The sequence below is a fragment of the Nonomuraea sp. K271 genome, assembly GCF_009908215.1.
GTDB lineage: Bacteria > Actinomycetota > Actinomycetes > Streptosporangiales > Streptosporangiaceae > Nonomuraea > Nonomuraea longispora.
On sequence record NZ_JAAAHR010000023.1, the window covers coordinates 1 to 57,505 of the forward strand.

At 70.2% G+C, this 57,505-nt stretch carries 51 protein-coding genes (1 of these 51 cut by a window edge); 24 read left to right on the top strand and 27 right to left on the bottom strand.

The features are described from left to right. Positions 1-266 precede the first annotated feature (266 nt). From GUY59_RS10790 to GUY59_RS10800, 3 genes are all read left to right on the top strand, one after another. Positions 267-497 carry a hypothetical protein gene (locus tag GUY59_RS10790; RefSeq protein ID WP_138206058.1) on the top strand — a complete coding sequence of 77 codons (231 nt, stop codon included), beginning with the start codon at positions 267-269 and terminating at the stop codon, positions 495-497. Beyond that, on the top strand, positions 478-810 hold the full coding sequence (locus GUY59_RS10795; RefSeq protein WP_138206056.1) for a type II toxin-antitoxin system PemK/MazF family toxin: 333 nt from the start codon (positions 478-480) through the stop codon (positions 808-810). The genes GUY59_RS10790 and GUY59_RS10795 overlap by 20 nt, the downstream gene beginning before the upstream one ends. A gap of 83 nt (positions 811-893) precedes the next feature. Further along, a complete protein-coding gene (locus GUY59_RS10800) occupies positions 894-1,661 on the top strand; it encodes a neutral zinc metallopeptidase (protein ID WP_138206054.1) in 768 nt (255 codons plus the stop codon). A 272-nt stretch (positions 1,662-1,933) separates the two neighbouring features. Here GUY59_RS10800 and acnA read toward each other — a convergent pair whose 3' ends face one another. Then, on the bottom strand, positions 1,934-4,663 hold the full coding sequence (gene acnA, locus GUY59_RS10805; protein ID WP_138206052.1) for an aconitate hydratase AcnA: 2,730 nt from the start codon (positions 4,661-4,663) through the stop codon (positions 1,934-1,936). Positions 4,664-4,896: 233 nt separating this feature from the next. After that, the gene (locus GUY59_RS10810) at positions 4,897-5,625 is read right to left on the bottom strand and encodes a metal-dependent hydrolase (RefSeq protein WP_132328740.1); all 729 of its coding nucleotides are present in this window, start codon (positions 5,623-5,625) and stop codon (positions 4,897-4,899) included. 310 nt (positions 5,626-5,935) lie between these two features. Here GUY59_RS10810 and GUY59_RS10815 point away from each other — a divergent pair, with 310 nt between their 5' ends. The 3 genes from GUY59_RS10815 (at position 5,936) to GUY59_RS10825 (ending at position 8,295) form a co-directional block, all read left to right on the top strand. Beyond that, the gene (locus GUY59_RS10815; protein ID WP_138206050.1) at positions 5,936-6,661 is read left to right on the top strand and encodes a PadR family transcriptional regulator; all 726 of its coding nucleotides are present in this window, start codon (positions 5,936-5,938) and stop codon (positions 6,659-6,661) included. 56 nt (positions 6,662-6,717) lie between these two features. Beyond that, positions 6,718-7,194 carry a DUF1707 SHOCT-like domain-containing protein gene (locus GUY59_RS10820; protein WP_138206048.1) on the top strand — a complete coding sequence of 159 codons (477 nt, stop codon included), beginning with the start codon at positions 6,718-6,720 and terminating at the stop codon, positions 7,192-7,194. Between the two features lie 153 nt (positions 7,195-7,347). Beyond that, a complete protein-coding gene (locus GUY59_RS10825; RefSeq protein WP_138206046.1) occupies positions 7,348-8,295 on the top strand; it encodes an NAD-dependent epimerase/dehydratase family protein in 948 nt (315 codons plus the stop codon). Here the strand turns inward: GUY59_RS10825 and GUY59_RS10830 are convergent. The 6 genes from GUY59_RS10830 to GUY59_RS10855 all read right to left on the bottom strand — a co-directional run bounded on the left by GUY59_RS10830 (position 8,259) and on the right by GUY59_RS10855 (position 16,214). Continuing rightward, positions 8,259-10,679, bottom strand: a complete 2,421-nt coding sequence (locus GUY59_RS10830) for a glycoside hydrolase family 2 protein (protein WP_138206045.1) — start codon at positions 10,677-10,679, stop codon at positions 8,259-8,261. The genes GUY59_RS10825 and GUY59_RS10830 overlap by 37 nt on opposite strands. A 9-nt stretch (positions 10,680-10,688) precedes the next feature. Then, on the bottom strand, positions 10,689-11,567 hold the full coding sequence (locus GUY59_RS10835) for an ABC transporter ATP-binding protein (RefSeq protein ID WP_138206043.1): 879 nt from the start codon (positions 11,565-11,567) through the stop codon (positions 10,689-10,691). Next, positions 11,567-12,508, bottom strand: coding sequence for an ABC transporter ATP-binding protein (locus tag GUY59_RS10840; RefSeq protein WP_138206042.1), 942 nt, complete (start codon positions 12,506-12,508; stop codon positions 11,567-11,569). Before GUY59_RS10840 ends, GUY59_RS10835 begins: the two co-directional genes overlap by 1 nt. Continuing rightward, entirely contained in the window at positions 12,505-13,389 is an 885-nt protein-coding gene (locus GUY59_RS10845; RefSeq protein WP_138206040.1) for an ABC transporter permease, read from the bottom strand. Before GUY59_RS10845 ends, GUY59_RS10840 begins: the two co-directional genes overlap by 4 nt. Next, positions 13,386-14,381 carry an ABC transporter permease gene (locus tag GUY59_RS10850; protein WP_138206039.1) on the bottom strand — a complete coding sequence of 332 codons (996 nt, stop codon included), beginning with the start codon at positions 14,379-14,381 and terminating at the stop codon, positions 13,386-13,388. Before GUY59_RS10850 ends, GUY59_RS10845 begins: the two co-directional genes overlap by 4 nt. 75 nt (positions 14,382-14,456) lie before the next feature. Then, positions 14,457-16,214, bottom strand: coding sequence for an ABC transporter substrate-binding protein (locus GUY59_RS10855; protein ID WP_138206038.1), 1,758 nt, complete (start codon positions 16,212-16,214; stop codon positions 14,457-14,459). Positions 16,215-16,720: 506 nt separating this feature from the next. On the opposite strand from GUY59_RS10855, the gene GUY59_RS10860 reads away from it, so the two are divergent. Continuing rightward, a complete protein-coding gene (locus tag GUY59_RS10860) occupies positions 16,721-17,533 on the top strand; it encodes a CAP domain-containing protein (protein ID WP_161714480.1) in 813 nt (270 codons plus the stop codon). 56 nt (positions 17,534-17,589) lie between these two features. On the opposite strand, the gene GUY59_RS10865 is transcribed toward GUY59_RS10860, so the two are convergent. The 4 genes from GUY59_RS10865 to GUY59_RS10880 are packed head-to-tail and all read right to left on the bottom strand — an operon-like array spanning position 17,590 to position 24,119. Then, positions 17,590-18,990: a sugar porter family MFS transporter gene (locus tag GUY59_RS10865; protein ID WP_132328762.1), complete on the bottom strand. Its 1,401-nt coding sequence runs from the start codon at positions 18,988-18,990 to the stop codon at positions 17,590-17,592. 55 nt (positions 18,991-19,045) lie between these two features. Further along, on the bottom strand, positions 19,046-21,520 hold the full coding sequence (locus GUY59_RS10870; protein ID WP_138206035.1) for a polynucleotide kinase-phosphatase: 2,475 nt from the start codon (positions 21,518-21,520) through the stop codon (positions 19,046-19,048). Then, the gene (locus GUY59_RS10875) at positions 21,504-23,159 is read right to left on the bottom strand and encodes a 3' terminal RNA ribose 2'-O-methyltransferase Hen1 (protein ID WP_161714481.1); all 1,656 of its coding nucleotides are present in this window, start codon (positions 23,157-23,159) and stop codon (positions 21,504-21,506) included. Before GUY59_RS10875 ends, GUY59_RS10870 begins: the two co-directional genes overlap by 17 nt. A gap of 42 nt (positions 23,160-23,201) precedes the next feature. After that, positions 23,202-24,119: an LLM class F420-dependent oxidoreductase gene (locus GUY59_RS10880; RefSeq protein ID WP_138200389.1), complete on the bottom strand. Its 918-nt coding sequence runs from the start codon at positions 24,117-24,119 to the stop codon at positions 23,202-23,204. 118 nt (positions 24,120-24,237) lie between these two features. Between GUY59_RS10880 and GUY59_RS10885 the strand changes: the two genes are divergently transcribed. From GUY59_RS10885 to GUY59_RS10900, 4 genes are read left to right on the top strand one after another with little or no spacing between them, the layout of a single operon-like run. Further along, a complete protein-coding gene (locus tag GUY59_RS10885; protein ID WP_138200390.1) occupies positions 24,238-25,242 on the top strand; it encodes a hypothetical protein in 1,005 nt (334 codons plus the stop codon). Positions 25,243-25,290: 48 nt separating this feature from the next. Next, positions 25,291-26,406, top strand: a complete 1,116-nt coding sequence (locus GUY59_RS10890) for a sensor histidine kinase (RefSeq protein ID WP_138200391.1) — start codon at positions 25,291-25,293, stop codon at positions 26,404-26,406. Further along, positions 26,403-27,506: a sensor histidine kinase gene (locus tag GUY59_RS10895; protein ID WP_138200392.1), complete on the top strand. Its 1,104-nt coding sequence runs from the start codon at positions 26,403-26,405 to the stop codon at positions 27,504-27,506. Before GUY59_RS10890 ends, GUY59_RS10895 begins: the two co-directional genes overlap by 4 nt. Before the next feature lie 31 nt (positions 27,507-27,537). Continuing rightward, complete coding sequence (locus tag GUY59_RS10900; protein ID WP_132328775.1) at positions 27,538-28,137, top strand: response regulator transcription factor; 600 nt, start codon at positions 27,538-27,540, stop codon at positions 28,135-28,137. A 25-nt stretch (positions 28,138-28,162) separates the two neighbouring features. Here GUY59_RS10900 and GUY59_RS10905 read toward each other — a convergent pair whose 3' ends face one another. Continuing rightward, entirely contained in the window at positions 28,163-29,413 is a 1,251-nt protein-coding gene (locus tag GUY59_RS10905) for a class I SAM-dependent RNA methyltransferase (RefSeq protein ID WP_138200393.1), read from the bottom strand. Between the two features lie 89 nt (positions 29,414-29,502). Here GUY59_RS10905 and GUY59_RS10910 point away from each other — a divergent pair, with 89 nt between their 5' ends. Next, entirely contained in the window at positions 29,503-31,140 is a 1,638-nt protein-coding gene (locus GUY59_RS10910; protein ID WP_252374892.1) for an alpha/beta hydrolase, read from the top strand. Here the strand turns inward: GUY59_RS10910 and GUY59_RS10915 are convergent. Beyond that, positions 31,127-33,169, bottom strand: coding sequence for an APC family permease (locus GUY59_RS10915; RefSeq protein WP_138200395.1), 2,043 nt, complete (start codon positions 33,167-33,169; stop codon positions 31,127-31,129). The genes GUY59_RS10910 and GUY59_RS10915 overlap by 14 nt on opposite strands. 102 nt (positions 33,170-33,271) lie before the next feature. Here GUY59_RS10915 and GUY59_RS10920 point away from each other — a divergent pair, with 102 nt between their 5' ends. Next, positions 33,272-33,937, top strand: a complete 666-nt coding sequence (locus tag GUY59_RS10920) for a potassium channel family protein (RefSeq protein ID WP_138200396.1) — start codon at positions 33,272-33,274, stop codon at positions 33,935-33,937. Beyond that, positions 33,937-34,596 (top strand): potassium channel family protein, encoded by a 660-nt coding sequence (locus GUY59_RS10925; protein WP_132332330.1) that lies wholly within the window; start codon positions 33,937-33,939, stop codon positions 34,594-34,596. The genes GUY59_RS10920 and GUY59_RS10925 overlap by 1 nt, the downstream gene beginning before the upstream one ends. 19 nt (positions 34,597-34,615) lie before the next feature. Here GUY59_RS10925 and GUY59_RS10930 read toward each other — a convergent pair whose 3' ends face one another. Then, positions 34,616-34,837, bottom strand: coding sequence for a hypothetical protein (locus GUY59_RS10930; protein ID WP_132332331.1), 222 nt, complete (start codon positions 34,835-34,837; stop codon positions 34,616-34,618). A gap of 134 nt (positions 34,838-34,971) precedes the next feature. Here GUY59_RS10930 and GUY59_RS10935 point away from each other — a divergent pair, with 134 nt between their 5' ends. From GUY59_RS10935 to GUY59_RS10945, 3 genes are all read left to right on the top strand, one after another. Next, positions 34,972-36,702, top strand: coding sequence for an HAD-IIB family hydrolase (locus GUY59_RS10935; RefSeq protein WP_138200397.1), 1,731 nt, complete (start codon positions 34,972-34,974; stop codon positions 36,700-36,702). Positions 36,703-36,910: 208 nt separating this feature from the next. Then, complete coding sequence (locus GUY59_RS10940; RefSeq protein WP_138200398.1) at positions 36,911-37,741, top strand: SDR family oxidoreductase; 831 nt, start codon at positions 36,911-36,913, stop codon at positions 37,739-37,741. Positions 37,742-37,750: 9 nt separating this feature from the next. After that, entirely contained in the window at positions 37,751-38,215 is a 465-nt protein-coding gene (locus GUY59_RS10945) for a MarR family winged helix-turn-helix transcriptional regulator (protein WP_138200399.1), read from the top strand. Between the two features lie 6 nt (positions 38,216-38,221). Here GUY59_RS10945 and GUY59_RS10950 read toward each other — a convergent pair whose 3' ends face one another. From GUY59_RS10950 to GUY59_RS10960, 3 genes are read right to left on the bottom strand one after another with little or no spacing between them, the layout of a single operon-like run. Then, positions 38,222-38,416, bottom strand: a complete 195-nt coding sequence (locus tag GUY59_RS10950) for a ferredoxin (RefSeq protein ID WP_132332375.1) — start codon at positions 38,414-38,416, stop codon at positions 38,222-38,224. Between the two features lie 5 nt (positions 38,417-38,421). Then, positions 38,422-39,615: a cytochrome P450 gene (locus tag GUY59_RS48490; RefSeq protein WP_138200400.1), complete on the bottom strand. Its 1,194-nt coding sequence runs from the start codon at positions 39,613-39,615 to the stop codon at positions 38,422-38,424. 24 nt (positions 39,616-39,639) lie between these two features. After that, complete coding sequence (locus GUY59_RS10960) at positions 39,640-40,782, bottom strand: cytochrome P450 (RefSeq protein ID WP_138200401.1); 1,143 nt, start codon at positions 40,780-40,782, stop codon at positions 39,640-39,642. A gap of 169 nt (positions 40,783-40,951) precedes the next feature. On the opposite strand from GUY59_RS10960, the gene GUY59_RS10965 reads away from it, so the two are divergent. Then, a complete protein-coding gene (locus tag GUY59_RS10965) occupies positions 40,952-42,133 on the top strand; it encodes a nucleotide disphospho-sugar-binding domain-containing protein (RefSeq protein ID WP_138200402.1) in 1,182 nt (393 codons plus the stop codon). Between the two features lie 41 nt (positions 42,134-42,174). Beyond that, the gene (locus tag GUY59_RS10970) at positions 42,175-43,200 is read left to right on the top strand and encodes a methyltransferase (protein ID WP_138200403.1); all 1,026 of its coding nucleotides are present in this window, start codon (positions 42,175-42,177) and stop codon (positions 43,198-43,200) included. 59 nt (positions 43,201-43,259) lie between these two features. On the opposite strand, the gene GUY59_RS10975 is transcribed toward GUY59_RS10970, so the two are convergent. From GUY59_RS10975 to GUY59_RS11000, 6 genes are all read right to left on the bottom strand, one after another. Beyond that, complete coding sequence (locus GUY59_RS10975; protein WP_252374893.1) at positions 43,260-43,949, bottom strand: SDR family NAD(P)-dependent oxidoreductase; 690 nt, start codon at positions 43,947-43,949, stop codon at positions 43,260-43,262. After that, positions 43,946-45,430 (bottom strand): peptide MFS transporter, encoded by a 1,485-nt coding sequence (locus tag GUY59_RS10980; RefSeq protein ID WP_161714482.1) that lies wholly within the window; start codon positions 45,428-45,430, stop codon positions 43,946-43,948. Before GUY59_RS10980 ends, GUY59_RS10975 begins: the two co-directional genes overlap by 4 nt. 76 nt (positions 45,431-45,506) lie before the next feature. Further along, positions 45,507-47,525: a KedN5 family methylcobalamin-dependent radical SAM C-methyltransferase gene (locus GUY59_RS10985; RefSeq protein WP_138200405.1), complete on the bottom strand. Its 2,019-nt coding sequence runs from the start codon at positions 47,523-47,525 to the stop codon at positions 45,507-45,509. Between the two features lie 42 nt (positions 47,526-47,567). Next, positions 47,568-48,989 carry an acetyl-CoA carboxylase biotin carboxylase subunit gene (locus GUY59_RS10990; protein ID WP_138200406.1) on the bottom strand — a complete coding sequence of 474 codons (1,422 nt, stop codon included), beginning with the start codon at positions 48,987-48,989 and terminating at the stop codon, positions 47,568-47,570. Positions 48,990-49,002: 13 nt separating this feature from the next. Continuing rightward, positions 49,003-49,485 carry an acetyl-CoA carboxylase biotin carboxyl carrier protein gene (accB, locus tag GUY59_RS10995; protein ID WP_138200407.1) on the bottom strand — a complete coding sequence of 161 codons (483 nt, stop codon included), beginning with the start codon at positions 49,483-49,485 and terminating at the stop codon, positions 49,003-49,005. After that, a complete protein-coding gene (locus tag GUY59_RS11000) occupies positions 49,482-51,155 on the bottom strand; it encodes an acetyl-CoA carboxylase carboxyltransferase subunit alpha (RefSeq protein WP_252374894.1) in 1,674 nt (557 codons plus the stop codon). The genes accB and GUY59_RS11000 overlap by 4 nt, the downstream gene beginning before the upstream one ends. Positions 51,156-51,379: 224 nt before the next feature. Between GUY59_RS11000 and GUY59_RS11005 the strand changes: the two genes are divergently transcribed. Both GUY59_RS11005 and GUY59_RS11010 read left to right on the top strand, forming a co-directional pair. Next, the gene (locus GUY59_RS11005) at positions 51,380-52,732 is read left to right on the top strand and encodes a nucleotide sugar dehydrogenase (protein ID WP_138200408.1); all 1,353 of its coding nucleotides are present in this window, start codon (positions 51,380-51,382) and stop codon (positions 52,730-52,732) included. A 4-nt stretch (positions 52,733-52,736) separates the two neighbouring features. Next, positions 52,737-53,717 carry an NAD-dependent epimerase/dehydratase family protein gene (locus tag GUY59_RS11010; protein WP_138200409.1) on the top strand — a complete coding sequence of 327 codons (981 nt, stop codon included), beginning with the start codon at positions 52,737-52,739 and terminating at the stop codon, positions 53,715-53,717. On the opposite strand, the gene GUY59_RS11015 is transcribed toward GUY59_RS11010, so the two are convergent. Beyond that, positions 53,718-54,848: a DegT/DnrJ/EryC1/StrS family aminotransferase gene (locus tag GUY59_RS11015; protein ID WP_138200410.1), complete on the bottom strand. Its 1,131-nt coding sequence runs from the start codon at positions 54,846-54,848 to the stop codon at positions 53,718-53,720. Next, positions 54,845-55,453, bottom strand: coding sequence for a dTDP-4-dehydrorhamnose 3,5-epimerase family protein (locus tag GUY59_RS11020; RefSeq protein WP_252374896.1), 609 nt, complete (start codon positions 55,451-55,453; stop codon positions 54,845-54,847). The genes GUY59_RS11015 and GUY59_RS11020 overlap by 4 nt, the downstream gene beginning before the upstream one ends. On the opposite strand from GUY59_RS11020, the gene GUY59_RS50645 reads away from it, so the two are divergent. The 3 genes from GUY59_RS50645 to GUY59_RS11030 all read left to right on the top strand — a co-directional run bounded on the left by GUY59_RS50645 (position 55,352) and on the right by GUY59_RS11030 (position 57,320). Next, on the top strand, positions 55,352-55,567 hold the full coding sequence (locus tag GUY59_RS50645; protein ID WP_246063731.1) for a hypothetical protein: 216 nt from the start codon (positions 55,352-55,354) through the stop codon (positions 55,565-55,567). The genes GUY59_RS11020 and GUY59_RS50645 overlap by 102 nt on opposite strands. Before the next feature lie 146 nt (positions 55,568-55,713). Beyond that, entirely contained in the window at positions 55,714-56,328 is a 615-nt protein-coding gene (locus GUY59_RS11025; RefSeq protein WP_138200411.1) for an SAM-dependent methyltransferase, read from the top strand. Positions 56,329-56,351: 23 nt separating this feature from the next. Next, entirely contained in the window at positions 56,352-57,320 is a 969-nt protein-coding gene (locus tag GUY59_RS11030) for an amidohydrolase family protein (protein ID WP_132332347.1), read from the top strand. A gap of 106 nt (positions 57,321-57,426) precedes the next feature. Here GUY59_RS11030 and GUY59_RS11035 read toward each other — a convergent pair whose 3' ends face one another. Next, a protein-coding gene (locus GUY59_RS11035; RefSeq protein WP_138200412.1) for a MarR family winged helix-turn-helix transcriptional regulator crosses the window boundary here: on the bottom strand, positions 57,427-57,505 show its 3' end. It continues 446 nt past the right edge of the window; 79 of the gene's 525 nt are visible here — the last part of the coding sequence; its start codon lies beyond the right edge, outside the window; it ends in the stop codon at positions 57,427-57,429.

A 57,505-nucleotide genomic window follows, 5' to 3' on the forward strand; every position in this document is an offset into this window, starting at 1 on the left:
ACCCCACCCTGCACGATCGCGCCCGCAAGAACCGCCAGTCCACCCACGATGAGCAGCAATGCCGCATCAGTCATGCAGGAGAGTCAACCATCTTTACTCTCTGTTGCCATTCCTGCGCCGAGGGTGACCGGCTTGTGTATTCTTTTCCACGACGCAGACGTAGCCTCTGGAGTATGAGCATGAAGTCTAAAGCCGCGACCACGATACGCGTCAGCGTCACAACCCGAGACCGCCTAGCCCGAATCGCCCGCCAGGAGGGTCGAACCATGACCGAGGTGCTGCACAACGCCATCGCCGACTACGAGCAGAAGCAGTTCTGGCAGACCGTGAACGAGCAGGTCGAGCAGACGCAGCGCGAAGACCCAGAAGGCTGGGCCGCCTACCTGACCGAACGCGAACAGGTGCTGGGTCCACGCCCCCGCTCCCGCCGGATCGCGCCCGAATGGGAGGGTCTACTCACATTTCCCGAGGAGAAAGATGAAACTGACGCAAGGTGATATCTGGTTCACTAGGTTCAGCAGTCCGACCGGTCGCGAGCAGGGTTTCGACCGTCCCTCTCTGATCGTCAGCAACGACAAGCTCAACCAGTCGAGGCTCGGGCTCGTCTTTGCCGTGCCTCTGACCACCCGGGAGCGCGGATATCTCACCCATGTCCGGATAGGCCGTGACGGCACCGGGTTGGCCAAGACAAGCTGGGCGATGATCGAGCAAATCCGCGCCATCTCGCCGGACAGGTTCGACTTCTTCGTCGGCACCGCCCCCGAGGAGGTCGTCGAGGAAGCGGTCACCGTGCTCAAACGCATGCTCTAGGAGATTCGCCGCCCGGCGAAAAAGAGCTTCGCCGGGTGGCTCTCTCATCGTGCCACACTTTGCTGATCAATAAGCTGGCGATCGTGCGATCTCTCCCGTTGACGCGTGTCCTGACTCTCGCCGTGGTTCTGGCGTCCGTCTGCCTGACCGCCCCGCCCGCGCAGGCGGCACCCGTACGCAGCCCGTTCCCCAAGAAGGCGGGCAAGCTGTCCACGACCTCATGCCCCGAGACCCCGATCGTCTCCGGCGGCGTCCCCCGCACCCGGGAGTACCTCCAGACGGTCGTGAAATGTCTGGACAAATCGTGGGGTGCGTATGTTGAGCGGGCAGGGCGTACGTTCCGCAAGCCCCTCGTCCGCTACTTCGAGGAGCCGGCGAGCACCGTGTGCGGGATGCGCTGGCCCGCGCACGCCGACGCCTTCTACTGCACCCAGCGCGCCACCGTGGTCTTCCCGCTGACCGGCCGGTGGATCGAGAACAGGACCGACCTGTTCCCGTTCAAGGTGGCCGCCCACGAGTACGGTCACCACCTCCAGAGCCTGCTCGGCATCCGCCGCTCCTACGAGGCCAGGGCACGCGGTACGCACACGGACCGGTTGAAGCGCCGCTACGAGCTCCAGGCCGACTGCCTGTCCGGAGTGTTCCTGGGCAGCGTCTGGCGCTCCCTGGATCGCTCGGAGCACGACTGGGCGGCGCTGCTCGACGCGACCCGGGCGAGCGGCGACGACGATGACGGCCACCGCACCCACGGCAAGGGATCCAGCCGGGCCTACTGGCTCAAACGCGGCTACGGCGCCGTCTCCCCCTCCGCCTGCGACACCTGGTCCGCACCCGCCGCCAGAGTCGCCTGACTGCGAGCCCAGTGACCTGTTCGGTGAGACCGCGGCGGGTGGGACGCCGGCCTGCGACGAGACGGGATCGACCGCCACCAGCTCCGTGATCCCCGGCGGAAGGCGGCCTGGGAAAACGAGAAGCCGCCCGGCGGAGGGTGTTCCGCCGGGCGGCTCTCAGGGTGTCGGGTGGTTCCCCCGAAGCGGGCGCGTGAGGATCGCGCCCAACCCCGGCGACGAGCCGGGCTCCGTCACTCCCGGCCGGCTCTTGACCGGCCGGGAGTTCGGGACGTTCACTTGGCCAGCAGCGAGCGCAGAACGTACTGCATGATGCCGCCGTGCCGGTAGTAGTCGGCCTCGCCCGGCGTGTCGATGCGCACCACCGCGTCGAACTCGACGTCGCCGGCCTTGACGTGCACCGTCCGCGGGATGCCGCCCTTGTTGAGCTCCTCGACGCCCGTGAGGTCGAACGTCTCCTCTCCCGTAAGGCCGAGGCTCTCCGCCGAGGCGCCCTCGGGGAACTGCAGCGGGAGCACGCCCATGCCGATGAGGTTGGAGCGGTGGATGCGCTCGTAAGACTCGGCGATGACCGCGCGGACGCCCAGCAGCGCCGTTCCCTTGGCCGCCCAGTCACGCGAGGAGCCGGAGCCGTATTCCTTGCCCGCCAGCACCACCAGCGGCGTTCCCTGGGCCGCGTAGTTGACCGAGGCGTCGTAGATGAACGACACCGGGCCGTCGGGCTGGGTGAAGTCGCGGGTGTAGCCGCCCTCGGTGCCGGGGGCGATCTGGTTGCGCAGGCGGATGTTGGCGAACGTGCCCCTGATCATCACCTCGTGGTTGCCACGACGCGAGCCGTAGGAGTTGAAGTCCTTCACCTCGACCCCGTGGGCCTTCAGGTACTGGGCCGCGGGGGTGCCCACCTTGATGGAGCCGGCGGGCGAGATGTGGTCGGTGGTGACCGAGTCGCCGACCTTGACCAGCACGCGGGCTCCGGTGATGTCCGCCACCGGCTCCGGCTTCTCCGGCATGCCGTCGAAGTAGGGGGCCTTGCGGACGTAGGTCGAGTCAGGGTCCCACTCGAAAGTGTCGCCGGTCGGGATCGGCAGCGAGCGCCAGAGATCGTCGCCCTTGAAGACGTCGGCGTAGTCGCGCTCGAACATGTCGCGCCCGATCGAGGAGTTGACCACCGCCGCGATCTCGTCCGGCGCGGGCCAGATGTCGCGCAGGTAGACCGGCTCGCCGTCACTGCCGAGGCCGAGCGGCTCGGTCTCGAGGTCGAGGTCCATGGTCCCGGCCAGCGCGTACGCCACCACCAGCGGCGGCGAGGCCAGGTAGTTCATCTTGACGTCGGGGTTGATGCGGCCCTCGAAGTTACGGTTGCCCGACAACACGGCGGTGACGGCCAGGTCGTTGGCCTGCACGGCCTCCGAGATCTCCGGCAGGAGCGGCCCCGAGTTGCCGATGCAGGTGGTGCAGCCGTAGCCGACGAGGTTGAAACCGATCTTGTCGAGGTACGGCTGGAGCCCCGAACGCTCGAAGTAGCCGGTGACGACCTGCGACCCGGGGGCCAGCGAGGTCTTGACCCACGGCTTGCGGGTCAGGCCCTTCTCCACGGCGTTGCGGGCCAGCAGCGCCGCGCCGAGCATGACGTACGGGTTGGAGGTGTTGGTGCACGAGGTGATCGCGGCGATCGAGACGATGCCGTGGTCGATCTCGAACGTGGTGCCGTCGGCCAGCGTGACCGGCACCGGCTTGTGCGGCCGGCCGCCGTTGGCCGTGGAGTTGGAGGCCGGCGAGTCGCTGGCCGGGAAGGACTCCTTGGACGCCTCGTCGACGCCGTCCTCCACGTAGTTCTCGACGTCGTGACGCCAGGTCTCCTTCGCGGCCGACAGGGCGATGCGGTCCTGCGGGCGCTTGGGGCCGGCGATGGACGGCACGACCGTGGCGAGGTCGAGCTCGATGTACTCGGAGAAGACGGGCTCGGGCGCGGACGGGTCGAGCCAGAGGCCCTGGGCCTTGGCGTACGCCTCCACGAGGGCGATCTGCTCCTCCGAGCGCCCGGTCAGGCGGAGGTAGTCGATGGTCTGACCGTCGATCGGGAAGATCGCGCAGGTGGAGCCGAACTCGGGGCTCATGTTGCCGATCGTGGCCCGGTCGGCCAGCGGCACGGACGCGACGCCCTCACCGTAGAACTCGACGAACTTGCCGACCACGCCGTGCTTGCGCAGCATCTCGGTGATCGTCAGGACCAGGTCGGTGGCCGTCGCGCCGGCGGGCAGCTTGCCGTTGAGCTTGAAGCCGACCACGCGCGGGATCAGCATCGAGATCGGCTGGCCGAGCATCGCGGCCTCGGCCTCGATGCCGCCCACGCCCCAGCCCAGGACGCCGATGCCGTTCTCCATCGTGGTGTGGGAGTCGGTGCCGACACAGGTGTCGGGGTAGGCCTTGCCGTCGCGGGTCATGACCACGCGGGCCAGGTGCTCGATGTTGACCTGGTGGACGATGCCCGTGCCGGGCGGCACCACCTTGAACTCGTCGAAGGCGGTCTGACCCCAGCGCAGGAACTGGTAACGCTCGTGGTTGCGCTCGTACTCGCGCTCGACGTTGCGCTGGAAGGCGTCAGGGTGCCCGAAGTAGTCGACGATGACCGAGTGGTCGATGACCATCTCGGCGGGCGCGAGCGGATTGATCCTGGACGGGTCGCCGCCGAGATCGCGCACGGCCTCGCGCATCGTGGCCAGGTCGACCACGCACGGCACGCCCGTGAAGTCCTGCATGATGACGCGCGCGGGCGTGAACTGGATCTCCACGCTCGGCGCCGCCTTCGGATCCCATCCTCCGAGCGCGCGAATGTGGTCGGCGGTGATGTTGGCGCCGTCCTCGGTGCGGAGGAGGTTTTCCAGCAGGATCTTCAGACTGTACGGGAGGCGTGCGGCGCCCTCGACGGCGTCCAGCCGGAAGATCTCGTATGACGCGTCGCCGACGCGTAGCGTGTCACGGCTGCCGAAGCTGTTCGCGGACACGGTGGTTCGCCTCCTCCATCAGACATCTTTCAGGCTTGCGGGTGGCTCCCCGCTCCTCACTCACTTCGCGGAACCCCTCCTGCGTCGGGTCTCCACTCCGTTCGCTGCGTCGGGTTCACTCCCCAAATCCTGCCGCACGCGCGGACGAGTAAGCACGTTAGGTACGCCTAAGTCGCGGCCGTGCGGCAGGTGTCTCGATATCAAGATATCTGGAAAAGTATCTCGACATCAAGTTAAACGGGCACCAGGCGCCAGTACAGCAGACCGATGATGGCCACGGACAGGACCGGCGCGAGGATCTTCTGCTCGAACTTCCTGCCCGTTTTGATGCCGATCTTCCATGGCAACAGGAACTTCGTCCCGAGCGGCCACAACACGGGGCAGCCGCGTTCGGTCATGCAGTCGCCGACGACATGGGTGAAACTTCCGACCGCGACGGCCAGCCCGAGCCAGGCGTACCCCACTTCGAGGGAGAGGAAGACGGCGTAGAGCCCGGCGGTCATGCCGATGTTGATCATGGCCGAGCCGAGCTTGTTCCCGGGGATGCCGACGCCGATGGCGCGCAGCGCCAGGCCGATGAGCAGCACGACCATGACGTCGCGCCCGATGGGATAGGTGTTGGCCAGCCAGTGCGCCCCGAGACCGATGGCCACGGCGAAGATGAGCGAGTGGGTGGCGCCGCGGTGGCCGCCGCCGAGCCAGGACACGCATTTGCTGAGAGCCCAGGTCAGCGGCCCGAACGTCTGAGCGATCGTCGCGCTCGGATGGTCGAGGTCGGGCAACATCGCGGCGCCCGCGCAGATGATGGCGCCGGCGATCAGTTCGGAGGGACTGAGCGCGGTGGCCATGATCCCGGTCTCCACGAACCGGGTGGACTCGTTCAGCAGCGGCAGTGCGGCAAGGGGCGGCGCCAGCCCCAGCCAGGCGATGGCCCCGGTCATCGCATGCGTGTGCCCCATCATGATCCGGACTGTACGGCAAAGACCTTCTTTACGCGGCGAGGCATGCCGTGCGACCGGGCCACCAGGGCGTTGCCCCGAGGAGAAAGCACCCGCAAACGCAGACGAGGTCGTCTCCGCGGCGACAGCACCCCCCAGCCCTGCCGACGCGGAACGACCTCGTCTGCTGTGAACAACGCCCGCCTCCCCCGGACTGTTCCCAGATTCCGCAACTTTTTCGTGATGTGGCTCACACCCTTTCGTGACTTGCCGAACGTCATTTCATCGATATATCTTTGACTCATCGAGAACAGATCGCGATATAGGGGGAGAAATGAGTTCAGCGCAGGCAGCGGACGGCCCCTGGCCGGGCGCACACGCGTACAAGCGCGCGGCCCGCGAGGCCTTCAGGGCCATGACCGACGCGTTCGACCAGTTGGGCGGCCACCACCACCGCGGCCCGCACGAGCACCACCACCGCGGCAGGAGGGGCGGCCCCGGGTTCCCGTTCGACTTCGGGCGCGGCCCGTGGAGCGGCCCCGGCGGCCCCTTCGGCGGCCCATGGAGCGGCGGGCACCGCGGCTGGGGCGGCAGGGGCCGCAAGGCGAAGCGGGGCGACGTGCGCGCCGCGATCCTGGCCCTGCTCTCCGAGGAGCCGCGCAACGGCTACCAGATCATCCAGGAGATCGCCGAGCGCAGCGAGGGCGGCTGGAAGCCCAGCCCCGGCGCCGTTTACCCGGCGTTGCAGCAGCTCACCGACGAGGGCCTGGTGATCTCGGAGGAGCACGAGGGCCGCAAGGCCTACCGTCTCACCGAGCAGGGCAGCGCCTACGTCGAAACGCACGCCGACGAGGTCAGGGCCCCTTGGGACGAGATGCGCCCCGACATCGACGACAACACCGCCGACCTCTGGCACATCGCGCGGCAGTCGGCGTTCGCCATGATGCAGATCCTGCAGACCGGCAACGACGCACAGATCCGCGAAGCGCGTAAGACTTTGGTGGAGACCCGGCGCAAGCTCTACCAGATACTGGCCGACGACGAGCCGGGCGAGGAATGACGACGCGGACGGCCGGCGCACGCGACGGCCGGCTCAGAGACAGCGAGGAGCCGCACATGGACCGCAACGATCTCCGCATCGGCGACGCCGAGCGCGAGCAGACGATGGCCGCCCTGCGTGAGCACTTCGCCGAGGGCCGCCTGACCCACGAGGAGCTCGACGAGCGCATCGATCGTACGCTGGCCGCCAAGACGGCCCGCGACCTGGCGGGCATCACGGCCGACCTCCCCGGCCCCGGCCATCACGCTCCGACGCCGCAGCCCGGCATGGACGACTGGCGGACGGCGATGCACGCGCATCGCCGGCAGATGCAGGAGATGCGCCACGCGCACCGCGACCTGCGCCGGCAATGGTCCCACCAGCACTCCTGGCGGCGCCACCGCGGCCCGCACCCGATCGTGCCCCTGCTGTTCGTGGCCATGATGGCGGGGCTGTTCTTCGGCGGGTTCGGCATCTTCAAGGTGCTGCTCGTGGTGTGGGTCGTGGCCGTGGTCGTCAGCATGGCCCGCCGCCGGCGCCAGCACCGCCGCTGATCACCCCACCGCCGAGGCCATGACCCGTCCGGCGGCCCGTTGACAAACGGAACACTGATCCGTATCTTTCGGAACAACGATCCGTTTATCACGGAGCCCGCCGCGGCGCGTGCACCTGTGCGCGGCCCGCGGGCTTCAGACGGGAGTCCCGACATGATTCTGGTAACCGGCGGTCTCGGGTTCATCGGCTCTCACACCGTCCAGGCGCTCGTCGACATGGGCGAGAAATGCGTGCTGGTCCAGCGGAGCAAGACCGAGCCGCCCGCCTACCTCGCCGGCGCGAAGGTGGCGGTGGAGCAGGCCGACATCACCGACCTGCCCACTCTGCTCGACGTCGGCGAACGCCACGAGGTCACCGGCATCGTGCACCTCGCCGGGTCCATGCCGTGGCCGCCCGATCCCGACCGGCCCGTCGAGGCCACCCGCAAGGCGCTCGGCGGCCTGCTCAACGTCATGCAGGCCGCCCGCGACTGGGGAGTGCGGCGCGTGGGCGTCGCCAGCACGATCGGCGTCTACTCCGGCCTGACGGATCAGGGCGCGCTCCATGAGGACATGCCCCTGCCCATGACGTCGTTCCACCCGATCCCGGCCTTCAAGAAGATCGGTGAGCTGCTCGGCGGGCACCTGGCCGACGCCACCGGTGTCGAGGTCGTCAACTACCGCATCTCGGCCACCTGGGGACCGCGCGACCCCCATGGGGCGCTGTTCTTCGCGGCCCCCGAACTCGTCCACGCCGCCGCCCGCGGGACCGAGCCCGACCTGTCGGCTCTCCCCGCGCCGGCGCACGCGGAGGACTCGATCGACCTGTGCTACGTGAGGGACACGGCCCGGGCCATCGCGCTCCTCCAGCTCGCCGACCGGCTGAACCACCGCACCTACAACGTGGCGTCCGGGCGCGCGACGTCCAACGCCGAGGTCATCGCGGCGATCAGGAAGGCCGTCCCCGACGCCCGGATCGGCCTGCCCACCGGCGGGAGCGGCCCGCGGACCCACCTCGACATCACCCGGCTCCAGCGGGACACCGGCTTCCGGCCCGCCTACGACGTCGAGCGCGCCGCCGCCGACTACATCACCTGGCTGCGCGCCGGCAACGAGCACTGAGCCCGGCCCGCGGAGGCGCGCTCGTTGACGCAGCGCAGCACGGGGAAGCGGGTCAGCGCGCCGGTGTCCAGCTCCCGTTCCGTGGTGACGTGGAAGACCGCCCTCTCCCCCGGCAGCAGCGTGACGAGCTGGTCGTCCACGACCGCGCCCGGGTCTAGCCGGTCGGGGAAGAGCGCCAGCTCGCGCAGCACGCTGCCGGCGGTGACCGTCACCCGGTAACCGCCGGGCACACGTTCCGCGCGGGCGTCGTAGACGGCCTCGGAGAATGCCATGGCGGTGTCCTCGGCGTAGCAGTAGGTGGTGCGGACCGTGTCCAGCTCGGCCGTGAGCAGCTCGCGCGCCGAGTCGCCAGGGGTCACGACGGAGCCGGGCAAGGCCACCCTGAGCACGGACCTCGGCGCGGCCCGGACCGCCACGACCTCCTTGGCCAGCGGCTCGCCCGTCAGCCGCCGCCGTACGAAGCGCAGGTCGCCCGACCACGGCTCGCCGCTGTCGTTCACCACGGCCAGCGCGCCGTCCTGGACGCTGAGCAGCCGGTCGGCGTAGGCGCGGCGCAGCGCGTACCAGAGAGGTTTGAGCCGTCCGTCGCCGTCGACCGCCGACCAGGAGGTGACCGGCCAGCAGTCGTTGAGCTGCCAGACGATCGTCCCCATGCAGTACGGCATGAGGGCACGGAAGCGCTCGATCCCGAACGCCATGGCCCGCGCCTGGTTGAGCTGGGTCAGGTAGTGCCAGTCGTCGAACGTCTCCGGCGCCGGCAGGTGCTCGCGCAGCCCGCGCAGCAGCTTGCCCTGCCCGTCGTCGGCCTTCTGGTGGGAGGAGCCGGGCGTCAGCGGCTCGCCGGAGGAGGCGCGGCGCACGGTGGCGTACGCCGGCGGCCCCTGGAAGCCGAACTCGGCCACGAAGCGGGGCCGGTAGGCGGCGTAGCGGGTGTAGTCCTCGCGGTTCCACACGTCCCAGATGTGAACCGTCCCGGCGGACGGGTCGTTCGGGGGCAGGCCGGGCGCGCCGGAGTAGGGGCTGCCCGGCCAGTACGGGCGGGCGGGGTCGAGCTCGGCCACGATCGACGGCAGCAGGTCGTAGTAGAACCCTGCGCCCCAGCTGCGGCCCTCCAGCCGCTCCTGCCAGCCCCAGTCGGCGTGGCCCTCCAGGTTCTCGTTGTTGCCGCACCACAGCACCAGGCTGGGGTGCGGGGCGAGCCTGGCGACGTTCTGCCTGGCCTCGGCCTCGACCTCGGAGCGGAACGGCTCCTCCTCCGGGTAGGCGGCGCAGGCGAACGGGAAGTCCTGCCAGACGAGCAGGCCCAGCTCGTCGGCCAGGTCGTAGAAGGCGTCGCTCTCGTACCGGCCGCCGCCCCAGACGCGCAGCAGGTTGACCCCGGCGGCGGTGGCCTGGCCGAACCGCTCGGCCAGGCGCTCCCGGGTGATCCGGGGGGCGAAGCAGTCGTCGGGGATCCAGTTGACGCCCCTGACGAAGACGGGCACCCCGTTCACCCGGATCCCGAACGCCTCCCGGTCCAGCTCGACCGAGCGGAAGCCGATCCGGCCGCGCCACTCCTGCGGGCCGAGGCGCACGGTCAGGTCGTAGAGAGGCTGTCCGCCGTACCCCCGGGGCCACCACGGCTCCGGGTCGGGCACCCGCAGCGCCAGCACGGCCGCGCGCCCGCCGACGTGCTGCTCGGCGCTCACCCCCGCGACCTCGGCGGTCACGGTGACCGGCGCCTCGGTGACCCGCTCGACCCGTACGTGCACCTCCACCCGGCCGTCTGCGTGCGCGATCGGCCGCACCTCGGCCAGACGGGCGCCGCTCCAGCTCTCCAGCCCGATCGGGCGGCTGATCCCGGCGGTGACCACGGTCGGCCCCCAGTCCCAGCCGAAGTTGCAGGCGGCCTTCCTGACGAACATGTACGGCTCCGCGTAGGAGGCGGGCCGCTCGCCGAGCGCCGCCCTGCGTTCCTCGGCGTAGTCATAGGCCGAGTCGAAGCGCACGGTGAGGGTGTTGTCGCCGTCGCGCAGCAGGTGGCGTACCGGGAAGCGGTAGGAGCGGTGCTCGTTGGCCGTGGCCGCGAGCCGCACCCCGTTGAGCTCGACGGTGGCGACCGTGTCGAGGCCCTCGCACACCACGTCGGTGCGCTCGTGCTCGTCCGGCGACCAGGCGAAGGAGGTCCGGTAGACCCAGGCCGTGCGCCCGATCCAGGCCTGCCGTCGCTCGTTGTCGTCAAGGTAGGGGTCGTCGATGAGACCGGCGGCGAGCAGGTCGGTGTGCACACACCCGGGCACGGTCGCGGGCACGCTGCCCGCAGTGACAGGGGCGGGCACGTCCGCCGGTCCCCCCGGGACGGCCGACAGGATCCAGCCGTCGTGCAGCGGACGGTACGAGCTCACAGGCAACTCCTAGGGGCAGGTGTCCAGCCGGGCGCACGCCACGAAGTGCCCCGGCTCGACCTCGATCAGGGCGCCGGTGGCCCCGCGCTCGTGGTAGGCGCAGGAGTCCACCGGCGTGGCGTCGTCCCAGGCCTGGTTGAGGCGCGGCACGGCGGACAGCAGCTCGCGCGTGTAGGGGTGCAGCGGGTCGCCGAAGACGCTGCCGGTCAGCCCCATCTCCACGATGCTCCCCCGGCGCAGCACCATAGTGCGCTCGGCGAGGTAGGTGCCGAGTGACAGGTCGTGCGTGATGTAGAGCACGCCCAGCCCCCTGGTCTTCAGCTCGGCCAGCAGGTTGAGCACGTCGATGCGGGTGGAGGCGTCGAGCATGCTGGTGATCTCGTCGGCGACCAGCAGCTTGATGTCCAGCAGCAGCGCGCGGGCGATGAGCAGGCGCTGCAGCTGGCCGCCGCTCAGCTGGTGGGGATATTTGCCGAGCACCTGGCCGGGGTTGAGCCGCACGTCGCGCAGCGCCGCCTCGACGCGCTCCTCCCACTCGGGTTCGGAGACGGCCGGGTAGTACGTCTCCTTGATCATGTTGTAGACGCGGTCGGCCTTGAACACCGGGTTGAACGAGCTGAACGGGTCCTGGAAGATGCCCTGGATGTGGCGGTAGTACTCCTTGTCCGCCCGCACGGGCCGCCCGTCGAAGGTGATCGAGCCGCGGGTGACCGGGTTCAGGCCGAGGATCATCCGGCCGATCGTGCTCTTGCCGCTGCCGCTCTCCCCGATCAGCGAGACGACCTCGCCGGGGGCGACCTCGAAGCTCACCTCCCGTACGGCCGTGACGCTCTTGCCGCCGAAGGCGCCGATCCTGAATTCCTTGGTGACGTCGTCGAGTCTGAGCATCAGGCCTTCCAGCAAGCGACGTGGTGGTCGGGGGCGAGCTCGGCCACCGGCGGGTCCTGCGCGCACTCGTCTCCCGCGATCGGGCAGCGGGCGCGGAAGCGGCAGCCGGCCGGCGGGTCGAGCAGCGAGGGCGGGCTGCCGGGGATGCCCTCCAGCCTGCGGTCGGCGTGCCGCACGCCGACCTCGGGCAGGGAGTCGAGCAGCAGTTTCGTGTACGGGTGGCGGGGCGCCTTGACGATCACGTCGGCCGGCGCCTTCTCGGCGAGCCTGCCCGCGTACATGACCATGATCGTGTCGGCGATGTGGTGCGTGAGCGCGATGTCGTGCGTGACGAAGATCATGCTCTTGACGTAGCCGCTCTCGCGGAAGCCGAGCAGGGCGCGGGCGACGGCCTTCTGCGTGGAGACGTCGAGGGCCGAGGTGACCTCGTCGGCGATCAGCAGCGACGGGTCGAGCAGCGTGGAGATCACCATGACCATGCGCTGCTTCATGCCGCCCGACAGCTCGATCGGGTAGCGGTCGAGCACCTCGCGGGGCAGTCCGACCTGGTCCATCCGGCGCTCCAGCTCGGCGGTGTCCACCTCCGCGCCTCTCGACCTGAGCAGTTCGGTGACCATTCTGCGCAGCTTGCGGGTCGGGTTGAGCGCGCTCATGGCGTACTGCGGGATGAGGGAGACCTCGCGGAAGCGGAAGTCGTTCATCGCGCGGTCGTCGCCGATCGGCAGTTCCCGATCGTCGAGCACGACCGTGCCGCCGACGTGGCGCATGCGGCCGTCCATGCGGATGAGGCTCTTGCCCAGCGTGCTCTTGCCGCAGCCGGACTCGCCGACCAGGCCGAGGATCTCGCCGTCGCCGAGCTCGAAGGTCATGCCGTCGAGCGCGCGCACCTCGCCCTTGAGCGTCCTGTAGTAGACCTTCAGCTCGCTGACCTGCAGACTCATGTCTCCCTCAGTTTCGGGTTGAAGACCTCGTCGAGCCCGACGTTGGCGACGTACAGGGCGCCGACGATCGCCGTGATGCCGGCTCCCGGCGGCACGAACCACCACCACATGCCGAGCTGGAGCGCGCTCCACTGGTTGGCGTTCTGCAACATCAGGCCGAGCGAGACGCCCTCGGTCGGGCCGAGGCCGATGAAGTCGAGCGAGGAGGCGATGAGGATCGCGCCGCCGAACAGCAGGATGAACGTCATGAACAGGTAGGAGCTCATGTTGGGCGCGATCTCCCTGGAGATGATGCGCCAGGTGCCCGCTCCGCTCATCCGCGCCAGGTCCACGAACTCGCGGGTGCGCAGCGAGAACGTCTGCGCCCTGATCGCCCGCGCCGCCCACGGCCACTGCGTCAGGCCGATGAACAGGCCCTGCACGGCCACGCTCCGGATGCCCAGGTAGGCGTTGATGATCAGCAGCACGGCCAGCGTGGGGATGACGAGGATGACGTTGGTCAGCATGTTGAGCACCTCGTCGACCGCGCCGCCCCGGTAGCCGGCCACGAATCCCACGAGCATGCCGATGACCGCCGCGATGCCGCCGCCGATGACGCCCACGAGGAAGGTGGCGCGCAGCCCGTGCACGAACTGCAGGAAGATGTCCTGGCCGAACGTGGTGGTGCCGAGCCAGTGCTCGGCCGAGGGCGGGCTCATGGGGCGGGTGCCGTAGTCGTTGGGTGTGCCGCCCGCCAGCAGCGGCCCGACCATGCCCAGCACGAGCAGGACGACCACGATGCCGAACCCGGTCACCAGCTTGGCGTTGCGCACCGCGAAGTGCAGCGCCTCGCGGCGCACCCCCTCGCGCTCGCGCGGCTCGCTCTCCTGAAGGGTCGTCATGCCTGCGCACCCGCCATTCCCGCCCTGGTCCGCGGATCGACCACGACATAGACGATGTCGATGATGAAGTTGGCGATCAGCACGCCGAGCACGATGAACAGGAACGTGCCCTGGAGCAGGAAGAAGTCCTGGTTCTGGATCGCCTTGAGAATCAGGCTGCCGAGCCCCGGGTAGGCGAAGACGATCTCGGTGACGAGCGCTCCCGCCACGAGCACGCCCAGTTGCAGGGCCAGGCCGGTGATCTGGGGCAGGACGGCGTTGCGGAAGGCGTACCTGCGGATGAGCCGGGCGGGCGCGCCGAGCGCCGCCAGGTAGTTGGAGTAGTCGGACTCCAGCTCATAGATGATCATGTTGCGCATGCCGATGGCCCAGCCGCCCAGCGCCACCAGGAACAGCGACAGGAACGGCAGCGTCCAGTGGTGCAGCAGGTCCAGCGCGAAGGTCCACGACCAGTTGGGCCGCATCGAGAAGCTGTAGCCGCCGGCGACGGGGAAGAGGCCGGCGATCACGCCGAGCGCCCAGGCCAGCAGCACCGCCAGCCACATGTACGGCATGGCCGTCAGCACGTAGCCGACGGGCAGCACGGTGTTGTCGAGCAGCTTGCGCCGGGCGGCGTAGGCGCCGAACCGGTTGCCCACGACCCAGCTGAGCAGCACCGACGGGATGATCAGACCCAGCGTGTACGGCACCGCCCCGTTGATCACGGTGCTGACCGGGGTCGGGAACAACCAGATGCTGATCCCGAAGTCGCCCTGGAACATGGCGCCCCAGAAGTTCACGTACTGCTGCCAGAGCGGCTGGTCGAAGCCGAACAGGTCGTTGTAGTAGGCCCGCATCGCCTCGACGGCCTCGGGCTGGGCGACGTTCGCCCGCGCCACCATGCTCGCCACCGGATCACCCGGCATGAAGCGCGGGATCAGCCAGTTGACCGTGACGGCGACGAAGAAGGTCAATCCGTAGATGAGGAGTTTCCTGCTGAAGTAACGACGCACGCGTGTTCTCCGAAAGGGCCCTCCGCCCCTGGCGGACTGTGCCGCGAGCGGGGCGGAGGGGCGGACGGTCAGAGGTCAGGAGCCGGCGGGCTGGAGCTGGGTGAGCGTCTCGAAGCCGCCCAGCTCGAACCAGTTACGCCACATGACGGCGCCGGTCTTGGGTGCGTTGCCCTCCGCGGACGGCCAGTTCTTCCACACGCTGGTGCTGTGCTGCGCCCACAGGCCGTTGTACCAGAGCGGGATGATCGGCATGTCGTCGAAGTGGATCTGCTGGAGCTGCGAGATGATCTTCTGCATGCCGGCGGTGTCGTCGGTCCTGACCTGGTCGAGCTGCTGCACGAGGTCCCAGGCCTTCTCGTTCTCGTAGCGGGCGAAGTTGACCGTGTTCTGCTGCTTCCTGACCGGCAGCTGGAACATGTACTCGTAGTAGGTGTACGGCGAGTTGGACAGTTGGCGCTCGTTGTTGAGGAGGAGGTCGAAGTCGCCCTCGGTGCGCTTCTCCACCAGGGCGTTGAAGTCGGGGAAGTCGGGCGTGATCTGGATGCCGGCGGTCTTGGCGCTGGCCGCGATCGACCGGGCCGACTCCATCCAGTCGGTCCAGCCCGACGGCACGATGAGCGTCAGGCTGATCTTGGAGCCGTCCTTGTTCTCCACGAACCCGTCGCCGTCGCCGTCCTTGTAGCCGGCGTCGGCCAGCAGCTTCTTGGCCTTGCCGGTGTCGAAGGCGAAGCCGGAGGAGGAGACCACGTTCTTGTCCACGTACGTGTCCCACTGCGGGAGCAGGCCGGTCGGGCTCGACGCCTTGACGAGGTTGCCGTACACGCTTTCCACGATCTTCTTGACGTCGATCGACGAGGCCAGCGCCTTGCGGAAGGCGGGGTCGTCCATCGGCTTCTTCGTGGTGTTGGGCACCAGCCAGGCGGTGTTGGCCGACAACATGAACGGAGGCTCTTTGTAGTAGGTGGTCAGGCCGAAGTTGCCCTGCACCAGGTTGGCCACGCCGGGCAGGAAGTTGTTGCTGAGGTCGAGGCCCTTCTGCAGCAGCATGCCCATCGCGACCTCGTTGCTGGGCGTGGCGATGTCGACGATGTAGCGGGGCTTGGGGTCCAGGTTGAGTGCCCCCTTGCCCCACCAGTCGTCACGCCGCTGCAGGACCACGCGGTCCTGGTCCTTGCTCATGAACGTGTACGCGCCCGTCGCGACCGGGTTGTCGTTGGTGCCGTCGAGCACCTCCTTCTCCGAGCGGTCCTTCCAGACGTGCTCGGGGACCATGGCCCGGCTGTAGAGCATGTAGTCCCACTCCTGGTAGTTCGCCTTGGAGAAGGTGAACGTCACCGTCCGGTCGTCGGTGGCCTTGACGCTCTCCAGCCAGTTCCAGAGGTTGTGGAAGGGGATCGTCTCCATCTTGCCGAGCTCGAAGGTGTAGACGACGTCCTTGGCGCTGAACGGCTGGCCGTCGGACCACTTGACGCCCTCACGGAGCTTGAGCTCGAAGGTGGTTTCGTCGGTCCAGGAGCCGCTCTCGGCCAGCCACGGGACCAGCTTGGCCGCGTTGGTGTCGTAGTGGAACAGCGTCTCGTACACCAGGCCCTTGGTGCCAACAGCGGAGTCCCACTCCCGGATGGGGTTGTAGTTCAGTGGCGGACCCCATTGCGTGCCGGTCGTGTACAGGGTCTCGTTGCGCGGCAGCTGATCGGGGTCGGCGCTGGCCGCGCCGGCCTGGCCCTGCGGCTGTGTGGCCGGGGGGTTCGGCGTGGATCCGCCGCCGGTGCAGGCCGTGGCCAGCAGGCCGGCCGCCACGAGCGGGATGAGGATCCGAGCCCGGATACGCATCGCTTCTCTCCTTCCTCCGCGCTCAGGCGCGAAGGTTCGCACGTCTGCTGGACACCCCGACGAGCCGGCCGCGGACGGGGCCGCAACCCTTGGGAGCGCTCCCATAGGTAAGGCGAGCGCGCTTCCGCCCGTCGGCCGGTGAGCGATCACTTCTTCATGAGTCATAGGGCGTCAAGGCCCGCTGAACCGGATAAGTACCGCGAACGTAAATTCCTGGTGACGCTTACGTCAAGGGCCGTGACGCTTTCGAGACGTGGCTCCGGAAGCCGTTTGCCTGCGGAGCCGTACGCGTCCAGGGACGATGCGCCGCTGCCGGCGGCCATGGCCTAACCGGTTCAACCGGCGGCCCGGCCGGGCACTCCTTCCACAGGGATACGTGATCGCCACCGACGTCCCTGGAGCCACCCCGGTTTACCTGCATTTATCGCGATTCGATGACAAATCGGTCGCTTTCCCGCCAGAATGCGGTCCCATCCAGCGTCCATCGCAACTGGAGGCACACCCTTATGCGTAGACCCCTTGGGGTACTCGCCGGTCTCGTGACCGTGGCGGCGCTGGGCGCGCCGCTCGGCACGGCGCAGGCCGCCACCGCATCCGAGGCCGCGTGCCGGGTGAGCGTGGCCAAGCCCCGGCTCGACAGCGAGGCACAGAAGATCACGGCGTTCGCCGTGCGCCGCGGGTGCTCCGGCCCCGCGCTCCTCCGCATCCGCATCAAGCGCGCCGTGCCGGGCCGGGATCCGGTCGTCAAGAGCGGCGCGACCAGGGACGGCCGCATCACCCTGAAGGCGGGCTGCCGTCCGGGCACCTATTACGCCTTCGCCACCGACTACCGCGGCCACACCGTCACGTCCAAGGCCGCGAAGCTGACCTGCTCCCCGGGCGACGCCACCTCCAGACCGTCGACACCGCCCCCGTCCTCCGGCTCCGTGGGCACGACCGTGGAGAACGAGGTCGTCAGGCTGACCAACGCCGAACGCGCCAAGGGCGGCTGCGAGCCGCTCAGGCACGACCAGAAACTCCGTGCCGCCGCCTTCGGCCACTCATCCGACATGGCCGAGCAGGGCAAGATGGCGCACAAGCTCCCCGGCCGCCCCGACCTCCAGCAGCGCATCGAGGCGGTGGGCCTGACCGGGTTCAGGGCGTGGGGCGAGAACGTCGCCTGGGGCCAGCCCTCCGCCGCGTCCGTGGTGCGGGCCTGGATGAACAGTTCCGGCCACCGGGCCAACATCATGAACTGCCGGTACAACCTCATCGGTGTCGGCGCGAAGAAGGACGGCCAGGGCCGGATCTACTGGACCCAGGACTTCGTCACGAAGTGATTCCCCCGCCGGCGAACACGGACGTGGCCGGGGTCGCCTGCCCCGGCCACGCCGTCTCAGCCCATCTCTTCCAGCTTGCGGCCCTTGGTCTCCTTGACCCACTTGGCGACGAACAGGAAGGAGAGCACGGCGAACAGCGCGTACGCGGCGTACGTGAGCGACAGGTTCCACTCCGACAGCGCCGGGAACGACACCGTGATCAGCCAGTTGGCGATCCACTGCGCCCCGGCGGCGACGCCCAGGGCGGCGGCGCGGATGCGGTTGGGGAACATCTCACCGAGCAGCACCCAGACCACCACGCCCCAGGACAGCGCGAAGAACAGCACGAACACGTTCGCCGCCACGAGGGCGATCGCCCCTTGCGGGTTGGGCAGGGACACCTCCCCCTCCACCAGCCGCGCCGCGCTGAACGCCCACGCCGCGGTGGCGAGCGAGATCGCCATCCCGGCCGAGCCGATCATGAGCAGCGGCCGGCGGCCGATCTTGTCGACCAGCGAGATCGCGATGAAGGTGCCGATGATGTTGATGATCGAGCTGGAGAAGCTGATCAGCAGCGAGTCGGACTGGTTGATCCCGACCGACTGCCACAACACGGACGAGTAGTAGAAGATCACGTTGATGCCGACCAACTGCTGGAAGGCCGACAGGATGATGCCGATCCAGACGATCGACAGCAGCCCGAGCGTGGGCCCGCGCAGGTCCTTCAGCCCCGGCACCTTCTCGGTGCGCAGCACGTGCTGGATCTCCGCCACCCGCGCGTCGAGGTCGACGTCGTCGCCCTCGACCTCGGCCAGCACCTCGCGGGCCTTCCTGCTCCGTCCCGACATGATCAGATAACGCGGCGACTCCGGGATGGTCAGGGCGAACAGCAGGTAGAGCAGGGCGGGTACGACGCACGCCCCGAGCATCCACTGCCAGGCCTGCAGCGGCCCGAGATGATAGTTGACGTTGCCGCCGGCGATGCTGGCGATCACATAGTTGACCAGCTGCGAGACCGCGATGCCGAGCACGATGGCGAGTTGCTGGAACGAGCCCAGCCGCCCGCGGTAGGCGGCCGGGGCCACCTCGGCGATGTACGCGGGACCGAGCACCGACGCCATGCCGATGGCGAACCCCGCGGCGATCCGCCAGAACCCGAGGTCCCAGACGGTGAACGGCAGCATCTGCCCGATCGAACTGATAGCGAACAACACCGCCGCCACCTGCATGGACCGGGTGCGTCCCAGCCGGTCGGCCAGCCGGCCGCCCATCCAGGCGCCCACGGCCGAGCCCAGCAGCGCGATCGCCACCACGAACCCGATCTCGAACGCCCCGACGCGGAAGTGGTTCTGGATCCCCACGACCGCGCCGTTGATGACCGAACTGTCGTAACCGAACAGGAACCCGCCCACGGCCGCCGCCGCCGTGATGAACACGACGTGGCTCAGATGCTCTTGATGGGTGCGCTGAGTAGCCATGCAGGTCCTTCCCCCGGGCCCGGGGAACTACCCGCAGATCACCGACGTATGCCCGTCACAGGCGAGGGTCGACCGGCTCCGACTCCAGAGCCAGCACGGCGAAGACCGGCTCGTGGACACGCCATCCCGGCTCGCCGTCGGCCAGCCGCGACAGCGCCTCCAGCCCCAGCGCGTACTCGCGCAGCGCCAGCGAGCGCTTCTTGCCGAGGAAGCGCCTGCGCAGCACGTCGAGCGACTCCGTGTAGTCGGGGCCGTAGATGATCCGCAGGTATTCGCGCCCTCGCACCTTGACCCCCGGCTGCACCCGGCCCGGCGTGTGGACGGCCGGCTTGACCACCATGCCCTCGCCGCCCGTCGCCGTCATCGACTCCCACCACGCGGTGGCCGCGGCCCTGGACTCGGGCGAGTCGAGCGTCACGAAGACATGCTCGGTCCTGGCGATCAGCGGGGAGTCGAGCAGCCCCAGCGTGGACAGATGCCAGGCGTGCGGCTCCAGCGCCGTGGCCCTCCCCTCGCAGGCCAGGATCTGGAACGGTGCCACCTTGATGCCCTCCAGCCCGTCGACCGGCCAGCAGTAACGCGCGTACGCGTCGCGGAACAGGGCGGCGTTGCCGGAGCGGCGCCGGGTGCGGTCGAGCAGGCCGTGCACCTCCAGCCCGCGACCGGCCGCCGCCTCCAGGGCCGCCACCGCCTCGGGCAGCGCGGCACGGGCGGCCGCTCCGACGGAGGCGTACTGCGACCTGATGAGCTCGCCCGCCTTCGCCGACCAGGGCAGCAGCTCGCAGTCGAGCACCACCCAGTCGGAGCCCAGCTCCGCCCAGAGCGGCTCGCACGCCTCGCGCAACCGGGTCACCAGGGGCTCGGTGTCGGCGAAGAACGGCCGGCCCGTACGCGTGAAGACCGCGCCCGCGCCACCGTCGGTCACGCCGAAGCGGGCCGCCGCCACCTCCGCCGTCCTGGCCAGCACGGCGACGGCCCGCGAGCCCATGTGCTTCTCCTCGCACACGACCTCACACACCCCGGCGGCGGCGAACTCCTCGAACGCCTCGTGCGGGTGCTCCAGGTAGCCGTCCAGCGTGGAGGTCTCCGGCGGCGCCATGGTGGGCGGCAGGTAGACCAGCCAGCGCGGGTCGACCGCGAACCGGCTCATGACCTCCAGCGCGGCGGCCGCGTTCTCCTCCATGACCTTGACCCGGGGACCGAACCTGGTCTCGACGTGCCGGGTGCCGATCACGTCGTTGATGTCGAGCATGCCGGGATCGCGTACGTGAGCGGCGCCGAGCGGCTTCGTCGGTTCGTACCACACCTTCTCTGCCGGGACCTGGACGATCTCGCGTTCCGGGTAGCGCAGCGCCGTCAGGTGGCCACCGAACACGCAGCCCGTGTCGAGGCAGATGGTGTTGTTCACCCACTCGGGGCTGACCGTTGGCGTGTGGCCGTAGACCACCATGGCCCGGCCCCGATAGTCGTCGGCCCACGGGTAGCGGACCGGCAGGCCGTACTCGTCGGTCTCACCGGTCGTGTCGCCGTACAGGGCGAACGCGCGCACCCGGCCCGAGGCGCGGCCGTGGTAGGCCTCCTTCAGGCCCGCGTGCGCGACGACGAGCCGGCCGCCGTCGAGGCGGTAGTGGCTGAGCAGGCCGTCCATGAACGTCTTGGCCCGCTCGGCGAACCCGGGCGGCTGCGCGGCAAGCTGGTCCAGCGACTCCTGCAGGCCGTGGGCGACCTTGACCTTGCGCCCGTTCAGCGCGCGCACCAGCTTCTGCTCGTGGTTGCCCATCACGCAGATCGCGGTGCCCGCTTCGACCATGTCCATGACCAGGCTCAGCACGCCCGGCGTGTCGGGCCCGCGGTCCACCAGGTCGCCGACGAACACGGCCGTTCGGCCCCCGGGGTGCGCGTACCCCTGCGGGCCGCGCACCCAGCCTAGCTCGCCCAGCAGGGTCTCCAGCTCCGAGCGGCAACCGTGGACGTCGCCGATGATGTCGAACGGCCCGGTCAGCTCCGTCTTGTCCGACCACGCCTTCTCGTAGCCGATCGTGGCGGCCTCGATCTCGTCGAGGCCGCGCAGCACGTGGACCTTCCTGAAGCCGTCGCGCGAGATCTTGCCGAGCGAGCGGCGCAGGTCCTTACGCTGCCTGATCACCACGCCGGGGCCGAAGTCACGGTCGGGGCGGGAGGCGTTGCGCTCGATGGCCACCTCCTCCGGCACGTCGAGCACGATCGCGTCGGCCAGCACGTCGTGCTGCCGGGCCAGGTCGATGAGGCTCCTGCGGGCGGCGTACTGGACGTTGGTGGCGTCGACGACGGTCAACAGCCCCCTGGACAGGCGCACGCCGACGATGTGGTGCAGCAGGTCGAACGCGGCCGGGGTGGCCGACTGGTCGTTCTCGTCGTCGGCGACCAGGCCGCGGCAGAAGTCGGAGGAGATGACTTGGGTGGGCGCGAAATGCCGGGCCGCGAACGTCGACTTGCCGCTGCCGGAGACGCCGACGAGCACCACGAGGGAGAGCTCAGGAACGCTGATCACGGGTGAACACTCCCATCTGGGTGGGCGGGCCGACCTCGGGGTCGTCGTCGCCGACCGGTTCGAACCCGACCTGGTAGCCGTGCTCCCCCGCCACCCGGGTGGCCCAGGCGGCGAACTCGGCGCGGGTCCACTCGAAGCGGTGGTCGGGGTGGCGCAGCCCGGTCAGGAACTCGTAGCGGACGTTGTGCTCGATGTTGGGCGTGGTGACGAGCACGTGGGCCGGTCTGGCGTGGGCGAACACCACCCGTTCGAGCGCGGCCAGCCGGGGCGGGTCGACATGCTCGATCACCTCCATGAGCACGGCGGCGTCGTAGCCGGACAGCCGCTTGTCGGTGTAGGTGAGCGCGCCCTGGAACAGGGTGAGCCGGGCGCGCCTGCTGTCGGGCATGCGGTCGAGGCGCAGCTTGCGGGCCGCGATGGTGAGGGCCATCGACGAGACGTCCATGCCGCCGACCTTGGCGAACCGGGGGCGGGCCAGCAGCGCGCCGACCAGCTCGCCGTGGCCGCATCCGAGGTCGATCACGCTGGCGGCGCCGAGCTGTTCCAGCCTGGCCAGCACGGCCTCGCGCCGCCGCGCACTGAGGGGCCTGCCCTTGGGCACGCCGCCCGCGCCCCCGGGCTCCTCGGCGCCCGGCCCCTCCTGCGGGACGTCGTCCTGCGCCGCACCCTCCGCCGGTACGGCGTCCTGCGCCGCGCTTTCCTCCGGTACCGCGTCCTGCGCCGCGTCGACGCCGGTCTGTGGCCGGGCGTCCCGGCCCTCGGCGGCCGGGGCCTCGGTGGCGGCCTCGGTGGCGGCCTCGGTGGCGGCCTCGGTGGCGGCCTCGGTGGCGGCCTCGTCGGCGGCGTTGATCCCGGCGGGCGCGTCCTCTTCGACCGCGGGCTCCAGCTGCTCCTCGGTCTCGTCGCCCAGCTCGGCCAGGCGCGCCAGCGCGGTGCGGGTCAGCGTGGAGCGCCGCCCCAGGTAGCGCCGGGTGATGAGGCCGCGCTCCGGGTGCCCGTGGAGCCAGCCCTCCCCGGCCCTGATCAGCTTGTCGACCTCGTCGGGCGCGATCCAGTAGTGCTTGCCGTCGTCGAGCACCGGCAGCAGCACGTACAGGTGGTTGAGCGCGTCGGCCAGGCGGGCGGACCCGCTCAGGGTCAGCCGTACGTAGCGCGACTCCCCCCACTCGGGGAAGCCGGCGTCGAGCACGATCGGCTGCGCGGCCACCTCCCAGCCGAGCGGCTCGAACAACCGCCGCGCGAGGTCGGGCCCGCCCCGGCAGGGCAGCGCCGGCAGCCGCAGCTCCAGCGGCAGCGCCGTGCCGGGCAGTTCGGGCCTGGCCCCGCACCGGCCGGCCCGCGCGGTGCGGAACACGTCGGCCAGCGCCACGGCCAGCAGCGAGGAGGCGGCGTAGGGGCGGTCGTTGACGTACTGCGACAGGCTGAAGTCGGGCGAGCCCTTGCCCCGCGACCTGGCCAGCGCGATCGGGTCGACCTCGAGCATGAGCGCCGCGGTGCAGCGTTCGCCGCCGGCCTCGGGGTAGAACACCGTGGCCGTGCCGAACGACTGGCCGAACTCCTGCACGCGCTCGGGATGCTTGTGCAGGAGGAAGCCGAGATCGGTGGCGGGCCTCGCGGTGGTGGTGATCGTCAACAGCACCTGGCCAAGTGTGCCGTAACCACGCGAAGGTCCGCCAACCGGTTATGCCACGCGCGGAAGCACCTCGGCCGCGATCAGCTCCAGGTGCTCCAGGTCGGCGAGGTCGAGGATCTGCAGGTAGACCCGCTCCGCGCCCAGCTCGCCGAACTTGGCGAGTTTCTCCGTCACCTCGGCCGGGGTGCCGGCCAGGCCTCTCTCTCGCAGGGTGTCGGGGTTCTCGCCGATGGCCTCCGCGCGCCGCTCGACCTCCGCCCGGTCGGCTCCCACGATCGTGGTCTGCGCCGCCGACAGCAGCACTGAGCGCCCGGTGCTCTCGCACGCCTCGCGTACCCGGTCGAAGGCGTCCTTGGTCTCGGCCAGGGTGCGGAACGGCACGTTGTACTCGTCGGCGTACGTCGCCGCCAGCCGGGGCGTGCGCTTGGCGCCGAACCCGCCGATGATGATCGGCGGCCTGGGCCGCTGGACGGGCTTGGGCAGGGCGGGAGAGTCGGCGAGCCGGTAGTAGCTGCCCTCGAACGAGTAGGTCTTCTCCGCCGTCCACAGGCCCGTGATGATCTCGAGCTGCTCCTCGAAGCGCGCGAAACGCTCGCCCGTGGGCGGGAACGGGATGCCGTACGCGGCGTGCTCGCCGTCGTACCAGCCGGTGCCGAAGCCCAGCTCGGCCCGGCCTCCGCTCATCTGGTCGACCTGGGCCACGCTGATCGCCAGCGGCCCCGGCAGCCGGAACGTGGCCGGGCTCACCAGCGTGCCCAGCCGGATCCTGGAGGTCTCCCTGGCCAGGCCGGCGAGTGTGATCCACGCGTCGGTCGAGCCGGGGCCCGGGTCGCCGGGGCCGATGCGCTGGTAGTGGTCAGACCGGAAGAAGGCGTCGAAACCCAGGCGTTCGGTCGCCTGTGCGACGGTGAGCAGGTCGTCATATGTCGCGCCCTGCTGGGGCTCGGTGAAGATCCGCAGCTTCATGCCCACATTATCCGCACACAACGGACGCGAACCCGAAAAGGGCCGCGCCGCGCCGCCATGGTTGGTAACGTGCAGCCGCCAGCGCTGTACGTAGCCGACCGAACACACGGGGTGGCCTATGCCGCGGCACACCAGGGAGCCCGGCCTGCTCCCGAGACCTCTGGCGATCCTGGCGGCGCTCGCGCTCGTCGCGGGCACCGGCGCGGCGATCCGTCAGCTTCCGGCGGGTCGATCGTCCCCTCCACAGCCATCGACCCCGGTCGCCCGGCCGTCGCCGTCGCCGTCGCTGTCGCCCGTGGTGGCCGAGGAGCCGCCGACGACGTTCGTGGCGTTCGTCGACACCGCCCGCGAGCCCGAGTTCGACCTTCCCGCGTCGTCCCGCCGGACCGGCGTGCGCCGCTACGCGCTCGGCCACCTCGTCGCCGACGCCGGGGCGGCCGGCGACGGCTGCGTGCCCACGTGGACGGGCTCCCCCGCCCCCGGCAAGCCGATCGGCCGCCTCAGGGCGCTGGGCGGCGACGCCGCGCTCGTGTTCGGCGGATCTGGCGGGCGCGCGCTGGCCACGGCCTGCACCCGTCCCGGCGGGCTCGCCACCGCCTATCGCCGGATCATCGGGGCGTACGACGCCGGCGCCGTCGACTTCGAGGTCCGCGACAGCGCCGACAAGGCCGCGGTGCTGCGCAGGGCACGCGCGATCCACGCCCTGCAGCAGGAGCGCGACCTGCGGGTGAGCTTCACCCTGCCGCTGAGGCCGGGCGGGCTGAGCTCCGCCGACGTGGCGATGTTGCGCACGACCCGCCGGGCGGGCGCCGACATCGGCACCGTCAACCTGCTGGCCCCTCTCGAACGGCGCACGGCCCACCGCGGCCGGCTGGGCAGGGTGGCGACGGCCGTGCGGGCCGCCCGTGTCCAGATCGCGCGGGCGCAGGGGGTGGACGATCCCGGCGAGGCGTGGGAGCGCATCGCGCTGACCCCGGTGCTGGCCAGGGGCTCCGACCTCGGCGCGTCCGACGCCCGCACCCTGGCCGCGTACGCCACCCGCCACCGGCTGGCCTGGTTGTCGCTGCGCGGCGCGGAGCCGTCGCAGGGCGTCTCACGGATTCTCTCGCGAGCGTTGTCCTGAAATAGGATCCCGGGAAGCGGTGAGGATTGTCAGCAAGAGGAGGGCGTGATGGCGGCACGTCCCGACATGGCCAGAAAGCTCCTCATCTACTGGATGGACGCCGTCATGGCCGGCATGGCCGTGGTGTTCGCCGCGCTCACCATCGCCGAGACGACGGCCGGCACGATCTCCGTCGCCCGCGGGGCGTCCGTCCTCATGTGCCTGCTCGGCTTCTTCGGGCTCTATCCCTTCCTCCTCAGGCAGGCCTTCGACCACCGGCCGGGGCCCACGCCCAAGCTGGCGCTCGCGGCGGTGTTCGCGTTGGGCATGCTGCTGCTCATGCCGCACAACGGCGACATGGCCGGCCTGCGCTGGGAGAGCGTCACCCTGTGGTTGTCGGCCGCCGCGCTCTATCTGCCGCTGTGGGCGACGGTCTGCCTGGGCACGGCCTCGGTCGCCATGTCCACCGTGTTCCTCGCCCACACGACCGGCCAGGCGTGGCCGGGTATCCTCCTCAGCGAGACCGCCGTGGCCGTCGTCCTGATCGCGGCCATGCTGCTGTGGCGCTGGCTCTGGTGGATGATCAGGGACGCGCACAAGAGCCGCGAGGCGAAGGCGAGCCTGGCCGTCGCGGAGGAGCGGCTGCGCTTCGCCCGCGACCTGCACGACCTGCTCGGCCACAGCCTCGCCGTGATCACGCTGAAGAGCGAGCTGGCCGCCAAGCTGGCCACCAAGGACGCCGCGAGGGCGTCCGCCGAGATGGCCGCCGTACGCGAGCTGGCCGGCGAGTCGCTGGCCGAGGTGCAGCAGGCCGTGCATGGTTACCAGCGGCTCGACCTGGAGGAGGAGCTCGACGGCGTACGCGTCGCCCTGGAGGCCACGGGCGCCCGGTGCGAGATCCGGGCCAGAGCCGACGGGCTGGGGCCCGAGGCCAGGACGCTGCTGGCGTGGGCGGTGCGCGAGGGCGGCACCAACGTGCTCAAGCACAGCAGGGCCACCCGCTGCGCCATCACGATCGACGGAGGCGTGCTGGAGATGGTCAACGACGGCGTGAACGGCCTGCCGGGCACGCCGGGAAACGGCCTGCGCGGCCTTTCGGAGCGGCTGGTCGCGGCGGGCGGCTCGTTCTCCGCGGCGCCCACCAGGTCGGGCGAGTTCCTGCTGCGCGCGGCGGTGCCGTCGTGAGGGCGATCACCCGGATGCGGAACGCGACGAAGCTCGACAAGGCCCGCTGGCTGATCGTCTGCTCCTCCGACACGCTCATGGTTGTGGCCCTCGTCGGCTTCGTCCAGCTGTACTTCGGATGGCAGCAGGGCTGGCCCTGGCAGCTGGCCGCGACCGCCGCCGGGCTGCTGCTGATTCTCGTCGTGCTGAGCACGCGGCCGTTCAGGATCGCCGTCAGGGGCGGGAAGCGGCCCACGGCGATCATCGCCGTGGCCGGGGTGATCGTCCTGCTCCTGTCGTTCGTCCCGGTCTTCTGGGCGACCGCGACGTGGCTGGGGATGGTCGCGACGTTCGCCCGCAGGAGGACCGTCGTCGCCCTGTCCGTCGCGTCGATCGTGGTCACCAACCTGTACGTGACACTGGCCAACACCTTCCTCCCCGAACTGCTGCTCGTCCAGGTGCTGATCACCGTCATCTCGGTCGGCGCGGTGTGGGCCAACCTGCGGCTCTGGCACCTGACCAAGGAGGCGCACGAAGGGCAGGAGGCGCTGTCCAGGCTGGCGGTGTCGGAGGAACGCCTGCGCTTCGCCCGCGACCTCAACGACCTGCTCGGGCAGAGCCTCACCGACATCGCGGCCAGGACCGCCCACGCGGAGCGAACCCTGCGCTCCGGGCAGGAGGCGGCCGCCGAGATGTTCGAGGTGCGCGACCTGGCCAGGCGGTCGCTGCGCGAGGTGCGCAACGTCGTCCAGAGCTACCGGGCGATCGACCTGGACGAGGTCCTCGCCAGCGTGCGGGCGGTGCTGGAGGCGGCGGACGTACGCTGCACCGTGCGCGCCGAGATCTCATCGCTGTCGCCCGAGACCCGCACGCTGCTGGCCACGGTCGTACGCGAGGGCGCGACGAACGTGCTCAAGCACAGCAAGGCCGAACGCTGCACGATCACGATCCAGGACGGAGTGCTGGAGATGTCCAACGACGGGGTGAACGGGCCGCTGGGCGCGCATGCGCCGAACGGCCTGGCTGGGCTGGCCCAGCGCGTACGCGCGGCGGGCGGCACCCTGGAGGCGCGACCCACCCGCGAGGGACACTACCTGCTGCGCGCGGCGGTGCCGGCATGACCGCGCGCGTGCCGCGTACGAGGAGGCTCTCATGACCACCCGCGTGCTGCTCGCCGACGACGAGCACCTCGTCAGGGGCGCCATCGCGGCCCTGCTCGACCTGGAGGACGGCATCCAGGTCGTGGCCCAGGTGGGCCGTGGCGACGAGGTGGTGGCCGCGGTGGCCGAGCACCGGCCTGACGTGGCCGTCCTCGACATCGAGATGCCGGGCATGGACGGTCTGAGCGCCGCCGAGCAGATCAGCTCCGCGTGCAAGATCGTCATCCTGACGAGCCTGGGCCGCCCCGGTTACCTGCGCCGGGCCATGGCGGCCGGTGTGAGCGGCTTTCTCGGCAAGGACGCCTCGGCGGAGGAGCTGGCCATGGCCATCCGCAAGGTCCAGGCGGGCGGGCGTTACCTCGACGCCGAGCTGGCCGCCGCGGCGATGGCCGCCGGCGACAGCCCGCTGACCGAGCGCGAGCGCGACGCGCTGCGTCTGGCCGGCGACGGGGCCACGATCTCCAGGATCGCGGGCGAGCTGCACCTGACCGAGGGCACCGTACGCAACTACCTGTCGAGCGCCATGACCAAGCTCAACGCGCAGAACCGCCTTGAGGCCATCCGCACGGCGCAGCGCATGGGCTGGCTGTGACCCGTTGAGGCCCCAGCCGCCCGGCCTACGCCCGTACGAGCAGCGCGACGCACTCCACGTGATGGGTCATCGGGAAGGCGTCGAAGGCCCGCAGGTCCGCCAGCGTGTAGCCGCGCTCCGCCAGCCAGGCCAGGTCGCGGGCAAGAGTGGCCGGGTCGCACGACACGTACACGATGCGGAGCGCCTCCAGCGACGCGACGCGCGTCACCACCTCCCGCCCCAGCCCCGCTCTGGGCGGGTCGACCACGACGAGGTCGGCCCGCTCGATCTCGAACCGGTCGAGCGCGTCCTCGACGCGCCCCCGCTCCACGCGCGCCTGCGGCAGGTCGCGGAGGTTGGCGCGGGCGTCACGGACGGCGGACTCCTCCGACTCCAGCCCGAACACCGCCCCCTCGGGTCCCACGGCCTCCGCCAGGCCGGCCGCGAACAGGCCCACCCCGCAGTAGAGGTCGAGCGCCCACTCCCCCGGCTCGGGCGCGGCGTACGCCAGCACCGCGTCGAGCAGCGTCTCGGCGGCCCCGGGGTGCACCTGCCAGAAGCCGCTGCCCGCCACCCGGAACCGGCGCTCGCCCGCCTGCTCGTGCAACACGCCCGACCCGCGCCTCGGCACCGTGCGGCCCTTGCCCTGGTCGAGCAGGACGGAGGCGGGCGCTTCGAGGTCGGGCACGGTGACGCTGCGCCGGGGCCGTGGTTTGACGACCACGGCCCGGTCGCCCTGGGACGAGGCGATGACCTCGATGCCGGACGCGCCCGGCCAGGTGTGCTCCTCGGCGGCGACCGCCTCGACCTCGGGGTGGGCGATCAGGCAGGCGTCGACGACCTCGATCGCGTGGGAGCGGTGGCGGCGGAAGCCCAGCTCGCCGGAGGGCAGCGCGGCGAACTGCACCCGCGTGCGCCAGCCGAGTCCGTCCTCGGCCCCCGGCACCTCCTCGACCACGACCTCGCGCTCGATGCCCGCCAGCCGCTGCAGTTGCTCGGCCACGACCTGCGCCTTGAGCCGCCGCTGCGCCTCCAGCGTGGCGTGCTGCCAGTCGCAGCCGCCGCAGCGCCCGGGCCCCGCGAAGGGGCAGGGCGGGACGACCCGGTCGGGCGACGGATCGAGGATCTCCACGGCGTCGGCCCGCAGGAACCGGGTGGTCTCCTCGGTGACGTGTGCGATCACCCTCTCGCCGGGCAGCGCATGGCGCACGAAGACCACCCGCCCGTCGTGGCGTGCCACACACCAGCCGCCATGGGCGACCGGACCTACCGTCAGCTCGAGAGATGCCTGTTCCACACCGACACCCTATGTGCGCCGGCGCGGCGGCCGTCACGGGCCGGGGGGCCGCGCCGGGGGTCACGGGCGGCCCGTTACCCTAGGTGATCGTGAATGAGGGGCGGGTGGTGCGACGGCGGCTCGGGTTCGGGGCGACGCTGCTGGCCGTGCTGTTCGCCTGCGTCTCTCTGACGCCGTCGCTGCTGCCCCGCACATGGCTCTACCAAGGGGTCATGGGCGCCGTCACCGGGATCATCGGCTACGGCGCCGGCGCGGCGCTGGGCGCGCTGGGCCGCGCGGTGATCGGCTACCGGCCGTCCGGGCGGGCGCGGTCGATCGCCTGGCGGGTCCTGGTCGCCGGCTGCGCCGCGGTGGGGACGATCACGCTCTGGTACAGCTACGACTGGCAGCGCGACCTGCGGGCACTCATGGGCATGGACACGCACATCACCTGGTTCCCGCCGGTCATCCTCGCCGTGGCCCTCAGCCTGTTCACCGTGCTCCTGGTCCTGGCCAGGCTGGTACGCCTCGGCGGCCGCAAGCTGATCGGCTGGCTGGACCGGTTCGTGCCGTCGTACGCGGGGCACGCCATCGGGGTGATCGTCATCGGTCTCCTGGTGGCGGTGCTGGCTAACGACGTGCTGTTCAACGGGTTCGTGGCCCGGGTGAGCGACGTCTCGTCGGTGGCCAACAAGGGCACCAACCCGGGCGTGCGCCCGCCCGTCTCCCGCCAGTTGTCGGGCGGCCCCGCTTCGCTCGTGAGCTGGGAGTCGCTGGGCAGGGAGGGCCGCAGTTTCGCCGGCAGCGCGGTCACCCCCGCCCTGCTGACCGCCTTCTCCGGCCGTCCCGCCGCCGAGCCCATCCGGGTGTACGTCGGCCTCGACGCGGCGGCCACGCCGGAGGCGCAGGCGGAGTTGGCCGTGCGGGAGCTGGAGCGGACCGGCGCGTTCGAGCGGCAGATCATCGCCGTGCTCGGCACCACCGGCACCGGCTGGGTGGACGAGCACATCGCCGACTCGCTCGAGTACATGTACAACGGTCGCTCCGCCATGGTCGCGGTGCAGTACTCCTACCTGCCGAGCTGGGTGTCGTTCCTGCTCGACAGGGGCAAGGCGGCGGCCGCGGGCAAGGCGCTGTTCGAGGCGGTGCACGCCCGGCTGGCCGAGGTGCCGCCCGGCGACCGTCCCCGGCTGGTGCTGTCCGGCGAGAGCCTCGGCACGTACGAGCTGGAGCGGGCGTTCAGCGACCTCGACGACATGGTGGCCAGGACGGACGGCGCGCTGTTCGTCGGCCCGCCCAACGCCGACCCGATCTGGCGGCGGCTCACCGAGGGCCGCGAGCCAGGCAGCCCCGTGTGGCGGCCGGTCTACGAAGGCGGCAGGACGGCCAGGTTCGCCCAGCGCCCCTCCGACCTGAGCCGCCCGCCCGGCCCGTGGCTGCACCCGCGCGTGGTCTACCTGCAGAACGCCTCCGACCCGGTGGTGTGGTGGACGCCGGAGCTGATCTACCGCAGGCCGGCCTGGCTGGAGGAGCCGCGCGCCCCAGGCATGAACCCGCAGATGAACTGGTTTCCGCTGGTGACGTTCTGGCAGGTGCTGGTCGACATGACGGCCGCGCTGTCGGTGCCTCCCGGGCACGGGCACCGTTACAACTCCGACATCGTGGACGGGTGGGCGGCGGTGGCCGCGCCACCCGGCTGGAGCGCGGACGACACCGGCCGGCTGCGCGAGCTGATCAGCTCGAGCTGACCCGCCCCTCGTCGTCGCTCTGCTGCGCGGGGCGCCGCACCGATCCGGGCGCGGACGGCTCGGGCCTGCCCTTGAGCCGCTCGGAGGAGTGCAGTTGCCAGGGCACGCTGGTCACCATGACTCCCGGCTTGAACAGCAGCCGCGCCTTCAGCCGGAGCGCGCTCTGGTTGTGCAGCAGGTGCTCCCACCAGTGGCCGACCACGTACTCGGGGATGAACACGGTCACCACGTCGCGCGGCGAGCGCCTGCGCAGCGTCTTGACGTAGTCGAGGACGGGCTGGGTGATCTCGCGATAGGGCGAGTCGAGCATCTTGAGCGGCACGGGGATGCCGAGGCGCTCCCATTCCTCCCGCAGTTTGCGAGCGTCGTCTCCCTCGACGCCCACGGTGACGGCCTCCAGTGTGGACGGCCGGGTGACGCGGGCGTACGCGAGGGCCCGCATGGTCGGCTTGTGGATCTTGGAGACGAGGACGATCGCGTGGTTGCGCGCGGGCAGTATGGCCGGCTCGTCGTCCTCCGCGATCTCCAGTTCGGCCGCCACGTTGTCGTAGTGGCGCCTGATGCCCTTCATCATGAGGAACAGGACCGGCATGACGATCACCACGATCCACGCCCCGACCAAGAACTTCGTCAGCAGCACGACGATGAGCACCAGCCCCGTCATGATCGCGCCGAAGGAGTTGATCGCCCTGGAGCGGTGCATCTGGTGCCGGATCCTGGGCTCGGTCTCGGTCTTGAGGTGGCGGGTCCAGTGGATGACCATGCCGGTCTGGCTCAGGGTGAACGACACGAAGACGCCGACGATGTAGAGGTTCAGCAGGCGGCTGACGTCGGCGTCGAACCCCCAGAGCAGCAGGCACGCGCCGAGCGCCAGGATGACGATGCCGTTGGAGAAGGACAGCCGGTCGCCGCGGGTGTGCAGTTGGCGCGGCAGGAACCGGTCCTGCGCCAGGATCGCGCCGAGCACGGGGAAGCCGTTGAAGGCCGTGTTGGCGGCCAGGAAGAGGATCAGCGCGGTCACCGCCGAGACGACGACGAACGGCATCGACCCGCCCCCGAACACCGCGTCGGCCACCTGGGAGATGATCGGCTGCTGGTAGTAGCCGGGGCCGACGGGGGTGCCGTCCGGCCTGAGCAGGTCCTCGGCGACCACCGACGGCTCGGCCACCTTCACCCCGGACGCCAGACTGAGGGCGACGATGCCGCTGAACATGCTGATCGCCACCACGCCCATCATCAGCAGCGTGGTGGCGGCGTTCTTGCTCTTGGGCTTCCTGAACGCGGGCACGCCGTTGCTGATGGCCTCGACTCCCGTCAGGGCGGCGCAGCCGGAGGAGAACGCGCGCAGGATCAGGAACGCCGCGGCGAAGGCCGTGAGGTCGGTCTGCTCGGGCTCGATGGTGAAGTGGGCGCTGGGCGCCTGGATCCGCTCATCGAGGATCAGCAGCCGGAACCCGCCCCAGGCGATCAGCCCCAGCACGGCGACCATGAACGCGTAGGTGGGGAGGGCGAACGCGGCGCCCGACTCGCGGATGCCGCGCAGGTTGACCACGGTCAGCAGGACGACGATGGCGATGGCGACGGCGGTTTTGTGCTGGCCCACGAACGGAATGGTGGCGCCGACGTAGTCGACGCCGTTGGCGACGGACACGGCGACGGTCAGCACATAGTCGACCATGAGAGCGCTGGCCACGGTGAGCCCGGCGTTGCGGCCGAGGTTGGTGGTCGCGATCTCGTAGTCGCCGCCGCCGCTGGGGTAGGCGTGCACGTTCTGCCGGTACGACGCCACCACGGTGAGCATCACGACCACGACGGCGAGCGCCACCCACGGGCTGTAGGCGTAGAAGGAGGCGCCCGCCAGCGAGAGGATGACGAAGATCTCCTGCGGCGCGTACGCCACGGACGAGAGCGCGTCGCTGGCGAAGATGGGCAGGGCGATGCGTTTTCGCAGGAGTTGCTCGTGGAGCTGCCCGCTACGCAAGGCACGCCCCACGAGCATGCGTTTGACGAGATCCGTCACCTTCGCCACATAACGAGATGCTAGTCCTGTGTCGGGGGGACCGAACGCGGCAGCCCCCGTCGGTCCATACTGGTGTCGAGCAACCTGCCGACCGCGAACATGCGGGGGGACATGCATATTGTGATCATGGGATGTGGCCGGGTGGGTTCGACCCTCGCGCACATCCTCGAAGACGGCGGGCATTCCGTCGCCATCATCGACCGCGACCCGCAGGCGTTCCGGCGGCTGCGGGCCGGGTTCCGGGGGCGGCGGGTGACGGGCGTGGGCTTCGACCGCGGCGTGCTGACCGAGGCAGGCGTCGAGTCCGCCACCGCGTTCGTGGCGGTCTCCAGCGGCGACAACTCCAACATCATCTCCGCCCGTGTGGCGCGCGAGACGTTCGGGGTCGACAACGTGGTGGCCCGCATCTACGACCCCCGCAGGGCCGAGGTCTACCAGCGGCTGGGCATCCCGACGGTGGCGACCGTGCGCTGGACCGCCGACCAGATCATGCGCCGCATCCTCCCCGAGGGCGCCGAGCCGCTCTGGCGCGACCCCACCGGCACCGTCGTCCTGACCGAGGTGTCCGCGAACCCGGCCTGGATCGGCACGCGCGTCGTCGAGCTGGAGCAGCGGGCGCGGACGCGCGCCGCCTTCATCAACCGCATGGGGGAGGCCGTGACCATCGGGCCCGACACGGTGGTGCAGGAAGGCGACGTGCTGCACGTCATCGCCGCCGAGGGCGACATGGACCGGATCAACAAGGTGCTCGCCGCGGCACCGAAGGAGGACGACTGATGCGCGTCGCCATCGCCGGAGCGGGCGCCGTGGGCCGCTCCATCGCGGCCGAGCTTCTGGAGAACGGCCACGACGTGCTGCTCATCGACGTCGACCCCGCGGCCATCAAGATCGACAGTGTGCCCCGCGCGGAGTGGCTGCTCGCCGACGCCTGCGAGATCGCCTCCCTCGACGAGGCAGGGCTCAACAACTGCCACGTCGTGGTGGCCTCCACCGGCGACGACAAGGTCAACCTGGTGGTGTCGCTGCTGGCCAAGACCGAATACGGCGTGCCGCGCGTGGTCGCCCGCATCAACCACCCCAACAACGAGTGGCTGTTCAACGAGTCGTGGGGCGTCGACGTGGCCGTCTCGACCCCGCGCCTGCTGAGCGCGCTGGTGGAGGAGGCGGTGAGCGTCGGTGACCTGGTGCGCCTCATGACGTTCCGTCAGGGGCAGGCCAACCTCGTCGAGCTCACCCTCGCCGACGACGCCCCTGTCGTGGGCCAGCGGGCCGGCTCGGTGCCGTGGCCCGTCGACGCCGCGCTGGTGGCGATCCTGCGCGAGGGCCGGGTGCTGGTCCCCACGGCGGACGATCCGCTGGAGGCGGGCGACGAGCTGCTCTTCGTGGCCAACCAGGAGGTGGAGCAGGAGCTGGCCCACCTGCTGTCGCAACACTGACGCCGGGCCGCGCCGGTGCTCAGGACTCCCAGACGAACTCGTTGACCCGGTTCGGGTCGTCCTTGTCGGCGCAGAACCTGTGGGTGCTCGGTGACTGGTCGGGAATGTACACGTCGATCGCGCCGCTGATGTCCTTCCCGCAGACCAGGTTCCCCTGGTCGTCGCCGGCGATGGCGGGCACGGCCGCGAGCAGCAGGGCCGCGGCGGTCATGGCGAACGCGGCGGCAACACATCGGAACATGATGATCTCCGTACGAATGAGACGGCAGTTCGCCGGGTTTCTTACCCTCTGTAGCGGATCGTGCACTTAACGGTTCTTCCAGGCGTCTTGACGACTTTGCTGGATGTCCGGCGATCGGCGGGTAGGAGATGCCCATGCGCCACAACGTGCTGGCTTGTGACTATGACGAGACCCTGGCCCGCGGCGGCCACGTGGCCGAGACGACGATCGAGGCGCTGGAGCGGCTCTCCCGCACCGGCGTCAAACTCGTGCTGGTCACCGGACGCGAGCTCGACGACCTGCTCTCCGTGTTCCCGCACCCCGGCCTGTTCAATGCGATCGTCGCCGAGAACGGCGGCCTGCTGTACGACCCGGGGCAGCGCACCTGCGACGCCCTGGCCCCATCTCCGCCCGCCGCGCTGACCGACCGGCTGCGCAGCGAAGGGGTCAGCCCGCTGGGTGTGGGGAAGGTGGTGGTCGCCACGCGCGAGCCGAACGACGTACGCGTGCTGGCGGCCATCCGCGAGCTCGGGCTGGAACTGCAGGTGATCTACAACAAGGGCGCCGTCATGGTGCTGCCGCCCGGCGTGAACAAGGCGAGCGGCCTGGCCGCCGCCCTCGACCGCCTGTCGTTGTCGCCGCGCAGCACGGTCGCGGTCGGCGACGGGGAGAACGACCACGCGTTCCTGACAGCCGCCGAGTGCGGCGCCGCCGTCGCCAACGCGCTGCCCGCGCTCAGGAACTCGTGCGACCTGCGTCTGGCGGGCGAGGCCGGCGACGGGGTGGCCGAACTGGCCGCGATGATGCTCTCGGGTGACCTGGACGCGGTGGAGGTGCCGCGCCGGCACGTCCTGCTCGGCCATCGCGACGGCGAGGAGGTGCGCCTGCGGCCGTACGGCTCCGGGCTGCTGGTGGCCGGCCCCTCGGGCAGCGGCAAGTCCACGGTGACGACGGCTCTGCTGGAGCGGCTCGTGGGCGAGGGCTACCAGTGCGTGATCGTGGACCCGGAGGGCGACTACGCCGACTATCCCGGCGTCACCGTGCTCGGCGACCCCGACCGGGTGCCCGGCGTCGAGGAGGTCGCGCACGTGCTGGAGCAGCCGCGGCAGAGCGTCGTGGTCAACCTGATCGGCCTGCAACTGCGCGACCGCCCCGCGTACTTCGCCGAGCTGCTGCCCCGGCTGACCGGCGTACGCGCCAAGCTCGGCCACCCGCACTGGGTGGTGATCGACGAGGCGCACCACCTGCTGCCCGCCGAGGCGCGGCGCGTGCCGCTGGGCGAGGCCGCCGACCTCGGGTCGCTGCTGATGATCACCGTGCACCCCGAGGCGGTCAGCGCCGAGGCGCTGCGCCTGGTGACGGCCACGATCGCGGTGGGCAAGGAGCCCGAACGCACGCTCGCCGCGTTCGCCGAGGCCCTCGGCGAGGAGACTCCCTCGTTGGAGCCGGTCGACGGGGGCGACCTCGCGCTGTGGCAGCGCGGGGATGAGACGGCCCGGCACCTGACCCTCACTCCCGCCACCGTCGACCGCACCCGCCATCGCCGCAAGTACGCGGCGGGCACCATGGCCAAGGACAAGAGCTTCTACTTCACCGGGCCGGGCGAGCGGCTGCGGCTGCGGGCGCGCAACCTGCACACCTTCGTCGAGCTGGCCGAGGGCGTGGACGACGACACCTGGCTGCATCACCTGCGCAGGGGCGACTACTCGCAGTGGATCCGCGACTGCCTCGGGGACGCCGGCCTGGCCGACGAGGTGGCGGAGCTGGAGCGGGCGGAGGCGCCGGAGGCCGTGGAGAGCAGGCAGCGGGTGGCCGACCTCATCGGTGAGCGCTACACGCTCCCCGCCGAACCCACCGCCTTCGACCCGGACCACGACGACCGCTGACCGGCCACGCCACCGATGCTCCAGCGGTAGTCCAGCGGATTGCTTTGACAATCAAACCTTCCATTGATTAGAGTTTTTGATTGTCAAGGCAAACCGGCGTTGCAGCGCAGGCTTTCCAGCGGCACCCCGCACCGACCCCCATCCGGGGGACGCTGCTGTGCCTGTTGCTGACTCACCGCACGACTCTCAGTCAAACAAGGAGACAACCATGATCCTCGTCACTGGAGCCACCGGCAGTGTCGGCCGCCACGTCGTCGACGGGCTACTCGAGGAAGGCCAGTTCGTCCGCGCGATCAGCAGGAACCCCGACGGCGCCAAGCTCCCCCCATCGGTCGAAGTCGTCGCGGGCGACCTCGCGATCCCCGAGGCGCTCCCGCTCGACGGCGTCAGGACGGTCTACCTGGTCGCCATGGGCGACCGCCCGCACAGGACGGCGCAGGTGCTGGCGGACGCCGGCGTCACCACGGTCGTCCTGCTCTCGACCAGCGAAGTGCTGGACGACACCGACGAGCAGCCCGGCGCCATCGCGGCCCGGCACGCCGCGTTCGAGGACGCGCTCGAGCGGTCCGGGATGTTCTGGACGTTCCTGCGGCCGAACGAGTTCGCGGGCAACGCCCTGCAGTGGGCCTCCCAGATCCAGGAAGGCGACGTGGTCCGCGCGCCGTACGGTGACGCCTGGTCGGCGCCGATCCACGAGCGCGACGTCGCCGCCGTGGCGGTGCGCGCCCTGGTCGACGACCACCTCCACGGCGCCAGACTGGTGCTCACCGGCCCCGAGGCGATGACCCATCGCGACCAGGTCGGCCACATCTCGGCGACGCTGGGGCGGCCGCTGGCGTTCGAGGAGATCCCCGCCGCCGCCGTACGCGAGAAGATGGTGGCCTACGCGCCGCCGGAGATCGTGGACGCCCTGCTCGGCCGGCTCGCCGAGACCGTGGGCAAGCCGCCGACGGTGACCACCACGGTCCAGAACGTCACCGGCCGCCGGCCGCTCACCTTCCGCGAATGGGTTGCTGAGCATGAGCCCGAGTTCCGCTAAGCTCTGTCCATGCGCCAGCACCTCATCGACGAGCTCATGCTGGCTCTGACGGACCTGCAGAACGCCTCCGAGATGGCCGACGCGGCCGTCTCGGAGCGGCTCGGCCTCAACCGCACCGACTCCCGGTGCGTGGCCTATCTGATCACGCGAGGTCCGGTGGCCTCCGGCGAGCTGGCGGAGCTCGCGGGCCTCACCCCCGGCGCCCTGACGGTCGCCGTCGACCGGCTGGAGAAGGCCGGTTTCGCCGAGCGCGTCCGCGACCAGGCCGACCGGCGGCGGGTGCTCATCCGTCCCACGGAAAAGGCCCGCGCGCTGGCCCGCGACTCATGGGGGCAGGCGGTCAAGGAGGCCGAGGCCCAGTTCGCCGCCTACACCGACGAGCAGCTCGTCCTGCTCACCGAGTTCCTCAAGGGCCAGGTGGCGCAGCAACGGCGCAACGCCGAGCGCGTGCGCGACTCCTCCACCTGGTCGTGACGGTCCTCAGCCCCGCACCTCGATCGTGCCCGTGGGGCAGCGCCGGGCGGCCCCCCGCACCCGCTCGTGCAGCGCGGCCGGCGGCTCGGGAAGGAGCACCATGACGACGCACTCCTCCTCGTCCAGCCCGAACACCTCGGGCACGGTCAGCGCGCACAGCCCGCTGCTGCAGCATTTCTCCGGATCAACGGTGACGTGCATGTCACTCACCAGGTGATCGGGATCTCGACCAGGCTCTCGATGAGGGTCCCCTCCGTGCGCCGCAGTTCCTCAGGCGGGATCGCGAGGCGCAGGGTGGCAAACCTGCGCAGCAGTGTTCCCAGCGCGGTCTCCAGCTCCACCCGAGCCAGCGCGGCGCCTACGCAGAAGTGCGGTCCGACGCTGAAGGTGAGATGGGGGTTGTCCGCGCGGGTGATGTCGAGGTCGTCGGGCCGGTGGAAAACCTTCTCGTCCCAGTTCGCCGACTCCACAGCCGGGATGACGCCGGACCCCTTGGGGATCGTCACGCCGCCTACCTCGATGTCCTCGGTCACGTAGCGCAGCATGGACAGCGAGCCGCTCATGAGCTTCCAGCGCAGCAGCTCCTCCACAGCGCCCGGCAGCAGCGACTCGTCGGCGCGCAGCGCCTGCACCTGGCCGGGCTCGGCAAGCAGCTTGGCCACGGTCAGTCCGAGCTGGCTGGCGGTGGTCTCGTAACCGACGAGCAGGAGCAACCGGCACCACCAGTGCAGCTCGTACTCGCTCAGCCGGGTGTCGTCCTCGTCGTGAACCTGGATCAACGCGCTGACGAGGTCGTCGGCCGGCCGTTCGCGCTTCTCCTCGATCAGCGTGCTCATGTACGCGTTCAGCTCGCCCAGCGCGCCGTGGATCTCCTCCCTGGTGTACTTGCCGGTGGACAGGAAGTGGTCCGTCCACCGGCGGAAGCGGCCCTGCTCCTCCGGCGGGACGCCCAGCAGGTCGCAGATGACGCGGATGCTCAGCGGGAACGCCAGCTCCTCCGACACGTTCACGGGCGGGGTCTTGGCCGCCATCGCCTCGATCAACTCGTCCGTGATCTCTTGGACCCGCGGCCGTAACCGCTCCACCCGCGTCGCCGTGAACGCCTTCATCACCAGCCGCCGCACACGGGTGTGCTCCGGTGGATCAGGATCCATCTTCGAGTCCTGGAACATCATGTTGTTCTTGGACACCCTCGGGGCGTCCGGCCGGTTGAGGTTACGGCTGACCCTCGGGTCCGTCAGCACGCTCTTCACGTCGTCGTACCGCGTGACCAGGTAAGCTTCGTCGCCGCTGGGGAGGATCACCCGCTGTACGGGCGCCTCCCGGATCGTGCCCAGCTCCTTGGGGACGGCGAGCGGTCCAGGGCGGCTGAACGGGTACGGGATGGGATTGGCGCTCACGGCTGCCTGCCTCTCTTGAATCGTTCACCACGCGACGGGGACCTCGCGGAGGCCCAGGTCCAGCGGGCTGTCATGGTGGCGCAGCGCGCTCGGCGGCACGGCCAGGCGCAGGGTCGGCACCTTGCGGATCAGGGCTTCCAGCGCCACCTGCAGCTCCAGCCGGGCCAGCGCCGCCCCCATGCAGAAGTGGGGCCCGGCGCTGAAGACGAGGTGCTGGTTGTTCTTCCTGGTGATGTCCAGCCGCATCGGGTCCGGGAAGACCGACTCGTCGAGGTTGGCGGACTCCAGGATCGGGATCAGTCCGGAGCCCCGGGGGATCGTCACGCCGCCGACCTCGATGTCGTCGGTCACGTAGCGGAGCATCGACAGCGAGTGGCCGGCGATCTGGCAGCGCAACAGCTCCTCGACCGCGTCGGGGATCAGCCCCGGGTCCTCACGCAAGCGTCCGAGCTGGCCCGGATGGGTGAGCAGCAGGACGGTGCCGCTGCCGAGCTGCGTCGCCGTGGTCTCGAACCCCGCCAGCAGCAGGATCACGCACCAGACGTGCAGCTCATGGGCGCTCAGCCTGCCGTCGTCCTCGTCGTGCACCCCGATGAGAGCGCTGATCAGGTCGTCGCCGGGGTCGCGGCGCTTGCCCTCGATCAGTTCGCCCATGTACTGCCAGGCCTCACCCAGCGAACCGCGGAAACGTGCCTGGTCCTCCGGCGGGACGCCGAGCAGGCCGCAGATGACCTGCAGGGTGAGCGGCACGGCGAACGCCTCGTGCAGGTCGACCGGCGGGCTCTGCTTGAGCAGGTCCGTGACCAGTTCCTCGGCGACCTGCCGCACGTGCGGGCGCAGGGCCTCCACACGGGTGGCGGTGAACGCCTTGGCCATCAGCCGCCGCATGCGGGTGTGCTCGGGCGGATCGCGATCGATCCGCGGGTTCTGGAACACCTTCGTCTTCTGCTCGGTCATGCGCGGAGCCCCCGGACGGTCCCGGTTACGGCTCACGCGGGGGTCGGAGAGCACCCGGCGGATGTCCTCGTACCGCGTCACCAGGAACGCCTCGTCACCGCTCGGCAGGGTCACCCGGACGACCGGCTCCTCGCGCAGCGTGGCCAGCTCCACGGGCGGCTCGGCGGCGCCCGGCCAGGCGAACGGAAACCTCAGCGGCGAGGACTGCATGGATCGTCTCCCCATCAACGACGGATCACCGTGATCCCCATCGTGGTGGGAGCCGCTTGAGGGCGGGCCGAGAAGCGCTGGAGGTGCAGGCCCTCGCCTCCAGCCATCCTCTAACAGGCCCTGAGATGGTGAGCGCGATCACGCAGTCGTCGTCGAGGGAAGGTGGCCCATGCGTGTCTTGTTCGTCACCACGAACTGGGGTTCGCACTACTACCATCTCGTCCCGCTCGTCTGGGCGATGCGCGCCACCGGCCACGAGGTCTACGTGAGCTGCGAGCCGTCCTTCGCAGAGACGATCGTGCGTTCAGGGGCGACCGCCGTTCCGACCAGCCGGGACGTCGACCAGGACGAGCTGATGAAGCGGGTGCTGGCCGATCCTCCCGACTGGCCGGACATCGCCCCCGAGGGCGTGTCCCAGGAGGAGTGGGACGGCAGCTGGCGCGCCGTCTCCCGGCGGGCTTTCCCGATGTTCGCCGAGCTCGCCGGGGAACTCGCCGGCGACGTGCTGCGGCAGACCCGGGCGTTGCGGCCCGACCTGATCGTGTACGAGCCGACCAGCTTCGTCGCGCCCCTGGTCGGCGCGGCCATGGGGATTCCCGCGGTCCGCCATGTGCTGGGGGTGGACGTCATCTACATGGCGCGTAACATCGTGCCGCTCGTGCTGCGTCCGCTCGCGGACCGGCTCGGCGTCGGCGACGTGGACATCCTCGGCCTGGCCACGATTGACAACTGCCCGCCGGCCATGCAGCTGCCGTCGCAGGTGAACCGGATCAGAACGCGGTTCGTACCGTACAACGGCTCGGGGGCGATGCCGGACTGGCTGCTCGAGCCGTCGCCCCGGCGCCGGGTGGGGGTCAGCTGGGGTCTGTGCGCCTCGGACCGCGGTCGCGGGTTCCTGGTGCCCGAGCTGGTCAAGGCGCTGTCCGAGTTCGACGTCGAGGTCGTCGTGACCCTGTCCGCCGCCGACCGCAAGAACCTTCCGGAGGGCGAACTGCCGGGCAACGCGCGGGTGGTGGAGTCGCTGCCGCTGCACCTGCTGATGCCGTCGTGCGACGCGATGCTGCACCAGAGCGGCATCAGCACGATGCTGACGGCGCTGAGCTACGGCGTGCCGCAACTCGTGCTGCCGCAGATGCCAGACGAACTCATGGAGTCGCGACCGCTCATCGCCGCCGGGGCCGGCATCGCGGTGGCCCCGGAGGCCGGGCTCGACACGATCGCCGAGCGCGCCGCCGAGCTGGTCACCGTGCCCTCCTACCGCGAGGCCGCAGGCAGGCTGCGCGAGGAGATCAGGCGGCAGCCCTCCCCCACCGAGACCGTCAAGGAGCTCGAAGCCTTCGTCCGGGGCTGAACGTCCCGAAGCCCGTCACGTCGATAGGAAGGTGCCAGCCCGTGATCGAATCAACCCAGCAGCCCGTCTCTCCCGCGGAGGCGGTCTTCCGACTGTCCAACGGCATGTCCGTCGCAGCCATCGTGCTGGCCGCGGCCCGCCTCCGGATCGCGGACGCGGTCGGCGACGGACCCCGGTCCGTGAGCGACATCGCGGCAAGACTCGGTGCCGACGAGGACGCCCTGACCCGGATGTTGCGCGCACTGGCCGCGTTCGGCATCTTCCGTCAGGTGGACCCCACCACGTACGTTCACACCGAGATGTCGCTCGCCATGCGTACGGACCACCCGGAGCGGCTGCACGACAGGCTGATGACCGGCGGCGACTGGGGCTGGACGATGTGGGGCAGGCTCCCGGAGGCGATCCGGACCGGGGAGCGCGCCTTCGACAAGGAGTACGGCACCGACTTCTTCGCCTATCTCGATGCCGACCCGGACGCCCAGGACATGATCTACAACGGGGTGACCGCCTGGTCGGACCAGATGCTGCCGAGCATCGTGGACGCCCTCGACCTCACAGGAGTGCGCACGTTCGCCGACATGGGAGGCGGGAAGGGCGCCCTGCTCCGGCTGTTGCTCCAGCGCCACCCGCACGTCGAAGGGCTGCTGTACGAGGACGAGCGCACGCTGCGCGTGGTCATGGACGACCTCAGGACCGGTGAGCTGGCCAGTCGCTGCCGGCTGGCGTCCGGCGACTTCTTCGAGAAGGTGGAACACGCGGCCGACCTGTATCTGTTCAAGCTGACCCTGCACATGTACGACGACGAGAAGGTCGCCAGGGCGCTGCGCAACTGCGCGGCGGCCGCAGCGCCGGGCGCACGGGTCGTCATCGCCGACCCGATGCTGACCGATCCGCCGCAACATCCGTTCGCGCCGAGCATGGACCTGCACATGCTGCTGGTCATGGGCGGGCGTGAACGCACGGAGAGCGGCTACAGGGCCGTGTTCGAGCGGGCCGGGATGCGCTTTCGCGGTGTGACACCCACCGACAGCGTGCTGTTCCTCGCGGAGGGCGAAGTGGTGGGCTGAGTCCGCAGATCACAGGGCGGGCGGCACACGCGGCCGCCCGCCCTTTCGTGTTCCCGATGTCACCAGGGGATCTTCCGCCGGCTCCGGAGGAAGACCCCCGTGGGCCCGTCGTCGGGGAGGGTCGCCGCCCAGACGACGTCCGTGGCGGCGTCCTGCGGCGTCTGCTCCGCGTCCGGGTACATCCGGGTGCGCACCCTGCCGGGGTTGACGGCGTTCACCAGGACGCCACGGTCGCGGGCCTCCGCGGCGAGCAGCACCGTGACGGCGTTGAGCGCGACCTTCGACACCGCGTAGGCGGGGGCGCCCGCGAACAGGCCGTTGCTGAACGCGCCCGCGCCGCTCGACACCATGACGATCCGGCCCCAGCCCCGCGCCAGCATGCCGGGCAGGAACGCCTGGCTCATCCGCCAGGCGCCCAGCGTGTTGACCTGGAGGTGCCGCTCCACCAGCTCGAGCGGCACCGACGCCGGCGAGGTGCCGCCGTCGAGCAGCACGCCGGCGTTGTTGACCAGGATGTCCGCCGCCTTGACCTGCTCGAAGCAGCGGCGCACGCTCGCGCCGTCGGTGATGTCGAGCTCCACCGCCAGCGCGCCGTCGCCGCACGCGGCTGCGACGCGCTGGACGCCGCGCTCGTCCCGCCCGGCTACGATCACCCGGTGCCCGAGCCCGGCGAGCGCCTCGCAGACCGCCTTTCCGATGCCGCGGCCGGCCCCCGTCACCAGTGCGGTCCTGCGGATCGACGTGCTCACGCCGATCCGGCCCTGTCGGCGACCGGTTGCTTCGCCTCGCCCTCCGCGGTGAAGCGCAGACGGCGTCCGAAGCCGGCCACCAGGAAACCGACGCAGATGGCGAGCGCGCCGACGCCCAGGTAGTAGTACTGGTCGGGAACCACCTCGGCGATGTGGACGATCTGGCTGCTCAGCCCCGCGCCCAGGGCACTGAAGAGCCAGACGAGACCGATCGTGCGCCCGATGAACGTCGAGGAGGTGACCTCGGCGGCGGCGGCGATCCCCACCGGGCCGATGATGACCTCGCCGCAGGCGATCAGGAAGAACACCGACAACAGCCAGAGGGGCGACACGGAGTTCCCGCCTTCGGCCGACGCGGCGGCGCCGCACATGATGACGAAGCCGGTGCCGGCCAGGATCAGGGCCGCTCCGAACTTCATGGCCGAACTGATCTTGGCGTCGAAACGCACCCACAACCAGGCGAACACCGGCGCGGAAACCAGGATGAAGAAGGGGATCGCGGACTGGAACCAGCTGCCTGGGAGAACGAAGCCCAACAGCTCGCGCTCGGTGGAGTGCTTGGCGAAGAGGTTGAGCATCGATCCCGCCTGTCCCGCCAGCATCCAGAACAGCGAGAACGACAGCAGCAACCAGAAGAACGCGCTGAGACGCTGCCGGCCGCCGCCGTCCAGCTCCGGGTTGCGCGAGAGAAGCCGGAAGTAGAGGAACGGCACGGTCAGCGCGACCAGGCCGAAGAGGCCGATGAGGTGCATGGGGGCGAAGGTGCCGGCGACCACGTCCACCGTGATCAGGGCGGCGAGCACGACGACGGCCGTGACCCCCCGGCGCAACATCTTCGCGCGCTCCTCCTCGCCGGCCGGATGCGGCGCGAGCTGACCGACCTCGCCGAAGTGGCGCGAGCCCATCGCGAACTGCGCGACACCGAACGTCATCCCGACGCCCGCGGCGGCGAAACCCCAGTGCCAGCCGAGTGTCTCCCCGAGGAAACCGACCACCAGGGGCGCGATCAGCGCACTGATCTGGATGCTGACGTAGAGGATGGAGAAGGAGGCCTCGCGCTTGGCCCGCTGACCGGTACCGAAGAACCCGCTGATCAGCGCGAACATGTTGGGCTTGAGCAGGCCGGTGCCCAGCGCGATCAGCACCAGGCCCGCGTAGGAGCCGACGTCTCCCGGGACGGCCATGCTGTAGTGACCGAGCGCGATGAGCACGCCGCCCCACAACACCGCCCGCCAGGCGCCGAAGACCCGGTCGCCGAGCCATCCGCCGGGCAGGGAGAGCACGAAGACCAGGCCGATGTAGGCGCCGAACAACGCCGAGGCCTCGCCCATGGACAGTCCGAGCCCCCCCTCGTCCCTGCCGGAGGCGGCGTACAACGTGAGGATGGCCATCATCCCGTAGAAGCTGAAACGCTCCCAGATGTCGGTGAGGAAGATGGTGGTGAACCATCGCGGGTAGCCAAAAGCTGATCTTCCACTCATGTCGCGCTCCAGGCGGCAATCGAGGAGCATGCTCCTCATGATCTTGAAGAGGGTCTGACGACCCCTGTTCAGCGGCTCACGAGCAGCCGCCGTGCTCCCGCAGGATGGGCAGGAGCCGGTTCGGCTCGGTGGGGAGGAGGTCCGGTCCGGCGTCCTCGGCGGCCATGGTCGCGGTCTTGGCAGCCGTCACCTGGTCCAGGGTCATGCCCATGAAGTAGACGATCTCCTCGTGGTTCGTCGTCTCGGCGAAGCTCTCGAACCCCGTCTTGTAGTAGAGATCCACCCGCGTCGGAAGCGGTGACAGATCCGGGTCACGGCCCGCGCGCAACTCGGCCACGATCTGCGGCACCGGGAAGCCCAGTTCGACCCCCCTGCGCAGGTGGTAGCGCTCGCCCTCCACCTCGACCAGGGGCGGCGGCGGAGCCGTACGGCGCTCGCCCTCCTTGTGGTAGACCGGCAGGGTGAGCAGGTCGTACCTGAAGATCTCGTCGAGCAGGGCGGCGGTTCCGCCGGGCAGCGTCGGGCTCATCGACTCGGCCCACCACCGTCCCAGCAGGTCGCGGGCGTCCTCGCTGCCGTAGAGGTAACCGAGGGCGGGACCGTACGCCTGCTGGTCGGCGGCGGCCAGCGCCTGCGCCGTCAGCAGCGGCGCCGCCCGCGGGTCGTCGCTCTTCTCCACCCACGACTCGAAGTCACGCAGGATCTGGGACTGGGTCAGGCCGGCCAGCCTCAACGCCGGAACCCAGATGTTGCGCAGCACCATGTACTCCGCCATGATCCGCGCCCAGTACAGGAAGCGCTGCATGCGCTCGTTCTCTTCGAACGTCATCGTGTTGTGGCTGAGCACGTACTCGAAGTCGTCCGTGTCCCCGCGGACGGAGACGATGCCGTATTGCGCCTTCTTCTCCGAGTACTCGGTGTTGGGCAACATCAGGAGCGGATAGACGGCGATGCGCGAGACCTTGCGGGCCAGGCGGTCGTAGCCCTCGAAGAAGGAGTCGATCGTCTCGCCCGGCGCTCCCCACAGCAGCTCGGCGTAGCATTCGAGGCCCTCTTCGCTCAACCAGGCGACGAGGTCCTCCCACGCGTTGACCTTCATGTTCTTCCGGTTCATCTCGCCCAGGGCGGTGTCATTCAGCGTCTGCAGGGCGAGGGTGAAGGAGCTGCGCAGCCCGGCCTGCTTCATCTTCCGCACGATGGAGTAGAAGACCTTGGACTTGTTCTTCGCCCACGAGCTCTCCAGAGCCTTCGGATAGCCGTACCGCTCGCGGATCTCGATCAGGTCGTCGACGAACTCCTCGTCGATGGGCAGCAGGCCGAAGTTGGCGTCGCACAACGCGATCGTGTGCACGTTGAGCTTCGCGAGGAGCTCCAGCTCCTCCCGCAGCCGGTGTCTGGAGAACGCCCGCACGCGTTGCCCGGTCGCGCCGCCCCAGTAACAGAACGAACACTTGTACGGGCAGCCGCGGTTGGTCTCCATCAGCGCCACGTCGTAGCGGAATCCGCCGTCGTCGCCGGTCAGTTCGATGGCCCCGGTGAGGATCGGCGACGGGATGATGTCGAGGTCACTGATCCGTTCCCGTTCCGCCGTCGTCACCGTGGCGCCGGACACGTCGCGAAAGGAGATTCCGGAGATCGCGTGGAGGTCGTGCCGCGAGCGGCCGTCCAAGCAGGCGCCGAGCAGGTCGCGGAAGACGAGCTCGCCCTCGCCGTTGACGATGACGTCGACGTCCGGGAACATGCCGAAGACGCGGTCGGCCTGGTTGGCCACGTGCGTCCCGCCGAAGATGATCCAGCCGTCGGGGTTCAGCTGTCTGAAGGTCTCCGCGAGCGTGCCGAAGGCCCGGTAGTTCCAGCCCAGGACCGAGCAGGCGAGAATATCCGGCATCTCTCCCCTGAACAGGTCGGCGGCCATGACGGGCAGCGTCACCGCGCCTCGGTAGTTGCAGATTCTGATATCTGTCCCAGCCGCTATCCGGGGCTCGGACAAAGCCGTGGACTTAAGATATCCAGCGGCCAGCGGCATGGACTCGTACGGCATGTCCCAGACGCCTTGCTGAAGAATGTTGACGACGATCCGGCCATCGGCTTGCATGTAGATCTCCCATCGCGATCTACTAAATCCCGAACAGTCCCATCAATAAACGACGGACCGCTCGCGAATAACTGGAGCCGGGTTGGCGCGACGGTCGAATGCGACGTCGCCCGGCTGGATCACTCCCATTTCGTCGATCAGCGCCGTGGTGTGCTTGGCCGCCCGGTACACCGGATGGCCGAGCACCTCGAGGAGGAAATCGCGGGTCGTGCACATTCCCGGGCCCTCGACGTGGAACTCCTCCAGCGCGCGCTCCGCCCGGGCGATGGCCTGGCGCCGGTCGGGAGCCCAGACGGCGACCTTGGCGAGCAGCGGGTCGTAGTCCGGCGTCACCCGCATCCCAGGCTCCCCGTGGGTGTCCACCCGGACGAACGGCCCCGCCGGGGTCACGAACCGCCGCACGGTTCCCGGCGTGGGCAGGAAGCCCCGGCGCGGGTCCTCCGCGTTGACCCGGCACTCGATGGCCACCCCCCGGGGGACGATGTCCTCCTGCCGATGGGCCAGCCCGTATCCGGCGGCCACCTGCAACTGCTCGCGCACGAGGTCGATGCCGGTCACCATCTCCGTCACCGGGTGCTCCACCTGGATGCGGCAGTTGACCTCCATCGCGTGGAACCCGTCCTCGTCGTCGACGAGGAACTCGTACGTCCCCGCGCCGGCGTATCCCACGGCCTGGGCGGCCCGTACGGTGGCGGCGCAGATGCGGTCGGCCAGCTCGCGCGACAACCCGGGCGCCGGGGTCTCCTCGACCAGCTTCTGCCTCCGGCGCTGCACGGAGCAGTCGCGCTCGCCGAGGTGGATCACGTTGCCGTGGCCGTCGCCGAGGATCTGCACCTCGATGTGCCGGGCGTTGTCCAGGTATTTCTCCAGGTACACCCGGGAGTCGCCGAACGCCGTCTGGGCGCCGGCCCTGGCCTGGGCGTACTCGCGGGCCATGTCGCGGGGATCCCGTACGACGCGCATGCCCCGTCCCCCGCCGCCCGCGACGGCCTTGAGGATCACGGGATAGCCGATCTCGGCGGCGAGCGAGCGTGCCTGCGCCAGCGTCGCCAGCGGCTTGGAGCTGCCCGGCAGCACCGGCAGCCCGGCCGCCCTGGCGATGTTGCGCGCCTCCGCCTTGTCGCCGAGCCTGGCCAGCACGGAAGGGGCTGGGCCGATGAAGATCAGCCCCGCGTCCTGGCAGATCTCGGCGAAGTCCGGGTCCTCGGACAGGAAGCCGTAGCCGGGATGCACCGCGTCGGCCCCTGCCTGCAGGGCCGCCGTGACGAGCGCGGCCGGGTTGAGGTAGCTGCGCCGCGCCTCCGACGGCCCGATGCAGACCGTCTCGTCGGCGAAGCGGGCCACCATGGAGTCCCGGTCGCTGTCGGAGCACACGGCGACGGTGCGGATGCCGAGCTCACGGCAGGTACGGGCGATGCGCAGCGCGATCTCGCCGCGGTTGGCGATGAGAACCGTCGAGAACATGCGTTCCTCTCGTTCAGTGGCCGCTGTCCGGGTCGTGGGGTTCGAGCACGAACAGGGACTCGCCGTACTCCACCGGGTCGCCGTTCTTCACGAGCACCTCGACCACACGGCCTGGCCTGTCGGCGTGGACCGCGTTCATCAGCTTCATCGCCTCGATGATCGCCACCTGCTGTCCGGCCTCGACCGTGTCTCCGACCTCGACGAACGCGCTGCTCTCCGGGGAGATCGCGCGGTAGAAGGTGCCGACCAGGGGCGCCTCGATCACGATGGCGTCGGGCGAGTCGCGCGCGTCGGCCGCCGCGGTCCCCGCCGCCGCGCCGTCGGCCTGGGGTGCGCCGGGGTCGCCGGCCTGGACCGCGACCGTACCGGGCCATTCGAGTTCGACGCTCATGTCGCCCGCCTGCACGCGTACACGTTTCAGCGGGCCGGGGGCCGTGTTGAGGATTTCGCCGGCGTGCCTGCACAGCTCGCCGATGCTGGTGTGCTCGTCGGTCATGTGTTCCTCGCGTCCTCGATGCCGTAGCGGCGGAAGCGGCGCCTGCGGCGTTCCACCAGTTCGCGGGGGGGCAACGGGGTCAGCTCGGACAACATCGCGCCCAGGGCGGCGCGCAGGGTCTCGGCCGCGGCCACCGGGTCCTCGTGCGCCCCGCCCGCGGGCTCCGGCAGGACCGCGTCGACGATGCCCTGCCGGAGCAGGTCGCGGGCGTCGAGCCGCAGTGCCGCCGCGGCGCGGGGCGCCTCGCCCCGGTCCTTCCACAGGATCGCCGCGCAACCCTCGGGGCTGATCACCGAATACACCGCGTTGGAGAACGCGAGCACCCGGTCCGCGACCGCCAGCGCCAGCGCGCCGCCGCTGCCGCCCTCGCCTGTGATCACGGACACGACCGGCACCTTGAGCCCTGACATCAGCCGCAGGTTCTCCGCGATCGCCCACGCCTGGCCGCGCTCCTCCGCCTCGACGCCGGGATGCGCCCCCGGCGTGTCCACCAGCGTGACGACCGGCAGGCCCAGCTTCTCCGCCAGCCGCATCAGCCGGGCCGCCTTGCGGTAACCCTCGGGCAGGGCCATGCCGAAGTTGCGGCTGACCCGCTGGGCGGTGTCGTGGCCCTTCTGGTGCCCGACCAGGACGATCGGCCGGCCGTCGAGGCGGCCGAGGCCGCCTATGATCGCGGGACAGTCGCCGGAGAGCCGGTCGCCCTTCAACTCCTGGAAGTCGTCGAGCAGCTGGTAGACGTAGTCGAGCGTGGTGGGGCGGCCTTCATGCCTGGCCAGGCGCACCACGTGCCAGGGCTCGTGCTCCGGCAACTCGCCGGGGTCACGGACCAGCCGCGCGGTCCTGGGCCCGCGGGCGCGCGGCGCGTCCTGGCGCACCATGCCGAGCAGCGCCCCGAGCACGGGCCGAAGGGCGGACCGCGGCACGACGGCGTCGAGGAAGCCCCGCGCCTGCATGAACTCGGCGCTCTGGAAGCCCTCCGGCAACTCCTGCTGGATCGTCTGCTGGATCACCCGGGGCCCGGCGAAGCCGATGCGCGCCCCCGACTCGGCCAGAATGACGTCGGTCAAGGTCGCGAAGGACGCCGCCACGCCGCCGTAGGTCGGGTTGGTGACGAGCGAGATGGTCAGGATCCCCGCTTCGTCCAGCTCGGCCAGCGCCTGTGCCGTCTTCGCCATCTGCATCAGGGCGTAGGCGCCCTCCTGCATACGAGCGCCGCCGGAGGCGGTGACCAGGAGCAGCGGCGTGCGCGTGCGCAGCGCCGTCTCGCAGGCCCGGACGATGCGTTCACCGACGCCCGCACCGAGGCTGCCGCCGAGAAACCGGAAGTCCATGACAGCGGCGATCACCGGGTGGTTCATCACCGAGGCGGTGACGCAGGTGACCGCCTCACCCGCGCCGGTACGCTCGCGGGCCTGCCTGAGCCGGTCGGGATACGGCAGGGAGTCGGTGAACCCGATCGGGTCCTCGACGGTCGAGGGGGACTCGAAGGGCACGATCGAACGGTCGTCCAGCAGGTGCGCCATCCGTTCCGACGCGTGCAGCCGGGAATGCGCCCCGCAGCCCGGGCAGACGCCCAGATCGCGCTGGTGTCGCTTGACATAGACGAGTTCGCGGCACTCGGGACAACTGATCCACTGTGCCGCCTCGGAGGTCTCCGTATGCACTCCCACGCCCAGCAGCTTGGTCCGGGCCTCTCAACGACCACTGGTCAACGGCTGTAGGGGCGGCGTCCGGCGGCGGCCGTCGCTCCACGAGTCCTCGAGCGACCGTGGAGTGCGACCTTCGACACTCCGGCCTGTGTCCGTCGGAACTTCGGTGGGATCGCACCTCATGCGTCCGCACGACGACATGCCGCGGCGACGGGCCCCGTACATCGAACCGCAGGGAGTTCCCTATGCGTTTTCTTCCCGACTCGCGCGAGCCGAGGGTGGCGATCGTGGGTTTCGGCTACGTCGGCTGCTGCCTCGGCGTGACGCTGGCCGAACAGGGCCTGCACGTGACGGGCATCGACCGTGATGCGCGGCTGATCGCCCAACTGGAAGAGGGGCGGTGCCACATCTCCGAGCCCGGGCTGGCCGAGGCCCTCACGCGGCTGCGCGGCACCTCGCGGCTCACCTTCAGCACCGGCTACGACGCGATCGAGAGCGCCGACGTCATCGTCATCGCGGTCGGCACCCCGATCGGCGAGGACCGCTCACTCGTCACGCGGCAACTGGAGGAGGTCTGCGCCGAGCTGGCGCCCCGGCTGCGCCGCGGCCACCTGGTGGTGCTGAAGAGCACCGTCGCTCCTGGCACCACCCGCGGTCTCGTCCGGCCGCGGCTGGAGACCGGCGGGCTGGTCCAGGGCGACGATTTCGGCCTGGTCTTCTGCCCGGAACGGCTGTCGGAGGGCAACGCCCTGTCCGAGTTGCGGGCGCTGCCCATCATCGTGGGCGGCTGCGACACGGAGAGCACGCACTCGGCGACCGAGTTCTGGAAGCGGGCACTTGACGTACCGGCGTGGGAGTACACCTCCCCGGAGGTGGCCGAGATCGTCAAGCTGGCCGACAACTGGTGGATCGATCACAACATCGCCCTGGCCAACGATCTGGCCCGGCTGTGCGACGCCTTCCATGTCGACGTCCTGGAGGTGATCGGGGGCGCCAACTCGCTGCCCAAAGGCGGCGGTCACGTCAACATCCTGCTGCCCAGCGTCGGGGTGGGCGGCTACTGCCTGACCAAGGATCCGTGGATCACCTGGAACGCGGCCCGCGAACACGGGGTACGCCTCAGAACCGTCGAGACGGTGCGCGCCGTCAACGACGCGATGCCCGGCTACACCCACGAGACGATCTGCGCCGAGCTGGCGCGGGCGGGACGGCACCCGGACGGCGCGAAGGTCGCGGTGCTCGGCGCCGCGTTCAAGAACAACACCGGCGATCTGCGCAGCACGCCGGTCAAACCGGTCGTCGACGGCCTGCTCGCCGCCGGCGTCACGGTGTCGCTCCACGATCCGCTCGCCGATGCGGAGGAGCTCCGCGCGCTGACGGGCGTCGAGCCGTCGGCGTCCCTGGAGGAGGCCGTGGCCGGCGCCCACTGCGTGGCCGTGCTCGCCGGCCACGAGCCGTTCCAGCAGCTCGACTTCGCCGCCTTGCGCGAACGGGTCTCGACGCCATGCCTGATCTTCGACGGGCGGGCCTACTACCCGCAGGAAACCATCGAGCACGTGCGGCGGCTGGGCTTCACCTACCGCGGAATCGGACGGTGAGGGCATGTCCAGGATCGTGGTCACCGGAGGATGCGGGTTCATCGGCAGCCATCTCGTCGAACGGCTGGCCGCGGAGGGGCACGAGGTGATCGCCTATGACACGTCGTCGCCACCGCCCGACACGCCGCTGCACAACCTGAGCAGCGTCCGCTACGTCAAGGACGACATCACCCACGAGTCGTCGCTGGCGAACGTGATCGCCTCCGACGTCGACCTGGTGTACCACCTGTCGGCCGTCGTCGGGGTCGACCGCTACCTCCGGCAGCCGCTCGACGTCATCGACGTCAACGTGCTCGGCACCCGCAACGTCCTGCGCAGGGCGCTCGAGGCCGGCGTCAGGGTGGTGGTGGCCAGCACCAGCGAGATCTACGGCAAGAACCCCCAGGTTCCGTGGTCCGAGGAGTCCGACCGCGTGCTGGGCGTCACGTCGGCCGATCGGTGGACCTACTCCACGAGCAAGGCGCTGGCCGAGCACATGACGTTCGCCCTCGTCCGCGAGCAGGGTCTCCGCGCCACGGTGGTGCGCTACTTCAACGTGTACGGCCCGCGCCAGAGGCCGGCGTACGTGGTGAGCCGGAGCATCCGGCACGTCCTCACCGGCCGGGCGCCGGAGATGTACGACGGCGGCGGCCAGACCCGCTGCTTCACCTACGTCGACGACGCGATCGAGGGCACCGTCCGGGCCGCGTCGAGCCCGGCCGCGGTGGGCGAGTGCTTCAACATCGGTTCCCACAAGGAGACCACCATTCGCGAGGTGATCGAGCTGGTAGGGGAGGCGGCGGGGTTCACCGGCCGCAACGACCACCTGGACACCGGGGCCGCTTTCGGGGCCGCCTACCAGGACATCGAGCGCCGGGTCCCCGACACGGCCAAGGCGCGCGCGATGCTCGGCTGGCAGTGCGCCGTCCCGCTGCGGGAGGGCATCGCCAGGACGATCGAGTGGGCCCGGCAGAATCCCTGGTGGCTGCACGGGCCCGCCGACTGATCACCATCCGGCCTTGATCGCGTCCACGATGTGCCGGCGGTCCTCGTCGGACACCCATCTCCCGACCGGCAGGCACACCAGCTGCTCGACGGCCCGGTCGAGCCCTGGCAGCAGGGACGCGTACCGGCGCAGCGCCGTGTGACGGTCGTTGCGCTCGTGCACCTGGCTCACCATGACGCCGGCCTCGGTCATGTGCTTGACGAACGCGTCCTTGCCCTGCACCAGCAGCGGGTAGACCCAGAAGGAGGACTGCCTGTCGGCCGCGCGCTCGGTGACACGCACCCCGTCGGCCGTGGCCAGCTCGCGGTCGTAGAAGGCGGCGTTGTCGCGGTAGCGGCGGATCACCTCGTCGGTCTCCGCCAGGTTCGCCAGACCGATGGCCGCGTTGATGTCGTTCATGTGGAACTTGTAGCCCCACTCCGGGATGTCGGCGCGGACCAGGCCGCGTCCGGGCGCCGAACGGTCGATGCCGAACCACCTGAGCCGCCTGGCCCGCTCGGCGAGCTGCGCGTCGGGCAGCACCATCAGCCCTCCGTCGCCGGTGGTGAAGTGCTTGACCGACTGGAAGCTGTAGACCGCCACGTTGCCGTGGTTGCCCAGCGGCGTGCCGCGGTAGGTGGCGCCCCACGCATGCGCGCAGTCCTCGATCACCGGCGGGCGGAAACCGTACGCGGCCTCCGCCTCGTCCAGGATGTCGCTGAGGCGGGCGAGGTCGACCGGATAGCCGGCGAAGTGCACGATGACGATCGCCCTGGTGGCCGGGGTGATCTTTCTGGCCAGGTCGTCGAGGTCCACGTTGAGCGTCATGGGATCCACGTCCACCCACTTGGGACGCAGGCCGTTGGCGAGGATCGCCCAGTTGGCCGCGACCATGGTCAGCGGCGTGGTGAGGACCTCACCTCCGTCCGCGCCCGTGCCGGTTCCCGTAGGGTCGGTCACCAGCCGCAGGGCGAGGTGCAGGCCCGAGGTGCCGCTGTTGACCGTGGCGACGCATGGGTTGCCGATGCGCTCGCGCAGCGCCTGCTCGAACTCGTCGACCACCGGCCCCTGGCCGATCATCCCGCTGGCGAGCACACGGGACACCGCGGCGCCCGCCTCCTGCGACATCTCCACCCGCATCAAGGGGATCACGCGTGCCTCCCCGCGAGCGCGTCGGCTTCCCTGCACAGCTCCTCATGGCGTGCGCGGCAGTCGGCGTAGCGAGGCAGCACACCGCGTTCCCTCGCCTCACGCAGGCTGGGAGCGCCGCGGTCCTTGGTGGACAGGAGCCGCTCGCTCTCCGGCGGCCACGGCAGCGCCAGCTCGGGGTCGAGCGGGTCGACCAGGATCTCCTTGTGGGGCGCGTACGTGCTGGAAACCAGGTAGACCACGGTGGCCTCCTCAGTCAGCGGCGCGAAGGCATGGGCGTGCCCCTCAGCGAGGTACAACCCGTGCCTGTTGCCGTCGCCCAGCCGGACCGCCTCCCACTCGCCGAACGTGGGCGAGCCGACCCGGATGTCGACGACGATGTCCAGGATCTCGCCATGAGGGCAAGTGATGTAGCGGGACTGCCCGGGCGGCAGCGAGAAGGCGTGGATGCCCCTGATCGTGCCGCGCCGCGATCGCGAGCAGTTCACCTGCGCCACCCTCAGCGGGTGACCGACGGCCTCGCGAAAGGCCGGCTCGCTGAAAACCTCCAGAAACTCACCCCTGGCGTCCGGGAAAATCTCCGGCTTGATCAGGAAAGCACCGTCGATTCCGAGTGGGTCGATTTGCATTTCGCGCCCTTCTCACCTGATCGTCATCCGACAACAGTGAATATGCCAGCGTCGATGGGCGCGGGCAATCCCCGTACGCGGCTCTGCCGATAGTCGAGCGCGGCACCAGTGAGAAGAGATTCCGTTTCCAGCGGGAGTCACCAGGATAACGCCGTGCACCGTTCCCAGAAACGGCGCCGGACAGCGGAGTCAGCCGTCCGGCATTCCGAAAAATGCGATCGCGGTAAAAGGGACGTCTCATGCCTAAGTCATGGTCGTACAGCTTCCAGTACAAGACCGGGATGGCCCGCTGGGCCGGGCGCCTGGGACTCGAACTGCGGGACCTGGTGACGTCGGGCCGGATATCCCCCGAGACGCATCCACGGGTCGTGGACCTCGGCTGCGGGCGCGGCGAGGCCGCCGTCTTCCTCGCCAAGCGCGGTTTCCGGGTCGTGGGAGTGGACTTCTCCTCCGTGGCGCTGAACGAGGCCAGGGCGGCCGCGGCCAAGGAGGGAGTCGCCGACCGTTGCCGGTTCGTCAAGGGCGATCTGACCGCTGCGCACATCCCCGGCGTGGAGGGGCCCTTCGACCTGGTGCTCGACCTGGGAACGCTCGACGACCTGCAGGGACGGGCACGGGAGGCGATGGCCGCCACGGTCAAGCGGCTGTCGGGCCCCGGCAGCCTGTACTTCCTGTGGTGCGTGCACCACGGCGGCGATCTGCCGTTCACCCTTAAGGGCATCCTGCTGCGGCTCAACCCGAAGCTGGCGCCGGGCGAGGAGGACGACCTCTTCGGCGACGTCTTCAAGATCGAGCGGCTGCCCTCGCCCCCGCCGTCATCGTACTTCGCCGGCTTTCTCATGACCCGTCAGTGAACGCACACGGAAAGGCAGGCAGCGTGACCGGCCCATGGCGCATCGACACCCACAATCACGCCGTACCACCGAAGATGCAGCGGTGGGCTGTGCAGGCCGGCATCCTGCCGCCCGACCAGTCGAAGTGGCCGACCTGGGCGCGATGGAGCCAGGCCGCCACCGAGCAGGTCATGGAGGAGAACGACATCGCAGCCGCGGTGACCTCCTCCCCCGCGCCGTTCGAGGTCTTCAAGGACACCGCCCAGGTCGCGACCGGCGCCAGGGTCATCAACGAGTCGCTCGCCGACCTCGTCAGGGAGCAGCCGCAGCGGTTCGGCTTCTTCGCCTATCTGCCGCTGACCGACGTCGACGCCGCGCTGGCCGAGGCCGACTACGCCCTCGGCACCCTCGGAGCCGAGGGCGTGCTCCTGTTGACGCACGTGAACGGCACCTATCTCGGCGACCCGTCGTTCGAGCCGCTCTTCGCCGAACTCGACCGGCGGCGCGCGGTGCTCTTCGTGCACCCGCAGTTCCTGCCGGGCGGCACACCGCCGGGAATTCCCGACTTCATGGGCGACTTCCTGCTCGACACGACCAGGGCGGCGCTGAGCCTGATGATCGGGGGCACCCTGGAGCGGCACAGGAACCTGTCGGTCATCCTGTCGCACGGAGGCGGCTTCCTGCCGTACATGGCGGCGCGGATCGACTCCCGCTCGCATGACGAGGAAGGCGTGGACCCCGCGACCCTGCGCTCCTACGTGCGGCGCTTCTACTACGACACCGCCATGCCCACCTCGCCGTACGCGACGCCGACACTGCTCGCGGCCGCCGACCACTCGCGCATCCTCTACGGGACCGACTACAGCATGCGGACGGCCGAAGCCACCCGATACGTGACGGACGGGCTGGCCGGCGACCCGGTGATCGGGCCGCAGTTGCACCGCGCGATCGAGCGCGACAACGCGCTGCGCCTGCTCCCGTCGCTGGCCGAGCGGATGAGCGTCACCGTCTGACCACGGGCCGCCGCGCGGGTTCGGCGGCCCGCCGCACCCCCAGGCACGGGGCCGGAACCGCTCGGCCGGCCTCATCCCGGTCACGCCTGCGGGTCACGGTTACGGGTCACGGCTGTGGGGTCTCGGCGCCACGAACCGGCGACACACCGTTGCCCTCCGCGAGGGTCTCGCCCTGCCTGATGCGG

Coding starts and splice junctions, on each gene's coding strand:
- GUY59_RS10790 (WP_138206058.1), top strand. CDS start 267: ATGACCGAGGTGCTGCACAACGCCATCGCCGACTACGAGCAGAAGCAG.
- GUY59_RS10795 (WP_138206056.1), top strand. CDS start 478: ATGAAACTGACGCAAGGTGATATCTGGTTCACTAGGTTCAGCAGTCCG.
- GUY59_RS10810 (WP_132328740.1), bottom strand. CDS start 5,625: ATGATGGGGCACACGCATGCGATGACCGGGGCCATCGCCTGGCTGGGG.
- GUY59_RS10815 (WP_138206050.1), top strand. CDS start 5,936: ATGAGTTCAGCGCAGGCAGCGGACGGCCCCTGGCCGGGCGCACACGCG.
- GUY59_RS10820 (WP_138206048.1), top strand. CDS start 6,718: ATGGACCGCAACGATCTCCGCATCGGCGACGCCGAGCGCGAGCAGACG.
- GUY59_RS10825 (WP_138206046.1), top strand. CDS start 7,348: ATGATTCTGGTAACCGGCGGTCTCGGGTTCATCGGCTCTCACACCGTC.
- GUY59_RS10835 (WP_138206043.1), bottom strand. CDS start 11,567: ATGCTCAGACTCGACGACGTCACCAAGGAATTCAGGATCGGCGCCTTC.
- GUY59_RS10840 (WP_138206042.1), bottom strand. CDS start 12,508: ATGAGTCTGCAGGTCAGCGAGCTGAAGGTCTACTACAGGACGCTCAAG.
- GUY59_RS10845 (WP_138206040.1), bottom strand. CDS start 13,389: ATGACGACCCTTCAGGAGAGCGAGCCGCGCGAGCGCGAGGGGGTGCGC.
- GUY59_RS10855 (WP_138206038.1), bottom strand. CDS start 16,214: ATGCGTATCCGGGCTCGGATCCTCATCCCGCTCGTGGCGGCCGGCCTG.
- GUY59_RS10860 (WP_161714480.1), top strand. CDS start 16,721: ATGCGTAGACCCCTTGGGGTACTCGCCGGTCTCGTGACCGTGGCGGCG.
- GUY59_RS10865 (WP_132328762.1), bottom strand. CDS start 18,990: ATGGCTACTCAGCGCACCCATCAAGAGCATCTGAGCCACGTCGTGTTC.
- GUY59_RS10880 (WP_138200389.1), bottom strand. CDS start 24,119: ATGAAGCTGCGGATCTTCACCGAGCCCCAGCAGGGCGCGACATATGAC.
- GUY59_RS10885 (WP_138200390.1), top strand. CDS start 24,238: ATGCCGCGGCACACCAGGGAGCCCGGCCTGCTCCCGAGACCTCTGGCG.
- GUY59_RS10890 (WP_138200391.1), top strand. CDS start 25,291: ATGGCGGCACGTCCCGACATGGCCAGAAAGCTCCTCATCTACTGGATG.
- GUY59_RS10900 (WP_132328775.1), top strand. CDS start 27,538: ATGACCACCCGCGTGCTGCTCGCCGACGACGAGCACCTCGTCAGGGGC.
- GUY59_RS10920 (WP_138200396.1), top strand. CDS start 33,272: ATGCATATTGTGATCATGGGATGTGGCCGGGTGGGTTCGACCCTCGCG.
- GUY59_RS10925 (WP_132332330.1), top strand. CDS start 33,937: ATGCGCGTCGCCATCGCCGGAGCGGGCGCCGTGGGCCGCTCCATCGCG.
- GUY59_RS10930 (WP_132332331.1), bottom strand. CDS start 34,837: ATGTTCCGATGTGTTGCCGCCGCGTTCGCCATGACCGCCGCGGCCCTG.
- GUY59_RS10935 (WP_138200397.1), top strand. CDS start 34,972: ATGCGCCACAACGTGCTGGCTTGTGACTATGACGAGACCCTGGCCCGC.
- GUY59_RS10940 (WP_138200398.1), top strand. CDS start 36,911: ATGATCCTCGTCACTGGAGCCACCGGCAGTGTCGGCCGCCACGTCGTC.
- GUY59_RS10945 (WP_138200399.1), top strand. CDS start 37,751: ATGCGCCAGCACCTCATCGACGAGCTCATGCTGGCTCTGACGGACCTG.
- GUY59_RS10950 (WP_132332375.1), bottom strand. CDS start 38,416: ATGCACGTCACCGTTGATCCGGAGAAATGCTGCAGCAGCGGGCTGTGC.
- GUY59_RS10960 (WP_138200401.1), bottom strand. CDS start 40,782: ATGCAGTCCTCGCCGCTGAGGTTTCCGTTCGCCTGGCCGGGCGCCGCC.
- GUY59_RS10965 (WP_138200402.1), top strand. CDS start 40,952: ATGCGTGTCTTGTTCGTCACCACGAACTGGGGTTCGCACTACTACCAT.
- GUY59_RS10980 (WP_161714482.1), bottom strand. CDS start 45,430: ATGAGTGGAAGATCAGCTTTTGGCTACCCGCGATGGTTCACCACCATC.
- GUY59_RS10985 (WP_138200405.1), bottom strand. CDS start 47,525: ATGCAAGCCGATGGCCGGATCGTCGTCAACATTCTTCAGCAAGGCGTC.
- GUY59_RS10990 (WP_138200406.1), bottom strand. CDS start 48,989: ATGTTCTCGACGGTTCTCATCGCCAACCGCGGCGAGATCGCGCTGCGC.
- accB (WP_138200407.1), bottom strand. CDS start 49,485: ATGACCGACGAGCACACCAGCATCGGCGAGCTGTGCAGGCACGCCGGC.
- GUY59_RS11005 (WP_138200408.1), top strand. CDS start 51,380: ATGCGTTTTCTTCCCGACTCGCGCGAGCCGAGGGTGGCGATCGTGGGT.
- GUY59_RS11010 (WP_138200409.1), top strand. CDS start 52,737: ATGTCCAGGATCGTGGTCACCGGAGGATGCGGGTTCATCGGCAGCCAT.
- GUY59_RS11025 (WP_138200411.1), top strand. CDS start 55,714: ATGCCTAAGTCATGGTCGTACAGCTTCCAGTACAAGACCGGGATGGCC.